The organism is Micromonospora alfalfae, from assembly GCF_022230925.1.
GTDB classification, from domain to species: Bacteria; Actinomycetota; Actinomycetes; order Mycobacteriales; family Micromonosporaceae; genus Micromonospora; species Micromonospora alfalfae.
Genome location: NZ_JAKKFH010000008.1, coordinates 458,711 through 516,381, shown reverse-complemented (window position 1 = coordinate 516,381; position 57,671 = coordinate 458,711). Strand labels below are relative to the sequence as shown.

The 57,671-nt window shown below is 70.4% G+C and carries 36 protein-coding genes and 1 pseudogene (2 of these 37 running past the window's edge); 18 read left to right on the top strand and 19 right to left on the bottom strand.

The window, feature by feature from the left end:
* From MED01_RS08960 to MED01_RS08945, 4 genes are all read left to right on the top strand, one after another.
* A protein-coding gene (locus MED01_RS08960; RefSeq protein WP_238668043.1) for a Tc toxin subunit A-related protein crosses the window boundary here: on the top strand, nt 1-6,378 show its 3' portion. It extends 3,003 nt beyond the left edge of the window; only the last 6,378 of its 9,381 coding nucleotides appear in the window; its start codon lies beyond the left edge, outside the window; its stop codon occupies nt 6,376-6,378.
* Nucleotides 6,379-6,387: 9 nt separating this feature from the next.
* A complete protein-coding gene (locus tag MED01_RS08955) occupies nt 6,388-14,025 on the top strand; it encodes a SpvB/TcaC N-terminal domain-containing protein (RefSeq protein WP_238668042.1) in 7,638 nt (2,545 codons plus the stop codon).
* Between the two features lie 38 nt (nt 14,026-14,063).
* Complete coding sequence (locus MED01_RS08950) at nt 14,064-14,903, top strand: helix-turn-helix domain-containing protein (RefSeq protein WP_238668041.1); 840 nt, start codon at nt 14,064-14,066, stop codon at nt 14,901-14,903.
* A gap of 66 nt (nt 14,904-14,969) precedes the next feature.
* The gene (locus tag MED01_RS08945; RefSeq protein WP_238668040.1) at nt 14,970-15,551 is read left to right on the top strand and encodes a dihydrofolate reductase family protein; all 582 of its coding nucleotides are present in this window, start codon (nt 14,970-14,972) and stop codon (nt 15,549-15,551) included.
* Nucleotides 15,552-15,567: 16 nt separating this feature from the next.
* Here the strand turns inward: MED01_RS08945 and MED01_RS08940 are convergent, their stop codons facing one another.
* From MED01_RS08940 to MED01_RS08925, 4 genes are all read right to left on the bottom strand, one after another.
* Nucleotides 15,568-16,800, bottom strand: a complete 1,233-nt coding sequence (locus MED01_RS08940; protein ID WP_238668039.1) for an MFS transporter — start codon at nt 16,798-16,800, stop codon at nt 15,568-15,570.
* 142 nt (nt 16,801-16,942) lie between these two features.
* A complete protein-coding gene (locus MED01_RS08935) occupies nt 16,943-17,524 on the bottom strand; it encodes an SDR family oxidoreductase (protein WP_238668038.1) in 582 nt (193 codons plus the stop codon).
* 391 nt (nt 17,525-17,915) lie between these two features.
* Nucleotides 17,916-19,358, bottom strand: coding sequence for a MocR-like pyridoxine biosynthesis transcription factor PdxR (pdxR, locus tag MED01_RS08930; protein WP_238668037.1), 1,443 nt, complete (start codon nt 19,356-19,358; stop codon nt 17,916-17,918).
* A 202-nt stretch (nt 19,359-19,560) separates the two neighbouring features.
* Entirely contained in the window at nt 19,561-21,666 is a 2,106-nt protein-coding gene (locus MED01_RS08925) for a tetratricopeptide repeat protein (RefSeq protein ID WP_238668036.1), read from the bottom strand.
* A gap of 110 nt (nt 21,667-21,776) precedes the next feature.
* Here MED01_RS08925 and MED01_RS08920 point away from each other — a divergent pair, with 110 nt between their 5' ends.
* Entirely contained in the window at nt 21,777-25,274 is a 3,498-nt protein-coding gene (locus MED01_RS08920; protein ID WP_238668035.1) for a tetratricopeptide repeat-containing protein, read from the top strand.
* Nucleotides 25,271-26,227: a TIR domain-containing protein gene (locus MED01_RS08915; RefSeq protein WP_238668034.1), complete on the top strand. Its 957-nt coding sequence runs from the start codon at nt 25,271-25,273 to the stop codon at nt 26,225-26,227. Before MED01_RS08920 ends, MED01_RS08915 begins: the two co-directional genes overlap by 4 nt.
* A gap of 99 nt (nt 26,228-26,326) precedes the next feature.
* Here the strand turns inward: MED01_RS08915 and MED01_RS08910 are convergent, their stop codons facing one another.
* Nucleotides 26,327-27,481 (bottom strand): serpin family protein, encoded by a 1,155-nt coding sequence (locus MED01_RS08910; RefSeq protein WP_238668033.1) that lies wholly within the window; start codon nt 27,479-27,481, stop codon nt 26,327-26,329.
* A gap of 215 nt (nt 27,482-27,696) precedes the next feature.
* Nucleotides 27,697-28,356 carry an MSMEG_1061 family FMN-dependent PPOX-type flavoprotein gene (locus MED01_RS08905; RefSeq protein WP_238668032.1) on the bottom strand — a complete coding sequence of 220 codons (660 nt, stop codon included), beginning with the start codon at nt 28,354-28,356 and terminating at the stop codon, nt 27,697-27,699.
* 90 nt (nt 28,357-28,446) lie between these two features.
* Between MED01_RS08905 and MED01_RS36060 the strand changes: the two genes are divergently transcribed.
* The 3 genes from MED01_RS36060 to MED01_RS08890 all read left to right on the top strand — a co-directional run bounded on the left by MED01_RS36060 (nt 28,447) and on the right by MED01_RS08890 (nt 33,665).
* Complete coding sequence (locus tag MED01_RS36060) at nt 28,447-29,694, top strand: FAD-dependent oxidoreductase (protein WP_238668031.1); 1,248 nt, start codon at nt 28,447-28,449, stop codon at nt 29,692-29,694.
* Nucleotides 29,695-29,702: 8 nt separating this feature from the next.
* The gene (locus MED01_RS08895) at nt 29,703-30,191 is read left to right on the top strand and encodes a MarR family winged helix-turn-helix transcriptional regulator (protein ID WP_238668030.1); all 489 of its coding nucleotides are present in this window, start codon (nt 29,703-29,705) and stop codon (nt 30,189-30,191) included.
* A gap of 288 nt (nt 30,192-30,479) precedes the next feature.
* The gene (locus MED01_RS08890) at nt 30,480-33,665 is read left to right on the top strand and encodes a penicillin acylase family protein (RefSeq protein ID WP_238668029.1); all 3,186 of its coding nucleotides are present in this window, start codon (nt 30,480-30,482) and stop codon (nt 33,663-33,665) included.
* An 83-nt stretch (nt 33,666-33,748) separates the two neighbouring features.
* On the opposite strand, the gene MED01_RS08885 is transcribed toward MED01_RS08890, so the two are convergent.
* From MED01_RS08885 to msrB, 6 genes and pseudogenes are all read right to left on the bottom strand, one after another.
* The gene (locus MED01_RS08885; RefSeq protein ID WP_238668028.1) at nt 33,749-34,261 is read right to left on the bottom strand and encodes a carboxymuconolactone decarboxylase family protein; all 513 of its coding nucleotides are present in this window, start codon (nt 34,259-34,261) and stop codon (nt 33,749-33,751) included.
* A gap of 50 nt (nt 34,262-34,311) precedes the next feature.
* Nucleotides 34,312-36,245: pseudogene (gene nhaA / locus MED01_RS08880) on the bottom strand (Na+/H+ antiporter NhaA); the annotation flags it as partial.
* 84 nt (nt 36,246-36,329) lie between these two features.
* On the bottom strand, nt 36,330-36,857 hold the full coding sequence (locus MED01_RS08875; protein ID WP_238668026.1) for an OsmC family protein: 528 nt from the start codon (nt 36,855-36,857) through the stop codon (nt 36,330-36,332).
* A 354-nt stretch (nt 36,858-37,211) separates the two neighbouring features.
* Entirely contained in the window at nt 37,212-37,868 is a 657-nt protein-coding gene (locus MED01_RS08870) for a TetR/AcrR family transcriptional regulator (RefSeq protein ID WP_238668025.1), read from the bottom strand.
* 314 nt (nt 37,869-38,182) lie between these two features.
* On the bottom strand, nt 38,183-38,689 hold the full coding sequence (gene msrA / locus MED01_RS08865) for a peptide-methionine (S)-S-oxide reductase MsrA (RefSeq protein WP_238668024.1): 507 nt from the start codon (nt 38,687-38,689) through the stop codon (nt 38,183-38,185).
* A complete protein-coding gene (gene msrB, locus MED01_RS08860; RefSeq protein WP_238668023.1) occupies nt 38,686-39,177 on the bottom strand; it encodes a peptide-methionine (R)-S-oxide reductase MsrB in 492 nt (163 codons plus the stop codon). Before msrB ends, msrA begins: the two co-directional genes overlap by 4 nt.
* A gap of 483 nt (nt 39,178-39,660) precedes the next feature.
* On the opposite strand from msrB, the gene MED01_RS08855 reads away from it, so the two are divergent.
* On the top strand, nt 39,661-40,578 hold the full coding sequence (locus MED01_RS08855; protein WP_238668022.1) for an NADP-dependent oxidoreductase: 918 nt from the start codon (nt 39,661-39,663) through the stop codon (nt 40,576-40,578).
* 95 nt (nt 40,579-40,673) lie between these two features.
* Here MED01_RS08855 and MED01_RS08850 read toward each other — a convergent pair whose 3' ends face one another.
* Genes MED01_RS08850 through MED01_RS08840 form a run of 3 tightly spaced genes read right to left on the bottom strand, consistent with a single transcriptional unit; the run spans nt 40,674 to nt 42,451 of the window.
* Nucleotides 40,674-41,084: a GNAT family N-acetyltransferase gene (locus MED01_RS08850; protein ID WP_238668021.1), complete on the bottom strand. Its 411-nt coding sequence runs from the start codon at nt 41,082-41,084 to the stop codon at nt 40,674-40,676.
* Between the two features lie 60 nt (nt 41,085-41,144).
* The gene (locus MED01_RS08845) at nt 41,145-41,885 is read right to left on the bottom strand and encodes an FAD-binding oxidoreductase (RefSeq protein WP_238668020.1); all 741 of its coding nucleotides are present in this window, start codon (nt 41,883-41,885) and stop codon (nt 41,145-41,147) included.
* Nucleotides 41,855-42,451: a sulfite oxidase-like oxidoreductase gene (locus tag MED01_RS08840; RefSeq protein WP_238668019.1), complete on the bottom strand. Its 597-nt coding sequence runs from the start codon at nt 42,449-42,451 to the stop codon at nt 41,855-41,857. The genes MED01_RS08845 and MED01_RS08840 overlap by 31 nt, the downstream gene beginning before the upstream one ends.
* Nucleotides 42,452-42,744: 293 nt before the next feature.
* Between MED01_RS08840 and MED01_RS08835 the strand changes: the two genes are divergently transcribed.
* Complete coding sequence (locus MED01_RS08835; RefSeq protein WP_238668018.1) at nt 42,745-43,755, top strand: mechanosensitive ion channel family protein; 1,011 nt, start codon at nt 42,745-42,747, stop codon at nt 43,753-43,755.
* Between the two features lie 81 nt (nt 43,756-43,836).
* Here the strand turns inward: MED01_RS08835 and MED01_RS08830 are convergent, their stop codons facing one another.
* On the bottom strand, nt 43,837-44,958 hold the full coding sequence (locus MED01_RS08830) for a hypothetical protein (RefSeq protein WP_238668017.1): 1,122 nt from the start codon (nt 44,956-44,958) through the stop codon (nt 43,837-43,839).
* A gap of 342 nt (nt 44,959-45,300) precedes the next feature.
* Here MED01_RS08830 and MED01_RS08825 point away from each other — a divergent pair, with 342 nt between their 5' ends.
* A complete protein-coding gene (locus tag MED01_RS08825; RefSeq protein WP_238668016.1) occupies nt 45,301-45,570 on the top strand; it encodes a hypothetical protein in 270 nt (89 codons plus the stop codon).
* A 135-nt stretch (nt 45,571-45,705) separates the two neighbouring features.
* Here MED01_RS08825 and MED01_RS08820 read toward each other — a convergent pair whose 3' ends face one another.
* The gene (locus MED01_RS08820) at nt 45,706-47,061 is read right to left on the bottom strand and encodes a carbohydrate-binding protein (RefSeq protein ID WP_238668015.1); all 1,356 of its coding nucleotides are present in this window, start codon (nt 47,059-47,061) and stop codon (nt 45,706-45,708) included.
* A 304-nt stretch (nt 47,062-47,365) separates the two neighbouring features.
* Here MED01_RS08820 and MED01_RS08815 point away from each other — a divergent pair, with 304 nt between their 5' ends.
* Nucleotides 47,366-48,451: a branched-chain amino acid aminotransferase gene (locus MED01_RS08815; RefSeq protein WP_238668014.1), complete on the top strand. Its 1,086-nt coding sequence runs from the start codon at nt 47,366-47,368 to the stop codon at nt 48,449-48,451.
* Nucleotides 48,452-48,530: 79 nt separating this feature from the next.
* Here the strand turns inward: MED01_RS08815 and MED01_RS08810 are convergent, their stop codons facing one another.
* Nucleotides 48,531-49,760, bottom strand: a complete 1,230-nt coding sequence (locus MED01_RS08810) for a PucR family transcriptional regulator (RefSeq protein ID WP_238668013.1) — start codon at nt 49,758-49,760, stop codon at nt 48,531-48,533.
* 254 nt (nt 49,761-50,014) lie between these two features.
* Here MED01_RS08810 and MED01_RS08805 point away from each other — a divergent pair, with 254 nt between their 5' ends.
* The 5 genes from MED01_RS08805 to MED01_RS08785 all read left to right on the top strand — a co-directional run bounded on the left by MED01_RS08805 (nt 50,015) and on the right by MED01_RS08785 (nt 56,353).
* Complete coding sequence (locus tag MED01_RS08805; protein ID WP_238668012.1) at nt 50,015-50,932, top strand: dihydrodipicolinate synthase family protein; 918 nt, start codon at nt 50,015-50,017, stop codon at nt 50,930-50,932.
* 178 nt (nt 50,933-51,110) lie between these two features.
* Complete coding sequence (locus MED01_RS08800) at nt 51,111-53,156, top strand: M6 family metalloprotease domain-containing protein (RefSeq protein ID WP_238668011.1); 2,046 nt, start codon at nt 51,111-51,113, stop codon at nt 53,154-53,156.
* An 85-nt stretch (nt 53,157-53,241) separates the two neighbouring features.
* Nucleotides 53,242-53,676 (top strand): hypothetical protein, encoded by a 435-nt coding sequence (locus MED01_RS08795; RefSeq protein ID WP_112604180.1) that lies wholly within the window; start codon nt 53,242-53,244, stop codon nt 53,674-53,676.
* Nucleotides 53,673-54,251: a TlpA family protein disulfide reductase gene (locus tag MED01_RS08790; protein ID WP_238668010.1), complete on the top strand. Its 579-nt coding sequence runs from the start codon at nt 53,673-53,675 to the stop codon at nt 54,249-54,251. Before MED01_RS08795 ends, MED01_RS08790 begins: the two co-directional genes overlap by 4 nt.
* A gap of 206 nt (nt 54,252-54,457) precedes the next feature.
* Nucleotides 54,458-56,353: a CocE/NonD family hydrolase gene (locus tag MED01_RS08785; protein WP_238668009.1), complete on the top strand. Its 1,896-nt coding sequence runs from the start codon at nt 54,458-54,460 to the stop codon at nt 56,351-56,353.
* Nucleotides 56,354-56,689: 336 nt separating this feature from the next.
* Here the strand turns inward: MED01_RS08785 and MED01_RS08780 are convergent, their stop codons facing one another.
* A protein-coding gene (locus tag MED01_RS08780; RefSeq protein WP_238668008.1) for a DUF418 domain-containing protein crosses the window boundary here: on the bottom strand, nt 56,690-57,671 show its 3' portion. The gene runs 212 nt beyond the window's last position; only the last 982 of its 1,194 coding nucleotides appear in the window; the start codon falls outside the window, past its right edge; the stop codon is at nt 56,690-56,692.

Genomic DNA, 57,671 nt, shown 5'->3' with positions numbered 1-57,671 from the left:
ATCCAGCAGCTCACCGACGCGCGCCTGGACCGGATCCACAGGTTCCTGCGTCTGCTGCGCGCGCCGGCCTGCACCGGTTGGACGCCGCCGTTGCTGGACCGGGCGATCCGGGCCGACGCGCTGGGCGGTGGCGCCCTGGACGACGACCTCCTGGTCACGGTGGCGGCGCTGCACCGGCTGGCCGCGCGGCTCGGGCTGCCGTTGCCCGAGGTGGTCGACCTGTTCGCGCCGCTGGACGAGTCGCGGTACGCCGAGGTGTTCCGCAACACGGCGAACGGCCCGGTCCTCGAAGCGCTCGAGCCGGCAAACGTGCTCGCCAACGAGCAGGCGGAGCTGACCACACCCGGCTCCGGTGCTCCGCTGTCGGCGCACGAGGCGTACCTGGCGACCTGCCTGGGGGCCACCACGGCGGACACCGCTCTACTGGTGGCCGACCTTCCGGCCCCGGCGATCGTCAGCAACGTCGGCCTGCACACGGTGTACGCCGGAACACTGCTGGCCCGGGCGCTCGGGCTCAGCGTCAGCGAGTACCTGACCATGAAGGATCTGATCGGGCCGGATCCGCTCACCACACCGGCCGCCGCGCTGGCCTTCGTCGCGCTGCTCGACGCCGCCCGGGCCGGCACCGGCATCAGCCCGGCCGACCTGCGCTACCTGCTCCGACACGAAGCCGACGACCTGGCCGCGCGGGACCTGCCGGACGAGACGCTGACCGCGGTGCTCACCGGCTTGCAGGCCGGTTACCAGAGTGGCTACGCGGCGACCCGACCCGCTGTCGACCCGGCGGCGCCCCCCGAGGAGAACCTGCCGGGCCTGCGTGCCCTGCTGGCCGTGGTGCCCGGGATGACCGAGGCGGACCTGGCCGGCTTCACCTCGATAGTGGACGGTGGCTGGACCGATGCGGTGACCACCCCGGCGCAGTTCGTCGACGCGAAGCTCGCCGCCCTCGTGGACACCACACCGATAACGGCAGCGATCGTGGCCAGCCCCACCGAGGCCCAGCAGACCACGCTGCTGCTGGCCATCACCACGACCCTGTCCAGCTACGCGTACACCCGTACCAAGCAGGAGCTGGCGGTGGCGGCGGTGGCCGACACCTTCGGGTTCTCGGCGGACGCCGCCGCGACAGTGCTGGCCGGCGCGGAGCTGACCCGGCCGCTGCTCGCGGTGCTCACCGACGACGCGCTGGTGGATCTTGTGAACGAGCCGCCGACGCCGCCGGCGGTCACCCCGGCCGGGTTCGACGAGCAGTACCGGGCACTGCGCCTGCTGCACGTGCTGAGCCGGCTCGTCGACCACCTGAGGGTGCCCGACGCGGACCTCGGCTGGCTGCTGGCGAACGCCCTGTCGCTCGGCTGGCTGGCCCCGGACCGGGTGCCGTACCAGACCGGCCGGCCGCCGGTCCCGTTGACCGACTGGATCCGGTTGGCCGCCGGGGTCGAGCTGGCCCGCACCTACCCGCCGGTGGCGAACCCGCTGGACGCAGCCGCGCCGTGGACGGTGTACGGGCTGTTCGACCTGGTCCTGGCGGCCGGGACCACCGCCACGCAGGTCCACACCCATCTGGCGCAGCTCGGTGGCTGGGACGCCACAGTGCTGACCGACCTCGACACCCACCTCGAACTGTCGGCGGTGGACCTCACCGCGTACCGGTCACCGGCGACGATCCAGCGACTGGCCCAGGCGCTCACAGTGCTGCGCCGGCTGGGCCTACCGGTGGCGGCGGCGGTGCCGCTGGGCCAGCCGGTCACCACGGCGGCGGGGGCGGCCACCATGCGGCAGGCCCTGAAGGCGCGCTACGCCGAGGCCGAGTGGTTCGGGGTGCTCCAAGGGGTGCAGGACCGGCTGCGGGTGGCCAAACGGGACGCGCTGGTCGCGTACCTGTTGGCCGAGAACCCGGGGCTGCGCGACACCAACGACCTGTACGACCACTTCCTCATCGATGTCGAGATGGGCGCCTGCATGGCGACGTCGCGCATCGTGCAGGCGCACGCCACAGTTCAGTTGTTCGTGCAGCGCTGCCTGCTGGGCCTGGAGCCGGACAGCGTCGCGGCGGTCACCGAGGATCCGGGTTGGGACCAGTGGAACTGGATGGCCAACTACCGGGTGTGGGAGGCCAACCGGAAGATCTTCCTGTATCCGGAGAACTGGATCCTGCCGGAGTTGCGGGACGACAAGTCGGAGCTGTTCACCGAGCTGGACGACCAGTTGCAGCAGGACGAGCTGACCGACCTGGCGGTGGAGAACGCCACCATTGCGTACCTGGAGAAGCTGGACGACCTGGCGCACCTGGACGTGATGGCCTGCTACTACCAGCACGACAGGCATCTCATGCACGTGTTCGCCCGCACCCGGGGCGGCGACCCGACTGTGTACTACCACAGGCAGTTCGAGCGGGAGCGGTACTGGACGCCGTGGCGGCGGGTGCCGCTGGACATCGCTGGCGACCACCTGCTCGCCTTCGACCGCAACAGCCGGCTCACAGTGGCCTGGCCGGTCTTCACGCAGGAGACCGACACGGCGCAGACCTCCCAGATTCCGGACCCGGACGGCATCCCGCCGGGCGGCACCGAGACGGAGCGGCCGCGTCGGCGGTGGCGGATCCAGTTGGCCATCGGCGAGCGGACGCAGGACCGCTGGCAGCCGAAGAAGATCTCCAAGGACGCGCTGTACTACCCGGCGAGCGGCTACCGGGAGGACCTCCCCGCCGCGGACGAGTTCACCTGCTTCGCGTACGCGGCCGGAGCGGCCGGTCAGGCGATCAGCGTGCTCACCGGCTCCGAGTTCGTCGGCTCGTTCGCATTGACCGGTTGCCGAGGCTATCCGGAGCCGATGCCGGGCGGCGGTTCCGGCAACCTGCAGCTGTCGCCGGTGTTCAAGGACACCGAACTGTTGGCCGAGCGGTTCACCGAACTGGTCTTCCGGACGCAGAACGACCTGGCGATCAGCACTCCGCTGATGGGCGCGTTCCAGACGCTGGTGGCGCAGACGCCCGGCCGGTTCCGGGTGACGTACCCCATGCAGATGTCGTTGCTCGACTGGATCGTCATGCTGCTGGGGCTGGTGCAGAGCGTCCGAGGCACCCACGACCGCCGGCCGGTGCTGCCGCTGGGCACCCTGATGCCGTACTTCTACGGCGACTACGACCGTGGTTACGTGATCATCCCGGGCTTCTACGACCGGCGTGCCGAGGACCCGGCGGACCGGATCGAGAAGACGTACAGCGACGTGGACGAGTTCGCCCGTGACGTGTTGGCTCTGCTCACCGAGTATCTGCGCCGATACGCCGAGGACCCGGCGCACGACCTCGCGGCCGCCGTGCAGGCGATGACCGAGGACGCGGAGTACCACAGGCTGGTGGCCGAGTTCGAGGTCTACGGCACCCTGTCGTACGGGGTGCGGTTCGCGAACTTCTACCACCCGCTGCTGTGTTTCCTGCGGGCCACCGTCCACCGGTCGGGCGTGCCGGCGTTGCTGAGCCGGACCACCCAGCTCACCAACACGGGGTTCGACTTCGCTGACACCTACCAGCCGGCGCCGGTGGTCGTGTCGCCGTACCCGGTGGAGGACCTGGACTTCGCCGCGGACGGCGCGTACGCGGGCTACAACTGGGAGCTGTTCTACCACCTTCCGTTCGACATCGCGCTGCGGCTCAACCGGGACCAGCGGTTCGCCGAGGCGCGGAACTGGTTCCACCACATCTTCAACCCGGTCGGCACCGCCGACGGCGCCGATGCCCCGCAGAAGTACTGGGTCACCAAGCCGTTCTTCCAGACCGGAGTGCCCGAGCTGCTCAACCAGCGGATCGGCGACATTCTCACGGCGATCGCGGCCGACCCGTCGGGGGCCAGCATCACCGACCTGAAGTTCGCTGTGGAGCAGTGGCGGGCGAAGCCGTTCAACCCGCACGTGGTGGCCCGCAGCCGGCCGGTCGCCTATCAGCTCGCCGTGGTGGTCAGCTACATCAAGAACCTTGTCGACTGGGGTGACCAGTTGTTCCGGCAGTTCACCAGGGAGTCCGTCACCCAGGCCACTCAGCTCTACATTCTGGCCGACAAACTGCTCGGGCCGAAGCCGAGCGTGGTGCCGCCGCTGGTCAGCCCGGCTCCGGCCACCGTGAACCAGCTCCAGGCCACCGTGGACCTGTTCGGCAACGCGCTGCTGGACCTGGAGAACCTGATCCCCGACCTGGACCTGCTGCCGCACGGCGGTGCGGAACTGCCCAGCCCGCTGAGCTACTCCGCGTTGTACTTCTGCGTCCCGCCCAACGAGGAGATGCTCCGGCTGTGGGACCTGATCGGCGATCGGCTGTTCAAGATCCGCAACTGCCAGAACATCGACGGGGTGGAGAGCATGCTCGCCCTGTTCTCGCCGCCGATCGACCCGGGGGCACTCGTCCGGGCCGCCGCCGCCGGCATGTCCGTCTCGTCGTTCCTGGCCGGGCTCGGCGCACCGCTGCCGAACTACCGGTTCCGGGTGCTGGCCCAGAAGGCCACCGAACTCGTCGGGTACGTCGGTGAGCTGGGCGGCGGGCTGCTCGCGGCAATGGAGAAGCGGGACGCCGAGCAACTCGCCCGGCTGCGCGCCGGCCAGGAGATCGCCCTGCTCGACGCGGTGCGGGCGGTCAAGCTCGCCACCATCGCGGAGGCCGAGGGCAACGTCGCGGCGCTGGAACTGAGCCGCAAGGTGGTGGAGGAGCGGCAACGCTACTACGCCGGCCGGCCGTACATGAACGCCTGGGAGATCACCGCCACCGCGTTGTCAGGGGTGTCGCTGCTCGGCGAGACCGCGATCGCCGTGGGCTACATCCTGTCCGGCGGGCTGAAGCTGATACCCAACTTCACTGCTGGTGGCGCTGGCTTCGGTGGCTCACCCACGGTGACCCTCACCCTCGGCGGGGACAAGGCCGGTGCCGCCGCCGACTCGGCGGTGATGACCCTGGAAGCGATCGCCCGGGCCCTGGACAAGGCCGCCGGGATGGCCGCCAACCAGGGCGGCTACCGCCGCCGGATGGACGACTGGGAACACCAGGCGGCGCTGGCCGGTCTCGAACTGACCCAGCTCGACCAGCAGCTCCTCACCGGGCGGCTGCACGTGGCCATGCTCACCGACGAGCTGGCGGCGCACGACCAGGAGGCCGACAACGCCCGGGCCACCGAGGAGTACCTGCGCGGCAAGTACACAAACACCGAGCTGTACCAGTGGATGGTGAGCCGGGCCAGCTCCGTCTACTTCGGGGCCTACCAGCTCGCCTTCGACGTGGCGAAGAAGGCCGAGCGGTGCTTCGCCCACGAGCTGGGCAGCGAGGCCACGTTCCTGCAACCCGGCTACTGGGACAGCCTGCGCAAGGGGCTGACAGTGGCGGACGCGCTGCGCCACGACCTGAAGCGGATGGAGGTGGCCTACCTCGACCAGCACAGCCGCGAACGCGAGCTGACCCGGCACGTCTCGCTGGCGCAGCTCGACCCGGCGGCTTTGATCGAGCTGCGGGCCACCGGCAGTTGCGTCGTCAACGTGCCGGAGGCGCTGTTCGACCTGGACCACCCCGGGCACTACTTCCGCCGGCTCCGCACTGTCAGCCTGTCCATCCCGTGCGTGGCCGGCCCGTACACCCCGGTGACCGCGAAGCTCTCCCTGATCGGCAACAGGTACCGGAGCTCCACCGCGGCCCGGCAGGGCGGCACCAGCGCCAAGGACAAGTACACAGAGGTGCCCGGTGACGAGCGCTTCGCGTACAACGTGGGCGGGATCGAGTCGATCGCGACCAGCAGCGGCCTCAGCGACAGCGGCATGTTCGAGCTGAACTTCGCCGACGACCGCTACCTGCCGTTCGAGGGCAAGGGCGCGATCGGCACCTGGCGGCTGGAACTGCCGACGGCGGTCCGCCAGTTCGACTACGACAGCATCAGCGACATCATCCTGCACCTGCGCTACACGGCCCGCGACGGCGGCTCGACGCTGCGCGGCCTGGTCGAGGACTCCCTACGGGAGGTGCTCAACGAGATGCTCGTCGACGCCGGACGGACGGGGCTGTACCAGGCATACAGCCTGCGCCACCACTTCCCGGACGAGTGGTGGCAGCTCACCCAGCAGCAGAGCACCGAGTTGACCATCGGGCCGGAGCACCTGCCGTACCTCGCCCGCGACCACCAGCCGGTGGTGGACCAGGTGACCTGGTACGCCCGGGTGGACGGTGATCCCGGGACGTACGACCTCACGGTGGCCGGTGACCCGGTGACGTTGAACCGGGACGCCGACCTGCGGCAGTGCGTGGGTCAGTCCGATCCGCTGGTTCTCGGCACCCCGGTCACGCTGGCGGCCGACCCGGACGGCCTGAGCGACCTGGTAGTCCTGCTGCACTACCGGCTCGACGGCTGAGGGGGAGCGGTGACGACCAGCTACCCGGTCGGCGGCGGATCGCCGGGGCCTGGCTCCCGGTGGCGCGGCTCCGCCGACCCGACCGGCGCCGGCGCTCCCGGCGGGGCATTCGGCCCGAGCGGGCCGCCGACCGACGCGACCGGCACCGGGCCGCCAGCCGGTCGGGCCGCGACCGGACCGGGACTCGGTGGACCGGCGATCAGCCTGCCCACCGGCGGCGGCGCGATCCGGGCCATCGGCGAGACGTTCGCCGCCCACCCCGTCACCGGGACCGGCGGCATGTCCGTTCCCATCCCGGTCAGCGGCGGCCGGTCCGGGTTCCAACCCGACCTGACACTCAGCTACGACTCGGGCGCCGGGAACGGCCCGTTCGGCCTCGGCTGGCAGTTGCCCGTGCCGGCCATCAGCCGGCGCACCGACCGCGGCCTGCCCCGCTACGACGACACCGACACCTTCCTGCTGTCCGGGGAGGACGACCTGATTCCGGTGCCCGGCGGCACTCCGGTCGCCGGGCACACGGTGCAGCGGTTCCGGCCACGGACCGAGGGGGCGTTCGCCCGCATCGAGCGGTGGACCCGGGACTCCGACGGTGACGTGCACTGGCGCACCCTGTCCGGGTCGAACCTGCTGGCGGTGTACGGCCGCGACGGCGGCTCCCGCATCGGCCTGGGCCGGCGGGTGCACACCTGGCTGCTCTGCGAGACCCGCGACGACCGGGGCAACGCTGTCGTCTACGCCTACAAGCCCGAGGACACCGCCGGCCTGGACCTGGACCGGCCGCACGAACGGCACCGCACCGACCGGAACGCGAACCGCTACCTCAAGTCGGTGCGGTACGGCAACACCGTGCCGCTGCTCGACCCCGACGGCCGGCGCCCGGTGGACCTGACGCCGGCCCGGATCGCCGACGCCGGCTGGCTGTTCGAGGTCGTGCTCGACTACGGCGAGCACCACCCGGACACCCCGCTGCCCGCTGACACCGGGGACTGGACCTGCCGGCCGGACCCGTTCTCCACCTACCGTGCTGGCTTCGAGGTCCGCACCTACCGGCTGTGCCGCAGGATCCTGATGTTCCACCACTTCCCTGACGAGCCCGAGGTGGGCGCGGACTGCCTGGTCCGCGCGGTGGAGCTGGAATACGCCAGCGGGCCGGTGCTGTCCACACTGGTCGAGGTGACCCAGCGCGGCTACGCCCCGGCCGCAGGCGGCGGGCACACCAGCGCCGCACTGCCCCCGGTGACCTTCGAATACACACCGGCCACCATCGCGGCGACCACCAGGGAACTGGAGCGCGGCAGCCTGGAGAACCTGCCGGCCGGCGTGGACGGGCGGACCGAGCTGTGGGTGGACCTGGACGGGGAAGGAATCGCCGGGGTGCTGACCGGGCACGAGGGTGCCCTCTACTACCGGCCGAACCTCGGCGCCGGCCGGATCGGCCCGGTCACCGCGCTGCCCACAGTGCCGTCGCTGACCGACCTGGCCGGCGGACGCCAGCAACTGGTCGACGTGAACGGTGACGGGCGGATCGAGCTGGTCCAGCTCGGCACCGTACCGGCCGGTTTCGTCCGCCGCACCGACGACGCCGGCTGGTCCGGCTTCCAGCCGTTCCGCGAGCTGCCCGCCGTCGACTGGGCCAGCCCCGACCTGCTGCTGCTGGACCTCACCGGGGACGGCCGGGCCGACCTGCTGATCGCCGGTGACACAGTGCTGGCCTGGCACGAGTCGCTGGCCGAGGTGGGGTACGGCCCGGCGCGACCCGCGCTCTGGCCCGCCGACGAGGACCGTGGGCCGCGGCTGCTGCGCTCCGACGACCGGCAGAGCATCTTCCTCGCCGACATGTCCGGCGACGGGCTCACCGACCTGGTCCGGGTCCGCGACGGGTCCGTCTGCTACTGGCCCAACGTCGGTTACGGACGATTCGGCGCCAAGGTCGAGATGGACGACGCGCCGTGGTTCACCGGGCTGGACGAGTTCGACCCAGCCCGGGTGCTCCTCACCGACGTGGACGGCACCGGCGTGATGGACCTGTGCTACCTGGGCCGGCGCGAGATCCGGCTCTGGTACAACCAGTCCGGCAACGGCTGGTCGGCCCCCGCCGACCTGCCCGACCTGCCGCACGTCACGCCCGATTCGACTGTGACAGTGACCGACCTGCTGGGTACCGGCACCGGCTGCCTGGTGTGGTCGTCGCCGCTGCCCGGCGACGCGGCCGGCCCGGTGCGCTACCTGAATCTGGCCGCCGACGGCAAGCCACACCTGCTCACCCGGGTGGTGAACAACCTGGGCGGCGAGACCACCATCCAGTACGCCGCATCGACCGCCTTCCAGTTGGCCGACCGGCGAGCCGGCCAGCCGTGGGTGACCGGACTGCCGTTCCCGGTGCAGGTCGTCGAGCGGGTGGAGCAGGTGGACCGGATCACCGGGACCCGGCTGGTCACCGGCTACCGCTACCACCACGGGCACTACGACGGCGTCGAGCGGGAGTTCGCCGGCTTCGGGATGGTCGAGCAGATCGACGGCGAGTCGTTCGTGGACCACGTGTTGGGCGTCGAGGCGGTCGACGGCAACCAGGACACCTCGCCCGAGCTGTTCCAGCCACCGGTCACCACGAAGACCTGGTACCACACCGGCGCCCCGGTCGACCTGTCCGCCGAGTGGTACGCCGGCCGGCACCTACCCACCGCGGAGCTGCCGGCCGGGGTCTCCGCCGCGGAGCTGCGGGAGAGCCGGCGGGCGTTGCGCGGCCTGCCGCTTCGGCAGGAGGTGTACTCGTACGACGGCAGTTCCGCGCAGGAGCACCCGTACGGGGTGGTCGAGCAGACGTACCAGGTGCAGCGGCTGGACGCGCGGGTGTTCGTCGCCGTCGAACGGGAGGCGGTCAGCCTCTCCTACGACCGGCAGCCGGACGAGCCCCGGATCAGCCACCGGCTCAACCTGGTCCTCGGCCCCTACGGCACCGTCGTCCAGGCCGCCGCCGTGGTCTACGGTCGCACCACGCCCGACCCGGAGCTGCCCGCCGAGGTGACCGCCGAACAGCGACGCCGTCACGTCACGTACGGCGAGCAGCGGTACACCCCGGACATCGACGAGACACTGCCGGTGCCGGCGTACCGGATCCGCGCCGCGTACGAGGCGGTCGGGCACGAGCTGACCGGGCTGGCCCCGGCCGGCCCGCTGTTCACCCGCGCCGAACTGCTCGCCGGGTTCGCCGCGGCCACCCCGATCGGGTACGAGGTGGTGGCGGACGAGGTCAGCGCGCAGCGGCGGTTGCTGTCCCGGTCACAGGTGCGCTTCCGGGACAACGCGCTGACGCCGCTGCCGGCCGGTCAGTGGGACAGCCTGGGGTTGGGGCACCAGACGTACCAACTCGCCTTCACCCCGGCCGCGCTGGCCGCGGGTTACGGCACTGCGGTGACCGGCGCGGACCTGACCGCCGCCGGCTACGTGCACCTCGACGGCGGCCCGGACTGGTGGATCCCCTCCGGCGAGCTGCGCTATCCCGCCGATCCGGCCGCGCACTTCTACCTGTCCAACGGGGCCCTGGACGCGCTGGGCCTGGCGACGGCTGTCACCTTCGACGACTACCACCTGCTCACCGAGCGGGTGACCATCGACCAGGCGTCCTGGTCGGTCACCACCGCTGTGAACAACTACCTTGTGCTCGGCCCGAGCCTCGTCACCGACCCGAACGGGCAGCGCCGCGCGGTGCGCTACGACGAGTTGGGCCGGGTGGTGGCCTCGGCGCTGCTCGGCCGGCCCGGCGCCGGGGACGGCGACACCCTCGACGATCCGACGTTGACATTCACCTACGACCCGTTCAACTGGGTGGTCAACGGCCAGCCCGCGTACAGCCGGGGCCGGCACCGGGAACGCCACGGCCCGACCAACACGCGCTGGCTGGAGAGTTACGAGTACAGCACCGGCACCGGTGGGGTGGCGATCACCAAGTCGCGGGTGCATCCCGGCAGGGCCCTGGAGGTGGGGGAGGACGGGGTGGCCGTCGAGGTGGACGCCGACCCGCGCTGGGTCGGCACCGGCCGCACGGTTGTCAACAACAAGGGCAACCCGGTGAAGCGGTACCAGCCCTACTTCAGCACCACCCACGAGTACGAGGACGCCGCGGCGCTGCGCGAGATCGGCGCCACGGCGATCCGCTACTACGACCCGCTGGGCCGGGCCGTGCTGACCCGGTATCCGGACGGCACCCTCAGCCGGGTCGAGTCCAATGCCTGGTCGCACCGGCTGTTCGACGCCAACGACACGGTGCTCGACAGCCAGTGGTACGCCGAGCGGGGCAGCCCCGCCGTGTCCGACCCGGAACCGGCCGACCCGGCCACCCGCGCCGCGTGGCTCGCCGCCACGCACGCCGACACACCCTCCGTGATCCACTTCGACAGCCTCGGCCGGGCCGTCTACACGGTGGCCGACCGGGGCGCCGACCAGCGGTTCGGCGTACGCACCACCGGAGACCTCACCGGCCGGTCCTCCGACGGGTACGACGCGCTGGGCCGGCACATCGCCACCGCGGCCACCGCCATGCACGGCGCGGGAGTGCGGTCGTGGAGCGCGGAGAAGGGCGAGCGGTGGGTGTTCCAGGACGTTCTCGGTGGGGTGTGCCGGATCTGGGACGAACACGGCCGGACCTTCCGCACGACGTACGACGCCCTGCACCGGCCCGTCGGCCTGTACGTCAGCGAGTCCGCCGGCGCGGAGCGTTGTGTGCAGTACGTGGTCTTCGGCGACCGGCATCCGGACGCGGCGACGCTGGGCCTGCACGGCGTGCCGTACCTGGTGTTCGACCCGGCGGGCCAGGTGCGGGTGCCCGAGGTGGACTTCAAGGGCAACCCGCACCGCGCCGAACGGAGACTCGCCACCGACCACGTCGACGGCCCGGACTGGTCACCGGTGGCCGCCGCGCCCGACCACGCCGCGCTGCTGGCCGCAGCGGCGCCACTGCTGGAGAGCGAGGTCTTCGGCACCGCCGCCGAGTACGACGCGGTGAACCGTCCAACACTGGTCACCCTGCCCGACGCCACCGAGCTGCGACCGACCTACCTTGAGGGCGGCATGCTGGGCCGGCTCACCGCGCGGCTGCGCGGCCAGGGCGCTGAGGTGGAGTTCCTGTCCGAGCAGGACTACGACGCGCTGGGTCGGCGGCGGTTCGCACGGCACGGCAACGGCCTGGTCACCGAGTACTTCTACGACCCGATGACGTTCCGGTTGGAACGTCTGCTCACCGCCGGGGTGCGCGACCTGCGCTACACCTACGACCCGGTGGGCAACCTGACCCGGGTGGCCGAGCCGGGCGCGCCCACCTTCTTTGGCAACGCGGCGGTGCCGGCGGCCAGCGACTACGCGTACGACCCGCTCTACCAGTTGATCCGGGCGAGCGGGCGGGAGTTGGCCGGGGCGCCGAACGACGCGATCCGCGACCAGACCGACGTGCCGCCCGCCGGTAGCCTCACCGATGCCGGCGCGGTACGTGCCTACACCGAGGAGTACGAGTACGACCCGCTGGGCAACCTCACGGTGCTCCGGCACCGGTTCCGGACGCAGGCCGGGGTGGGTGCCGGCTGGACCCGGCACTACCGGTACGCGTACCAGGACGACCCGGCCGACGCCACGAACCGGCTGGCCGCCACGAGCCTGCCCGGCGACGCCGACGGCGGCCCCTACTCGGCCCTGTACGCGCACGACGCCGTCGGCAACCTGACCGTCATGCCGCACCTGCCGGCCCTGGAGTGGAACGTCCACGACCAGCTCCGTCGGGTCGACCTCGGTGGCGGTGGCGAAGCCCGGTTCGTCTACGCCGCGAGCGGGCAGCGGCTTCGCAAGGTCGTGGACCGGCCGGGCAGCGTCCAACTTGAATGGATCTTCCTGGGTGCGGTCACAGTGTTCCGGCGGCGCAACCGGGTCACCGGCACCCTCCAGCACGAACGATGGACCACCACCATCGCCGACGACACCGGCCCGGTCGCCCAGGTGGACGTCAAGACCGTCGACGTCGGCGGCTTCGACCCGGCCAACCCGCTCGGCGTTCCGCTGATCCGTTACCAACTCAGCAACCACCTCGGTTCGGCCGTGCTGGAGACCGACGCGGCAGGGGCGCTCATCTCCTACGAGGAGTACCACCCGTACGGCACCACCGCGTACCGGTACGGCCGGCCGGGCAACGACCTCAGCCTGAAGCGGTACCGCTTCGGCGGGCACGAGGTCGACGACGAGACGGGTTTCTGCTACGCCGGCGCTCGGTACTACGTGCCGTGGCTGGGCAGGTGGGCGAGCAGCGATCCGGGCGGCTTCGCCGACGGGGGCAACCTGTTCCGGTACTGCCGCAACAATCCGGTGGGAATGGCCGATCCGGCCGGGTTCAAGCCCACCACTGTCAAGGGGCCGGAAACCCACGACATCTCCATCACGGAGTCCCACTTCACCGGGTCCGAGAACCCCACTGTGGAGGACTTCCGCCGCTATCTCAACAGTCACGGCGCAACCCTCGACCCACGGATCAACAACAAGAACTCGGTCATCTACTACCAGGCCAACGTCACCCTCAACCTGGAGGGAGGCAACTGGTCCGAGCATCCGGGCGGCACCTGGGTGCTGCACGCCGTGCTGCCGCCTCCCGCACCGCCGAAACCGAAGCCGGCGCCACCCCCGCCGCCACCGGAGCCGCCACCTGCCGAGCCGCCACCACCCACGCCGGCCCCACCACCCGAACCGCCACCGGCCGCGCCGCCGGCCGACTCCGCCGGCAAGACGCCGGCCGCACCCGGCGTCACCGGTGGCGCTGCCGCGCACACCGCGCCCGCCGCCGAGAAGTTCATCTGGAACTTCAAGTTCAAGGGCGGCCGGGGGACGTTCCGCGGCAACATCCTCGAATGGCTGTACGGCGTGCCGTGGCGCGACAACACGGCGGACTTCGATCTGGAGACCAGCACCGCGGTCAAGCAGGTCAGGTCGACCGACCGGTACGGCAAGGCCGGTGACATCGCCCGGGAGGCGACCCGGGACGCGGACGCCGCGATCCAGGCCAACCCGAGCACTATGGCCGGCAAGCGGTCCCAGGCCGTCATCATCACCGAGACCGACGCGCCGGCCAGCGCCGGAAACGCGATCCGCACGGCGACCAACCCGGGACGCGGGCGGGACATCCCGGCCAGTGCCACGGCCCCGGAGCACGTGCGCGGACTGCCGGGCCGGACCGGGATGCTCGGCAAGGGGCTCAGCGTCGTCGGGTTCGGTCTGTCGGCGTTCGCCCTGTGGGGCGACTACCAGCACGGCGACTGGGAGATGGGCGTCGGTGACGCGCTCGGCGCGGTCGGCGGTGGCCTGGAGCTGTACGCCATCGCCGTGCCCGGTGCCACTGTCGCCACGGTCAGCGCGATGACCGCCGGACTGGTGATCGGTGGCATGGGTCTGGCCGCCGTCTCGTACGTCAGCATGAACCGGGCCGCCGAGGCCGGCGACACGCCAGGGGTGGTGGCCGGCGGCGTCGGCATCGGGGCGGGTCTGGCCATCGCCGCTGGCGCTATCGGCATCGCGGCCGGCAGCGTGGTGATCGCTCCGGTCGTGCTCGTGGTCGGCGTCGTCGCCGCCATCGGCGTGGGGATCTTTCACGCGGGCCGCTACTTCGACTGGTGGTGACCCACGTTCCCCGCTGTCACGTCGGCGATACTGTGGGCGTGGAGTACGTGTCCAGAGTGCCTCGACCGCCGCTGGACGGGCTGATCGACGACCTCTACTACCTGGAGGGTGCGCCGCCGTACGCCCGGCTGACGCTGCCGGCAAGCCCGGCGGCGTTCCTCATCGTCAACCTCGGGGCACCGTTTCGCATTCGGGCCGGCACCGAGATCGAGACGGCCGAGTACGCCGACGGCTGCGTGGTCACCACGCCCAGCCGCGCGTTCGAGTTCGGCTATCCACCCCGGACCCGGTCCATCGGCGTGCACTTCAAGCCGTGGGGGCTGGCGCCGTTCCTGCCGATGCCCGCAGTGCAGCTGTGCGACCGGCCGGTGACGGTGGAGCAGGTGTGGGGCCGACCCGCCACTGCTGAGCTGCGCGACCGGCTGGCCACGGCCGACGGACCCCACGAGATGTTGACGCTGCTTGAGGAGGAGCTGATGCGACGGCTGGGCGACGCGGCCGGCCTGGGGCTGGTCCGCCGTACGAGCCGCATCATCGCCGCGACCAGCGGGGCGGTGGCGATCGATGACCTGAGGGTTTCCGCCGGTGTCAGCAGCACGCACCTGGCGCAGCGGTTCAAGGAGCTCATCGGCGTCACGCCGAAGCGGTTGGCCCGCAGCTACCGCTTCGCCGCCACAGTGCTGTCGATCAACCCCGCCGAACCGGTCGACTGGGCCGACCTCGCCGGTGGTGCAGGCTACTTCGACCAGGCCCACTTCGGCCACGAGTTCCGGGCCTTCACCGGGCTCACACCGACCCGGTACGTCGAAGTCAGGCGGCGGTTCCTGCGCGAACATCCCGGCCACGTGCTGGACGGCTGGCCGCTACCGACCGATTGATTCCTTACAAGAGCGACAGCCCACGAAACTCTAACCTCAGGGCATTCCAAGCAGAGGAGCTTGCCCATGGGCGAAGTAGTCATGTACAGCTCGGTGTCGGTGGATGGCTTCATCGCCGACGAGAACGACCAGCCCGGACCGCTGTTCGACTGGTTGACCAGCGGTGACGTCCCGTTGGACGAGAGCGGCGCGTTGAAGGTGTCACAGGCGTCCTTCGACTACATCCGACCGTACTGGGACCAGATCGGGGTGACGATCGCCGGCCGCCATGTCTTCGACATGACGGACGGCTGGGACGGGAAGCCTCCGAGCGGGATCGACCACGTGGTCGTCGTGACGCACCGGCCGAAGCCCGAGGGGTGGGACCCCGAGGCGCCGTTTCACTTCGTCGACGGCGTCAAGGCAGCCGTGGCCAGGGCGCAGGAGCTCGCGGGGGACCGCATCGTCGAGGTCGCCGCTGGCGACGTCGGCGGCCAGGTGCTTGCCGCGGGCCTGGTCGACGAGGTGCGCATGGACGTCGTACCTGTCGTGTTCGGGTCCGGCAAGCGCTACTTCGGGTCGGTCCACGCGCAGCACCTGTTGGACGATCCTGACGTGGTGATTCAGGGCAACCGGGTGCTTCACCTGCGCTGTCGGGTGCGCCGTTGACCGACCCGAGCGTCCGTCAGCCGCGGGTGCGCCCTCTGATCCGGGTCTGGCCGGCGAGGCTGATGAGCGTCAGGAGGACGGTCAACGCGGTGTAGCAGACGACTGCCGGCACCTCGCCGAGAGGGCCGACGAGCTGCCCCTCGATGACGATGGGTAGCCCGAAGGCGAGGTAGGAGACGACGTAGATTCCGCCGACGACTCCCGCGCGCTGGTGCGCTGCCGCGAGCGGGAAGATGAGGCGTAGCGCGGCGGTGAAGGACGCACCGAAGCCGACACCGGCGACAGCCTGCCCGATGATCATGACGGCCAGGCTTCCGGCGAACACTCCACCGATGATGCCGATGGCCCCGGCGAGGGACGCGTAGATTCCGATGATCATCGCTCGCCGCGGGTCGATGCGGGCGAAGGCAAGTCCGACGATTGCCGAAACCGCCGGCGCGATGAACCCGGCCACGCCGTTGAGCAGGCCACTGTCCAGATGGAAGACGCTGCGGACCATGCTCGGGGCCAGCCCGCCGGAGAGACCTGCGAGCATCCAGACGGCGGCGACCACCGGCGCCGCGGCGGCGAACTCCGCTCGGGCGGCGGGCGGGATGGCGACGCGCGGAACCATCGAGCGGAGCGCACCCGCGGTACGGGGCATGGTCTCCGGAGACAGGGCGATGACGACGGCACCGAGAATCGTGAGGACGATGAGGACGGCGAAGACGATCGAGTTCGCCCTGGGCGTGAGCTGGATGGCGAGACCGGCCAGCAGGGAGCCGGCACTCAGCCCACCGGTCAGGCCGACACTGCCCAGGACCGTACCCAGTCTCTTTCTGTTCGGTGGAGCGAGTTCGACGAGCGCTGCGGTGAAGGCTGCCGTCGCCGCGCCGCTGGCGACACCTTGCACGATGCGCCCGGCGATCACCCAGCTCACGTCGGGGGCGACGAGGAACAGGGCGTTCGACGCGAGTTGGATCACCAGCGCGCCGATCAGCACCGGGCGCCGGCCGACATGGTCGGACAGCGACCCCAGGGTGAGGACGGCGGCGAGGAAGCCGATCGCGTAGACAGCGAACGCCAGCGTGAGTAGCGACGGCGCGAAGTTCCACTGCTGGCGGTAGAGCACCAGCAGGGGCGTCAGCACACCCGCCGCGAGATAAAGGCTGGTGAACGCGAGCGCCGCACCTGTCAACGCCAGGCCGGCGGGGAGGGTGCGCCGCCGACGGGTCGAGGGCGCGTCGATGGTTCCCGGAATCGAGGACATGACAGCTCCATGGGGTGGCCGCAGCGATGGGCCGAAGAATTGGTGACGGTGGGAAGGGGATTCGGCCGCCGGGCCACTGCCGTCGGGCCCGGGTCTGGCCCACGGCCGGGTGCGGTGCGGCGCGGCGGCCGGATCGTGATCGTTAGTCGGTGATGACGACGACGCCCGACGCCGAATCCAGCAGTTGCACAGTGCGCTCGGCGGCCCGATCGATCTGGACCCGAGGCTCGTCCGGGATTCGCTGCTCGTTGTAGGTGCCGGGCCCGTAGAACTGTCCGTAGCTCAGCACCACGCCACCCTCGGCGAGGACGGCGCGCTCCAACTCGGCGACAGCCCGGGCGTCGGGCCCGTCCGGAAGCTGCCAGGCGACGGTCTGGGCCAGGATCTTCGGCGATCCGCTCTGCCGCGCCGCATCGATGAGGTTCTGGTTGCCCTCGGTCCTGATGCGAGCGTTCAGCTCCGCATGATCACCGATCCTCTCCACCTCATCCGGTAGATCAGTCAGTTCGTTCAGGATGATGTCCGGTGCGAAGTCTCGAACCGCCTGGATCACCGCGTCCCGGTCGAAGACGTCGCACAGGATCGGCTCGGCGCCAAGTTGCGCCAGCAGCTCCGTCTTGTTGGCCGATCGCGTCATGCCACCGACCACGTGCCCCAGCTGCACCAGTCGGGGGATCAGCCGCTGTCCGATGACGCCGGACGCACCGGCAAGAAATACCCGCATCATGTCTCCCAATCGTTTGTGGTTCGGTAGGTCGAGCTGTGTGCGCTGCCGCCGCAGGACCCCACCGGTCCGCGCGACGACTGGCCCGCCACGGCAGTGCCGGTGACGCCCTGTCGTTCAGCGGGAGAGAGGGATGTCCAGCCATCCGCCGCCGCGATCGCCCACGGGGCGGAGCGAGACGCGCCGGCCTGTCACGGCAGCCATGCTTGGTAGGCATCAGCCCAGTTCAGGCGCGCTGCGCGCTCCGGGGCTCTTGTCCGTTTACTGGTGCTTGGTTCGTGGTCACGGCCGCAAAGTTACGCGCCGAGTGGCACCGTTCGCTGGTCCAATTCGGTGGCGAATCCATGGGCCAATCCGGCCTTGATCCAGACGCTGTCGACCTGACGACGCACTACTGGGGCATGACCCTGCACAAGGCGTCCAGCGCTCCCGCCCACGCGCTGTCCGAGGGAGCCGCGAAGTTGACCACCAGGGCGTCCCGCTCGGCCAACTGCCAACCCGAGTCGGCCAGCTCGTGGCGGAAGTCGGCCATCCGGGCCACCGCCAGACCCTGGCGGTCGGCCGCCTGAACGATCGAACCCTCGGTGCCGGGCGGAAGTTCGAGGACCGCTTGCAGCCCGGCGGCCAACCCGGTCACGCGGACACCGGGCGCCCGCTGAGCCAGCGCCGCGACCAGCTCGTCGCGGCGGCGCCGGTAGCGCAGACGCATCGAGCGCACCTGACGGTCGTACGCGCCCGAGGCGATGAATTCCGCGAGGGTCAGCTGCTCCAGCGCACTCGACATGTAGTCGATGTCCCCCTTGGCCGCCACGACCTCCGGGACCAGTTCCTTCGGCAGCACCATCCAACCGAGCCGCAGCCCGGGCGCCAGCGACTTGCTCGCCGTGCCGAAGTACACCACCCGCTCCGGGTCGAGGCCCTGCAGCGCGCCCACCGGCTGGCGGTCGTATCTGAACTCCCCGTCGTAGTCGTCCTCCAAGATCAGCCCGCTGGTGGCGCGGGCCCAGTCCACCGCCGCCGTACGCCGCTGCGGGGTCAACGCGACCCCCGTCGGGTACTGATGCGCCGGTGTCAACAGTGCCGCCCCCGCCCCGTCCAACCCCGCCAGGTCGTCGGTGCGCGCGCCGTGCTCGTCGACGTAGAGGGGCGGAATGCGCAGGCCAGCGCTGGTCAGCAGATCGCGATACACGTCAAGGCCGTACGACTCGACAGCCAGCGCCGTGACCCGCCGCGCCCGCAGGACCTGCGCCATCAGCGTCAGGCCATGGTGGAAGCCGGCGCAGATCACGATCCGGTCCGGCTCGGCGTACACCCCGCGAGCCCGCGCCAGATAGTCCGCGAGGGCGGTACGCAGCTCCACCCGGCCGAGAGCGTCGCCGTAGCCGAAGGCATCGTTCGGGGCCGTCGACAGAGCCCGCCGAGCTGCGGCGAGCCACTGCGTACGGGGAAACTCCGCGAGGGTCGGTGCACCCGGCAGCAGCCTGTACGTGGGACGGCGCTGAGCGGGCCTTGGGCGAGCTACGGTCTGTGCCGCGCCGCGCGGTTCGGCCCGCTTCGCCACCCGCGTTCCGGAGCCCTGTCGGGCGGTGATCCAGCCCTCGGCGACCAGTTCGGCGTAGGTGTCGGCAACGGTGTTGCGGGCCACGCCAAGATCGGCCGCGAGCGAGCGGGACGACGGTAGCCGCGTGCCGGGCACCAGACGTCCGGTCCGGATGGCCTCCCGCAGGGCGTCCGTGAGCCCGGCGCGCAGGCCGGGGCCGGTCAGGTCCAGATGTAGGTCGACGCCGAACACCGACGCTGTTCTGGCCCCCGGATTGGCCCGCGAATCTGCCACGAAAACAGACCATATAGCAGTCCAACCGACCACGTAGCGATGCCGGACAACGACCACCACCGGCACGGAGCGGCCCTGGGGTGTCCGGCCGATCTCCGGACTGGACATGGTTCGGGTGGTTGAGGTGGACGCCGGATTTCGTGGTGAGCGTGGTGGTCGACCAAGTGGCCACGACGGTCAGATCGTCGAAGGGCGGTACGCCCTACGGGCCGCCCAGGCCCAGGATTCGGGTGGAGACGCGCTGGGCCTCCGCGGTGCGGAACTGCGCCTCGTAGAGCGTCAGGGCACGCTGCCAGGCGAGGCCCGCACGCTGGTCGTCGCCCGCATCGGCGTGGGCGTCACCGAGATGTTCGACCATGGCGGCTTCGAGGTACGGGTTGGCCGCGCCGTCCAGAAGCGCGCGCGAGTAGTGCCCGATCGCCTCGTCCGGCTGCCCCAGCAGGCGGGCGATGTGGCCCAGGTTGTCGAGGGTGACCGCGCAACCGGCCGGGTCTCTGTTCCGCTGGTGCAGGGCGAGAGCCTGCTGAGCGGCCGTCCGAGCCGCCTGGTGGTCGCCCAGTTCGGCGAGCTGGCGGGCCGCCCGGTTCAGCGCGTGGGCCTCGCCGATTGGGTCGCCGCAGTCGCGGTAGCGGCGCAACGCCTCGCGGGCGTGGCGCAGGGCGGCACCGTGCTCGCCGACGAGTGACGACAGGCGCGCCAGGTCGTGCCGGGTGTGCGCCATGGCGAGCGTGTCGTCACGGTCGTCGGCGGTCCGCAGGGCCAGGTTCAGGTGACGGCGCGCGTCGTCGTAACGCTGTGCGTGGGTGAGCGCCCGGCCGAGCTGCCGCTCCGCCAGGCAGATCGCATATCGGTCGGCCAGGGCGTGGGCGGCGTCGGCGCCCCGGCGTGAGGTGTCCACATTGTCGCGCAGCAGCGCCGAGCGGTGCTGATAGGTGTCCAGCAGGCGGGCCAGCAGCCAGACGTGGCGCCACCAGCCGAGCTGTTCGGCGTGCCGGTGGATGGTGAGCAGCTGGGCGTACTCGGTGTTGAACCAGGCCAGAGCCGCGGACTCGTTGGTGAGCGGTGCCGTGCTGACCCCGGCCGCCGGCTGGTCCAGCGTCACCGGTGTGCGGTAGGGAAACAGCAGCCGGTCCGCCTGGTACGCGGTTCCCAAGTAGGAGTCGGCCAACCGTCGCACGGCGGCGACGCGGTCCGCCGTCGGTTCGTCCTCCTCGGCGAGTTGCCCCGCGTGCCGCCGCAGCAGTGCGTGCATCAGATAGCGACGCGGGGTGGGTTCCTCCACCAAATTCGCTCTCTCCAGTTCGTCGAGCAGCACCGTCGCCTGCCGCGGCGCAAGACCTAGCAGGCTCGCGGCGGCGTGCTGCCCGAGCGGGGCGACCGGCGCCGTGCCGACGAGCCGGAATGCCCGGGCCTGCGGCGGAGTGAGGCGGGAGGTCGACCAGGAGAAGACGGACTGTAGGCGCATGGATTCGGTGCCCGCGTCGAAGCCGCTCAGGTGCGCCTCCGCCGCACCGAGTTCGTCAATCATCTTGGACAGCGGGTGCCCGGGATGCCGGGACGCCCGGGCTGCGACGATCGACAGGGCCAGCGGCAACCCGCCGCAGTGCTCGATCAGGACGTCGAGGGCGGCCGGTTCCACGCGGGCCGCCGACTCGTCGAGGTTCTCGGTGAGCAGCGCCGCCGATCCGGCCCGGTCCAGGACACCGAGCCGGATCCGGCGGACCCGCCCGGCGCCCAGGCCAGCTAGGTGGTGGCGGCTGGTCACGACCACCACAGCGGGCGCTGCCGCCGGCAGCAACGGAGCGACCTGCGCCGCGGCGGCGGCGTTGTCGAGGACGATGAGGATACGTCTGTCGGCGAGCCGGCTGCGGAACAGCGCCGAGGCCGCACCGGTGTCGGTGGGGACCGCGCTGGCCGGAACGCCGAGGGCAGCAAGGAAGCCGCGGAGCACCGTGAGCGGCGGCAGGCCCGGCTCGCCGGCGCCGAACCCACCGAGGTCGGCGAAGAGCTGCCCGTCCGGGAAACGGTCCAGGCGCCGATATGCCCACTCCAGCACGAGTGTGGTCTTCCCGATGCCCCCGGGACCGTCGATCGCCGCCACGAAGAGATCAGCTGTGCGGATGACCTCGTCCAGTGCGGCGGCCTCGTCGTCCCGGCCGACCAGCAGCCATGGCCGCGCCGGCAGCTGACGGGGGAGCGGCAGCGGCTGCTCGGGGGACGCCCTGATGTGGACTCCGCCGCAGACGCTGCCTGCCTGAACGACGATGTGGGCGGTGCCCTCCATGAAGTTATCGGTGGACCCGGTCATTGGCAGCCCCCGATACGATGTGATGTCGATACATTCTCCTCCGGCAGGCCCCGTGGTGGAACCGGCCATCGCGGTGAGTGGTCATGTTCTGCGCGTGCAAAGGGGCTGACGTGGATGCGGAGAACGCGGAGAAGCTGATTCGAACGGCGATCGCCGGGGTGACGGCCGGTATACCGGTGCTGGGCATGGCCGCACCGCCCGCGCTGGTCCGGATCGAACCGTCCGGCGCTGACGTACAGGTGCGGATCGACGCGACGGCCGGCGGCGGGCGGCTGCTGGCCCGCTGTCTGCGCGACGGGGTAGCAGCGGAGATCGCCGCGCTGCTCGATCCCGGGCAGCCGGAGGACTGCACGGTGCTCGTGGTCCCTCGGGACTCGTCCGCCGGGCAGCACGAGTTGCTCGCTGCTCTGCGGACGCTGGCCCGCAGGGCCGCTGTCGCTCTCGACAGTGACCGGTTCGCCGCCGAGGTGATCCGCGGCGACCGACACACCCGTGCCCGTACGGTGCTCGCCGCGATGCACGGCACCGGCGCGACGGCGGAACGTCGGCGGCAGGTGCACGCCCGCCTGCGCCGGTTACGGGTGCCGCGGCCTGCCGATGTGGCCGGCCTGTTGACGGTCCGCATCGAGGACCCCGCCGTTCTGGCGTCCGCCGTGCAGCGCTCCGACCGGGTGCTGGCGAGCTGGCCGCGGACCGTGGACCTCGCCAGGGAAGCACCGGCTGCGACGCCGGCCGTGCGGGGCAGGGTCGTCGCCGTCCCCGGGCGCGGTAACCCCGCCGAGGACCGCACCCGCCACGACGTGGTCGATCGGCTCGCGCAGCTGCTCGCCGACCGGACCGCAGCAGTCCGGGTCGCGCTGGTGGCCGGCTCCGGGATGGGCAAGAGTTCCCTGGCGGTACGGATGTGTCGACACCTGGCGGACGGCTACACCGTCGTCGGCTGGCTGTCCGCGACGAACTCCACCACCTGGCGCTCCTCGATCGCCCTGCTCACCGAACGCCTGGGCATCGACGGTGCCGATCCGGACGACCTCTGGGAGGCGCTCGGCGAACGACGGCCGGCCCTGATCGTGGTGGACGATGCCCCGGAACCGACGGCGTTCGCCGCCGCGCTGCCCTCGATGCCCGGTGTCCACGTGCTCGTCACCTCGCCATCGGTCCGCTGGCGCGCCGAAGCCGCCACCGTCGAACTGGAGCCGCTGTCCGACGCGGACGGCATCGAGTTCCTGCTGGCCCGTACCGGCGCCGAGGACGAGCGGCTGGCCAACGAGATCACCCGCCGGCTCGGCGGCTTCCCGCTGGCGCTCGAGCAGGCGGCGGCCGCTGCCGTCGACGGCTTGTCACTGCGCGGCTGGCTGGACCGTTACGTCAACGCGCCGGTCGCCGGGGCGGCCGCTCTCGAACAGGCCTGGCGGATCCGCCTGGCGGCTCTGCGGGCCAGTCATCCGGATGCGCTGGCGCTGCTGCGCATTCTGTCCTGCGCCCAGCCCGCCCCGGTCTCCGGCGAGCTGTTGTCCGGACTGGGTCGGGACTACGGCGACAACCCCGCCGTCGCAGTGTGCGCCGACACCGAACGCCGTGACGCCGCCGTCACCGAACTGCGGGCCCAGTCATTGATCCGGACCGGCGCCGACGAGGAGACGTTTCTGGTCCATCCGCTCCTGGCCGGTGCGGTCCGAGACGAGGCCGGTCCGGACACTGCCCAGGTCGCGCTGATGGTCGCCGCCGTTGCCGGACGGCTGCTGGACGACGAGGACGTCAACGACGCCGATCTCTGGTCGCGCACCATGGCGTTGTCCGCGGTCGCCGTGGCGGCCTGTCACCTGGTCCTCGACGGATCCCGGCAACGCCCGGGCAGTGTCGCCCCCGATCGGCTGCGTGGGCTGGCAAATCACGCGCTCTGGCTGCCCCGGGCGTACCTGCACGAGCGTGGCGCGGCCCGCGGTGCCTACCGGGTCGCCCTACTGGCGCTGGCGATGCACGGCGACGACGTCGCCGCGGCGGCCGTGCCCGGGGTGTCCGACGAGGTGGTCGACGCGTTCGACGATCTCGACCCGGCCATGGTGGTGCCCGCGGACCAGCTTGGCGACGTCGCGGGCGCGGACGCGCGGACATCGGCCGCGCGGTGGCTCAACGAGACCGACTCGCTGCTCACGGACGTGGATCTGGCCGAGGCGGAGGCGTACGCCCGTCGGGCCTTGACGCTCCTTCCCCGTCGGACCCGCGCAGCCGTCGACGCGGACGCCGTCCCCAGGTCGGCGATGGTGCGGTTGGAGATCGGGGACAACCTCGGCTTCATCCTCCAACTGCGGGAGAGGTTCCCGGAGTCCGCGAAGGTGTACGACGCGGCGATCCGTCACCTGCTGTCCTTCCCCGGGGGCGATGCCGAGAGCAAGTACGCCGAACTGCTCAACGACCGCGCGTTGCTGCTGCTCGACACCGGTCGATACGAGCAGGGCACGGCGGAGTTCAGCGCCGCTTTGGACCTGGCACGGAAGAAGTCGCAGGGTGCCGGGGTGCTCAACAACATCGACAACAATCTGGCACGCACCGAACATCTGACCTGGCGGCTGCGGTCGGCACGCGACCGGCTCAACGGTGGGCTGCACTGGCTGCTGGACCGCTCGGCGGCGCAGAGCACTGACGTTGCGATCGCTCAGTGCAACCTTGGGCTGGTGACCTACGACCTCGGTGATACCGACGAGGGGTTCGCCCTGGTCCACGGGTCCTGGCAGACCCTGCGGGACCGGTTCGGACACGAGGACCGGGAGACCCTGATCCGGCGGCTGGCCCTGGCCGAGTTGCAGTTGGCCCGGGGTGACCGGCGGGCGGCCCATGACGCCGTCCTCCTCGATCTGGCAGCTTGCCAGGCAGAGAACGGGTCCGACTCCGTCTGGGCCATCGTCCACCGGCTGCGGGCGGCGTGGCTCACCGGCCTCGCGGCACAGCCGCCGGAGACGATCCGAGAGTTGGCCGCGGCGGTGGAACGGATCTTCGGCGCGGATACCGCCTATGCCGCAATGGCCCGGGACGCCCTCGCCGCCTGGCGCCTGGCCGACCCGGACACGATCGAGCCGGACGACATCGCATCCGCGGCGAAGGCCGTCCGTTACTCCGTCCGGTCTCTCGGCTCCGGTCACCCACTGACGTTGTTGTCCAGCGCCCGCCTCGCATTGCTGCGCCGGGACGCCGCGCCTCGCCCACGTCCGCTGCGGACCGCCGCCGGGCGGGTCCTCCTGACCACACTGGACTCGCTGTCCCGGCCGGGGGCCGGTGGGTTTGCCGAGGATCTCCGGCAGCACGGCCAGCCACCGGTGGATTTGGCCCGGCCGGGTTGGGAGGCGGACCGTCTGCGGCACCTGCTCGCGGACGACGTCGTCGAACCCTCCGCCGGCGAGGAGATCTGCTGGCGGACAAACATCGGCCGGCTCGCGGCCCTGGCCGGGGCCGTCGACGCCGGTGTCCTGCTCCGGGAGGCGGCGGACCGCAGTGCGGCGCTCTACGGGCCAGATCACCCGTGGACGCTGTCGCGGGCCGCGGCGGCGGCTGTCGCCGACGACGACCCGGATGCCCTGCGCGCCGCCGTGACCACGCCGATTTGGCGATGAGCACGATGCCGCACCGGGTCTTCATCGTGTGGGCGCACCGCGACCCGCGCTGGAGCGCCCAGGAACAGGCCCGCTACCAGGCGGCGGTTCTCGCCTTCGCTCGCACGCTCGATGGAGTCGAAGGTATCGAGGTGGAGATCGACCTCTTCCACAGCGAGGACCGGACGGTCGACTTCACCCGCTGGGGACCGGACCGGGTGTTCTGGGCGGACACCGTCCTCATGATCAGCAGCGCGCCTCTCTGGGACCGCTGGGCGGGCCGCAACCCGGCGAACGAGGGCGCGGGGGCGGTTCGCGAGTGCGACGCGTTGCACGGCCTGTTCGATACGGATCAGGCAGCTTTCCAGCGCAAGGTCCTCATCGTGGTGCTGCCCGGTGGCATGGACGCGCCGGTCCCGGCTGATCTGTCCCGCATCCAGCGCCGCACCGTGAACGATCCCCAGGCGACGCTCGTGCTGCGGTGGCTGCTGAACAAACCCCGATACCCACGCGGGACCGGGAAGACGCGGGTGGACCTTCCCCCGTTCCCCGAGGCGCCCTTCCCCGGCATGCCGTCCCGCCGGGCGGATCACCTCGCCGCCGAGCGCGCCCGCCGCCAGCAGCCACCACCCGTCTCTGACCGTCAACGGCCTCCGTCGGCATCAGCAGAGTCACCGAAGGCGTCGACGGAACCGATCACGGCCGGCCTGGTCGCGGCCACAGTGGTTCCGCTGGCGAGCGGCGCTGCCGACGAGGCCGGCAGACAGGCCTGGGCGTCCCTGTCCGCCTTCGTGCGAGATCGCTTCGGTCGTGAATCGGAGCCGGGCGTCGCCGTCCAGGCCCTCACCGACCAGCCGCACCGCCCGGCCGGCGAGGTGCTCGGCCGGCTCCTCGAGGACGCCGCAGCCTCCGACGACCACACGGCGGCCTGGTTGCGCAGTTGGCTCGAACAAGCCGGCCCTCTGGCCGGGTAGCTGGCCGAGACCGGCTCGTCGGGCGTGGCGCCGTGCGCTGAGTAGCGCGTGGCGCCCGTCCCCGCCCGTGCCATGGGTCTGCTGTACGACCACTTCCGGTCAGGCTGGGCCGTCGACCAGCGGGTCGTGGACCCGGCCGAGGAACAGCGGTACGCCGGTGAGCCGGTCGTGGATGACGTACAGGAATGGCCGGTTGACGAAGAACTGCGGCCCTTGCGGGATCGACGGCGGCCGGACGATGACTGCCGACGCGGCTGCGGCCTCGGTACCCTTCTCGTCCACCGCGATGAACGTCTCGTGCACCACGTTGTCGATGCACAGGGCCGGGTCGGTGCTCATGCCTGTGAAATCGGCCTGTGACGTGAATGCCGTGGGCATGCCGAGGCTGGCCAGCGCGGCGCCCAGTTCGGCCGGTAGGCGGAACGTCCACCGGGGTAGGCGCAGTTCGACGTCGGTGATCTGGAACCCGGTCAGCAACGCGCCCAGCCACGTGGCATCGAGGCTCGCCTCGATCGCGGCGAGATCGTCCTGGGTCGGCATGACGATGGCCATGGCAAGCCCGTCGCCCGCGTACGGCACGTCGACTGCGCGCCACCCGTCTCCCTCGAGGTAGCCCATTCTGTCGAATGGCCCGCGCATGACCGGGACGTCGACGACGGTCCCGTCATCCCTTGTGAACGGTCCCAGCGACGTGGCCGCGGCGGTGAACGGGTACTTCCAGGCAGCCTTGAGGTAGATCGCGTTGGTAAGGATCAGGCTGGTGGCGGGGTTCACGGCGTCGGACTGCAGCAGCTCCGGGATCTTCGCGTTGGTCCGATCGGACACCCAGGTGTTGATCTCCTGGCGGGCAGCCTCCGGCGCGCCACGGAAGTCGACAGGTCGCGGCGCGGCACCGTAGTAGCCGGTCAGGATGTCGCGGAACCCGGGGCGCAGGCCCAGATCGAGTCGTGTCCACAGCGCGTTGGCGGTGGTCAGCCGAGGCTGCTTGACTCCGTCGCCGTCCTGGTACCGACCGGCGAGCGTCTGCTCGACGGTGTTGAGCCCGCTGTCGAGCGCGCCGGGGCGCGGATGCGGCGCGTGGAGCACCGTGTCCATCTCGTCGGCCGTGGTCGAGCCGGCGCCCGCCCTGGTCATCGCGAGCGCGAGCCCGACCGAGTACGGCGCGCACACCACATTGCCGCCAGCCTGGGTTGCGGCCACAGTGCGGTAGAGGTCGGCCGTGAAGCCGCGAACGGCGGAGGCGGCAGCCTGCATCGTGGCCGGGTCGGGTGGTACGCGGTCCCCATCCGTCGCGGTGGACGACGGGCCGCCGGACCAACGGGGATCACCTGGGGCGGTGGTGAGGGCAGCGGCCGCAAGCGGGACCGCCCGCAGAAGGGATCGACGCGAGACCATGTATCGAGGTTAGAGCAGTCCCACGGACGCCCACCAGGCATAGACCCACATTCATCGAAACTCGACGATGTCTGTCACTCGTACCGGTACTTCAGGGAGTCTGCCTCGGCCCTCTCGATATCGACGATCGTCAGCTCGGGCATTCGAAGCTGGGCCAGCGTCACCTCGGCCGAGGTCGGCTGGGCGTCCGCCGGCAGCCACTGCTCGGGCTTCCAGGCCCCGCTGCGCAGCAGCGCCTTGGGGCAGTGCGGGTAGACCTCATCGATCCCCAGCACCAGGGCGCTGGCCGGTGGCTTGCCCACGGCGGTCAGCTGCGACAGCAGCTCGGGGCGAGTGGAGACGCAGGCCCGGCCGTTCACCCTGAGCGTCGTGGTGCGCCCCGGGATGATGAACAGCAGCCCGGCCCGCCCGGTGGCCACGACGTTCTGCAGGCTGTCCAGACGCTTGTTGCCGGTGGCGTCCGGTATTGCCACCGTTCGTGCGTCAAGGACGGCGACGAAGCCGGCCGGGCCGCCGCGCGGGGAGACGTCGCAGTTGCCAGTGGCGTCCACGGTGGCGACCAGGACCAGCGACGAACAGCCGATCAACCGTCGGGTCTGCTCGGTGAGCTCGGTCATCTGCTTCCGCACGGCCGCGTCACTGGGGAGTTCGTAGGCCCGGCGCAGCGTCTCCTGGTCGCGTACGGCGTCGAGGCGCAGCGAGTCGAAGGCACCGGAGGCAAGGGCTGGCGTCATGCCATCGACACTAATCGACCAAGCCGACCGGTCCAGCTCTCGTCGTGGCGGCGGCCTTGCCCAAATCACCTTAGTCATTAAGATAATCCCGTGAGCATATCGACGGACTTCTCGGTGGCGATCGCTGGCGCTGGCCTCTCCGGCCTCTGTCTCGCCCAGTACCTGATGCGCGCCGGCATCGACGTGCACGTCTACGAGCGGGACCCGGGCCCCTTCGTCCGGCGGCAGGGCTACCGGATCATTCTCGACCGGTACGGCCTGGAGGCGCTGCGCGAGAGCCTGCCGCGCTCGCTCCACAACCTGGCGCTCGCCACCGGGGACGAGCCCGGGGGGCACCTGCGCTTCACCGACAGCCGGCTGCGGGACGCATTCACCATCACCTTCAAGGACGAGCCGCACGCGACCCGCCAGGTCGACCGGCTGACCCTGCGGTCGATCCTGCAGTCCGGGCTTCACGGGCGCATCCACTACGGCAAGGACGCCGTCGCGGTGGACGGCGGCGACCCGACACGGCCGCGGCTGCTGTTCTCCGACGGCGGGGCCGCCGCGGCAAGCGTCGTCGTGGGCGCGGACGGCGTCGGATCGGCGCTGCGCGCGCAGATCATGCCGGACGCGGACCCGACGAAGACCACGATGGCGGGCATCTACGGCCGGTCGCCGCTGCGACGCAACGGCGAGAGCATCATCCCGGACGCGCTGCGTACCAGCGGGGTCCTGGCCATCGCCGACCGGCCGGGCCGCGCCTTCTTCTTCACCTCCATGCGGTTCGGCGAGAGCCCACCGGAGGCGTTCGCGCGCCTGGCCCCGGGCAGCTATGCGCCCACCGGCGACGACTACGTCATGTGGGGGCTGCTGCTCCGACAGGAGGAGGTGCCCATCGGCATCCGGGGCGACCTGCTGGCGCTGTGGAGACTGGCCTCCGGGATGAGCATGGACTTCCACCCGGTCGTCCGGCGGCTGGTCGGCACGGCCGAACTGGACGCCACTGTGCTCAACCTCTTCGCCACCGGCCAACGCCCGCGCCGGTGGGCGGTGCCCCGGGCGACGATGATGGGCGACGCCGTGCACGTCATGCCGCCGTTCGGCGCGCACGGCGGCAACACCGCGCTGCGTGACGCCGCCCTGCTCGGCCACAAGCTGGTCGAGGCCCGGGCCACCGGCGCGCCGGTGGAGGAGGCGATCGCCAACTACCAGGACGAGATGGTGTCCTACGCCTTCCGGGCCGTCGACACAGCCGACAGGCTGATGCGCCGCCTCACCGGGGGAGCGGCCGCACCCCACTGGGTGCTGACCCGCGTGCTGCCTCGGCTGCACCGGGTCACAGTGCCGGAGGCATGATTGCGGGCATGTCCCACGCTCCGGCCCGTGCGTCCGCGATCGCCGACCTCATGCGCGCCGGGCGGGAGATGTCGCGGCTGTCCATGGTGTTCCGGTACGCCATCGCGGAGCGGCTGGGCCTCGCCGTGAGCGATCTGGAATGCCTGGACTACCTGGCGGACGTCGGATCCGCCACCGCAGGGCAGGTCGCCGAGCGGACCAACCTCACCACCGGGGCGGTGACCAGCATGCTCCGCCGGCTCCAGCAGGCGGGCTACGTGACGGCCGAGCGCGATCCGGCGGACCGGCGGCGGGTGATCGTCGCCCTGCGGCCGGAGCGGGTCGCCGATTTGGAGCGACCGTACGAGCGGTTCGCCGAGCGGGCGGAACGGCTCATCGAGGGCTACAGCGTCGAGGAGGTCATGCTGCTGGCCCGGCACTACGACCGCATGCAGGCGATGTACCTCGCCGAGTTGGACCGCCTCCGCAGCGGCGACACCGCGCAGCGGTCAGCCTGAGGCGGCGTCGCGGCTGATCCGCCGTCGGCGACGCTGGCTGCATCGGACCGCTGTCGCGTCGGGAACCACGGGGTGACCCTGTCGCTGGCGAAAGGCGGCGAAACGTCGGCATTGGCGCGTGGTGAACGACGGGTATCCCGGGCGGGGGTCCTGCGTCGATCATTGCCCGAAGATAGATGCGAGTCACTCTCACCTCCTGGCGGAGCGCCCGGGCGCGGAGGGCGAGACGTCGGCACCGGAAGCCGGGCGTGACCGAACGGCCCGACTCCGCGTCCCCGGAGGATCGCCATGCCCCGTCCCGCTTCCCGTACCCGGCTCGCGGCGTTCACCGCCGCCGTCCTGACCGCGAGCGTCCTGACGGTGACCCCGCCGTCACCGGCGTTGGCCGCGACGACATTCGCCGCCAACGACTACTGCCTCGGCCAGTGCGCCGACATCCTGCCCCCCGGGCAGAACGGCAACGCCACGCTCGTCGCCATCCTGGCGCACCAGGCGCTCGGCACCCGCCCGGCGCACTCCAGCGACCAGCTCGACGAGTACGCGAACCTGGTCTACAACTACGCCGGGCTGACCGACGAGCAAATCGCCCACTTCTACAACGATGCCTCGTTCGGGGTGCCGGCCGCGCAGGTCGAGAGCACCGTCTCGCCGCGATCGGACGTCACCATCGTGCGGGACAAGGCCACCGGCGTCCCGCACATCACCGGCACCACCCGCGCCGGCACCATGTTCGGCGCCGGCTTCGCCGGGGCCCAGGACCGGCTCTGGGTGATGGACCTGCTGCGACACGTCGGTCGTGGCAGCGTCACCTCGTTCGCTGGCGGCGCGCCGGGCAACCGGGAACTGGAGCAGAGCGTCTGGGCCAACTCGCCCTACACCGAGGCGGACCTCCAGGCCCAGGTGGACGCGCTGCGCACCAAGGGCGCCCGGGGCCAGCAGCTCTACACCGACGTGGTCGACTACATCGCCGGCATCAACGCCTACATCGACAAGTCGATCGCCGAGGACAACTACCCCGGCGAGTACGTGCTCGCGGGCGCCGGCAAGCCGAAGCACTTCACCATGACCGACCTCATCGCCACCGCCGGAGTCGTCGGCGGGCTCTTCGGCGGGGGCGGCGGAAGCGAGATCCAGTCCGCGCTGGTCCGGGTGGCCGCCCGCGCCAAATACGGGGCCACCGAGGGCGACCGGGTGTGGGCGGCGTTCCGCTCGCAGAACGACCCGGAGACCGTGCTCACACTGCACGACGGGCAGAGCTTCCCGTACGGGGCGACGCCGCCCGGCGCGACGAGCGCGGTGCTCCCCGACGCCGGCTCGGTGGTCGCCGAACCCCTCGCCTACGACGCCACCGGCGGGGCCGCCGCCCGCACCGGCGCCAGCACCGCCACGAAGGAGCTGCTCGGCGGCCTGTCCAATCTGCGCGCGCACGGCATGTCCAACGCGGTAGTGGTCTCCGGGCGGCACACCACCACCGGCAACCCGGTTGCCGTGTTCGGGCCGCAGACCGGCTACTTCGCCCCGCAGTTGCTGATGCTCCAGGAGTTGCAGGGGCCGGGAATCAGCGCGCGCGGCGCCGCGTTCGCCGGGCTCAACCTCTACGTGCTGCTCGGCCGGGGCCAGGACTACGCGTGGAGCGCGACCTCCGCCTCCCAGGACCTCACCGACACGTACGCGGTGCCGCTGTGCACCACCGACGGCAGCGCCCCCACGCTGCGCACCAACAGCTACCTCTACCACGGGCAGTGCCTCGCCATGGAAGCGCTGGAGCAGCGCAACTCCTGGTCCCCGACGCTCGCCGATTCCACCCCGGCCGGCTCGTACACGCTGCGCGCGCTGCGCACGAAGTACGGGCTGGTGTCCTACCGAGGGCTGGTGAACGGGCAGCCGACCGCGTTCACCAAACTGCGTTCGACCTACCGGCACGAGGCTGACTCGGCGATCGGCTTCCAGGCCTACAACGACCCGGCGGCGATGGGCAGCGCAGCGGCCTTCCAGGCGTCCGCGGCCACCGTCGGGTACGCGTTCAACTGGTTCTACGTCAACTCGACCGAGGCGGCGTACTTCAACTCCGGCTCGAACCCGGTCCGTCCGGCCACCGCCGACCCGAACCTGCCCACGAAGGCCGAACCGGCGTACGAGTGGGCCGGCTGGAACCCGGACACCAACGACGCCACCTACACCCCGGCGTCGGCGCATCCACAGTCGGTCAACCAGGACTACTACGTCAGCTGGAACAACAAGCAGGCGCGGGACTTCGGGGCCGCGGACGGCAACTTCAGCTTCGGGTCCGTACACCGGGCTCAGCTGCTCGACGGCCCGGTGCGCGCGGCGATCGCCCAGCGCAAGCTCGGCCGCGCCGACGTCGTCAAGATCATGGCGGATGCGGCGGTGACCGACCTGCGCGGCCAGCAGGTTCTCGGCGACCTGTTGCGGGTGCTGGACAGCACGCCGGTCACCGATCCGGCGCTGGCCGACGCGGTGGGCAAGCTGCGCGCCTGGCAGCAGGCCGGGACCCGTCGGGTGGAGACGTCCGCCGGCTCGAAGGTCTACCAGCACGCCGACGCCATCCGGATCTTCGACGCCTGGTGGCCGCTGCTGGCCTCGGCGCAGTTCCGCCCCGGCCTCGGGCCGGACCTCTACGCGGCGCTGGTCGACGCCATCGAGGTGAACGAGGCGCCGTCCGGCGGCCAGAACGGCGGACGCGACGGGGCCGCGAGCTGGGCGTTGCAGGGCCAGGCGCACAAGGGCTCGTCGTTCCAGTACGGCTGGTGGGGCTACGTCGACAAGGACCTGCGCACAGTCCTCGGCGATCCGGTGGCCGGTGGGCTGGGCCGCGCGTACTGCGGCAACGGCAACCTCGGCGCATGCCGGCAGGCCCTGCTCGCCGCGCTCGGCCAGGCCGCCGTGGTGCCGGCCACCACTGTCTACCCCGGAGACAAGTCGTGCGGGGCCGGCGACCAGTGGTGTGCCGACTCGATCGCCCAGTCCGGGCTCGGCGGCATCACCCACCCGGTGATCGCCTGGCAGAACCGCCCCACCTACCAGCAGGTCGTCTCGTTCCCGGCGCGGCGGGGCGACGACGTCACCAACCTGGCGCAGGGCCGTCCGGCCACCGCGTCGAGCACCCAGTTCCTGACCGGCCACACGCCGGACAAGGCGATCGACGGCAGCCTCGGCAGCCGGTGGGCCAGCAGCTACAACGACAACCAGTGGCTCCGGGTCGACCTCGGCGCGGCCCGCACGGTGAGCCGGGCGGTACTGCGCTGGGAAGCCGCGTACGGCACCTCGTACCGGATCGAGGTCTCCGGCGACGGCAACTCCTGGACGCCGGTGTTCGCCACCACGACCGGCAACGGCGGCGTCGACAACGCCACCTTCGCCCCGGTCACCGCCCGCTACGTGCGGGTGTACGGGGTCAGGCGAGCCACCTCGTACGGGTTCTCGCTCTACGAATTCGAGGTGTACGGGAAGTGATCTCGCCCCGGAGGGGCGGCGGGAATCGTCCACCGCCCCTCCGGAGGTGCGCGGCCTCTCCCATCACGGCGTCGGGTATCACCTCACCCGGGAGGCGCCGCCGCGGGCATGGCACCCTCGGCGAGCTTGAGTCGCGTCCAGATGTTCATGTTGATGACAATCGCGGCGATTTCCAGGATCTCGTCGTCAGTGAAGTGCGCAGCCATCCTGTCGTGTGCCTCCTGGAACCGGGTGTTGATGGTGGCGTCGGCGGCCCGGGTCAACGCCTCGGCATAGGCCAGCGCGGCTTGCTCCTCTTCGGTGAACAGGTGCGTCTCCCACCACGCGGTGAGGGTCTCGACCTTGGCCGGCGGGATGTCGGCGGCGCGGGCGCCGGCGTGGTGCACCAGAAGGCAGTAGCTGCAATTGTTGATCTGCGCGACGCGTAACCGGAGAAGCTGGGCCAGGGCGCGGTCCACCTGGAGTGTGGCGGTATGGCCGAAGGCTGCGGCCCCGGCATTTGCCAGCGCCGTGAGGTGTTCGTTTGTGACGTTCAGTCGGACGTTCTGAATTTTGGCATCTAAGAGGTGACCTCCTACAGGTGACAACGACAGCACCAGTGGTGGGGACGTCCACATCGGTAGAAGACCCGTCGCACGGTCTGGGTCGTACCTCTGCTTCCGTGGTGCGCGCGCCTCGCGGTGCCACGCCTCACGTGCGGGTCGGCTCCGCGTCGCGGCCGAGGCGGGCGCGGGCCCGAGCCATGCGAATGGCCGCGGTCAAGGCCGTGATGTCGTAGGCGCCGTAGTGGCGGCGGCCGTTGATGAAGAACGTCGGGGTGCCGGACACTCCGCTGTGGTCGGCGGAGTCGATGTCGCTGTCGATGCGGTCGGCGTGCGCCTGGCTGGCCAGATCGTCGCTGAACCGTCTCTGATCCAGGCCGAGGTCGCCGGCGTACCTGATCAGAGCAGTGCTGTCCAACTCGTCCTGGTGGCCGAGCAACAGGTCATGCATCTGCCAGAACTTGCCCTGGGCGGCGGCTGCCTCGGCGGCCTCTGCTGCCAGTCGGGCTTGCGGATGCACGTCTGACAGGGGCAGGTGACGCCACACGAAACGCAGGTCGGCGTCGCCCAGCAGTTGTCGGACGACCGGTTCGGCCGTCCCGCAGTACGGGCACTGGAAGTCGCCGTACTGCACCAGCGTTACCGACGCGCCGGCTGGGCCACGAACGTGGTCCTGCTTCTCGTCCACCGCCGGGGTGAGATCGATCAGTTCCGTCATGTCGCCGAAGAGCGCCGGGATGCGTTTGTCCTGGGGCAACGCGTTGGTGACGCGGAACGTGATCCAGGTCAGTGCCGAGGACACGATCGCGGCACCGAGCACCCCGACTTTGGCCTCGGCCAGTTGGTCGCCGGTGAAGGCAAGGCTGGCGACCAGCAGTGACACGGTGAAGCTGACACCGGCGATCGTGCCGCTGCCGAGCACGCCCGCCCAGCCCACTGCCGGACGGATGCGCCCGCGGGAGAGCCAGGTGAGCCCGGCCGAGGTGCCGATCACGGCGAGCGGCTTGCCGACCACATACCCGAGCAGCACGCCCCAGGTGACAGGTGACGCGAGCGCCTGGGTCAGGAACGGACCGTCGATGCTGATGCCGGCGTTGGCCAGGCCGAACAGCGGCACGATGACGTAGCTGGACCATGGGTGGTAGATGCGCTGGAGGCGGTCGTTGGGCGACAACGTGTTCGCCAGGCCGATCGAAGCCGTACGCGCGAGCGTGGGCGTCGGCTGCTCACGGAACGACCGGAACAGCCCGCTGACCTTTTCGAGCTCAGTTCGGCCGGGAGGGTAGGCAATGGCGGTCAAGCCGATGGCCAGTCCGGCCACCACAGGGTCGACTCCGCTGACCAGCAGCGCGCCCCACATCACGACGGCGACCGGCACGTACGCCCAGCCCCGTCGGACGCCGCCCGCGCGGATGGCCAACATGACCGCGAACGCCGCCACGGCCACCACGATGGGCATCACGGTGATGTCGTCGCTGTAGACCAGGGCGATCACGATGAGTGCGATCAAGTCGTCGACCACGAACACGGTGAGCAGGAAGATTCGGACCTGGTCGGGCACACCCCGGCCGAGCAGTGCCAGCAGACCCAACGCGAGGGCGGTGTCGGTCGACATGGCCACGCCCCAACCGTGCGCGCCCGGCCCGCCGCGGTTGATCGCCAGGAAGATCAGTACCGGTATCAGCATGCCCATCAGGCCGGCCACGCAGGGCAGCACGAAACGTCGCCGGTCGCGGAGGTCGCCGAGGTCGAACTCGCGCCGCGCCTCAAGGCCGACGACGAGGAAGAACAGCGTCATCAGGCCGCTGTTGATCCAGGTCTGCAGGTCGCGGGAGACTTCGAGGTGCCCGATGCGCACTGACAACGGGGTGCGCCACACGGCTTCGTAGGAACCGAGGTCGATGTTGGCCCAGAACAGTGCGGCGACGATGGCGGCCACGAGCACGCCGGCGCTGCCGGACTCGATTCGCAAGAATGCTCGCAGCGGTGACGCTTGGTTCGGCTTCCAGGTCGTCCGGCCGGTCTTGGTTTCGGTCACACGTCACCTTCCGAGGCGCGCTTGGGGCGCAACGGCAACCGCCCGCTGCGCGGCTGTGATCGCCGAGCAGCGAGCGGCATGTCCTCAGCGCGGCCCGACGAAGTCGGTCCGCACGCTCCACGCGAACTGGATCAGCAGGGTCACCGGTGACCTCTCGGCAATGTCGTGCATCACCTTCAGGTCGTCGGGGTCGGGTTCCTCGCTCAGCGTGATCGTGCGCTGCAGGTAACGCTCCGCGCCTTCCTGCTCGGGCTCGTGGTAGTCGATCTCGACGGTGATGTCGCCGGCGGTGTCGTACTTGTAGTCGACGTACTGCCGCAGCGTCTGAGCAGTGCACGACGCGAGCGCCATCAACAGGTACTCCGTCGACGTCGGGCCTTCACCGAGTGCGCCGTTGTGTGGTTCATCGGCGACGAACGTGAAGCCGCGGGTCGTCATGTCCGTGCGCCGGCGCTCAGTGGCCGGAAGGACAACTCGGGCCGATGCGACGACATGATCATGATCGGTTTCCATCAGCCGCGCCTTCCTGTAGATCCAGTGGTGAGGTCCAGCGATACGGAACCAGCAGTGGCCGAGCCGCAGTCTGAGCGAGGCTGCGGCCGGGCGTGTCACCCCATGGTCGGGTGCCTCGGAAGATTAGCTTCACCGGACCGAATAGTCCAACCAGCCGTTCGCTGACAGGAGGCGTCCGCCCAGGCGAACCTGGGGGAGCGGTGGCTCAAACTGCCGCGGTGGGATGACCAGGGCCACGCCTGCCCGAACTGGAGCCGATCGGACCCCGATCCGGAAATGGACCAACTAGTCCTTTGCCGTGCAGTGGCTGGGGAAGTCGGTGCATGCTCTCAAGCCAGCATTGCTCGACCAGTTGGGCCACCGTGCCGGCACTGGTACGCGCGCCCGGTAGGGGTGGACGGGCGACGACGGTTGACCAGGATTTCTAGGTCTTGAGGGTGGGCATGGGCCCAATTAGCGGGCAGGCTCAGCGGCCGGCTGCACGAGGAACGATTTGATGTGTTCCAGCGCCATGTCCAGAGCGACTTCCATGGGTGCGACGTCGTGCGCGGCGTTCGCCAGTAGGTAGCCGCCCTGCAAGGCGGCCATCAACCCCGTCGCCAACTTCTCCGGGTCGGCGTCCTGGCGGAGAAGGCCGCTGTCCCGCATCCGGTGCAGGCCATCGCTGATCAGTCTTTCCCATGCCGCGAACGTCTCCGACAGAGATGAACGAGCCTGCTCATCTTGATCGGACAGCTCGAGAGCCATTGACCCGAGGCCGCAGCCGTATTTGCCGTTGTTCAGCGAGTTGGCCTGGACCAGCGCGTTACGCCATCGGACCAGCCCTGAGAACGATCTCAGTCGTTCGAGCCCTGCGCGCTCACGCTGAAGCACGAGCGCGCCTCGATAGTTGACCAAGGCGCGCACGAGTTCCTGCTTGTCGGCGAAGTGGTGGTAGAGCTGAGACTTGCTCGTCTGGCTCGCCTCGCGGATGTCGTCAAGGGTCGTCGCGTTCACTCCGCGCACGAGCATCAGCCGGTTCGCCGCCTCGAGAATCCGCTCTCGGGTCGCGATGCCCCGCTGACTGATCCTCCGCCTATTCGTCGGCGCAGTCACCTGCTCGTCGCTCATCTGTCAAGTGTATCCAGCGCACCAGATAATCTAGTGGGATTGGGACCCTGGAGTCCATTAGGTGCCGTGTTGAAGCCACGTGATGAAGAAGGGCGAACATGGCGTCAGCACGCTGAATGAACGGTGCGCTAGGCGGCTAGAGCATTTCTCACGAGAGATTTCCTGGACTATTTGGTCCCATTTATTGGGCGTGTCCACCGCTGCCGCGCCGGGCGGCCCCGGCGGAGCCCGCACCCATCCGGCGGCCTCCTTGTCCGGGCCGATCACCTCGGCCGGGGCCGGCGCGCGGGCCCGGGGCCCGCGCGCCGGAGGTGTCAGGCAGTCGCCCGCTTCGGAAGCTTCCACCCGGGGCGGGGGAAGTGGCAGGTGTATCCGTCGGGGTAGGTCTGCAGGTAGTTCTGGTGCTCAGGCTCGGCCTCCCAGAAGTCGCCTGCCGCGGTGACCTCGGTGACGACCTTGCCGGGCCACAGTCCCGAGGCGTCGACATCGGCGATCGTGTCCTCGGCAACCCGCTTCTGCTCGTCGTTCGTGTAGAAGATCGCCGAGCGGTAGCTGACGCCGATGTCGTTACCCTGGCGGTTCTTCGTCGACGGGTCGTGGATCTGGAAGAAGAACTCGAGCAGCGCGCGGAAGTCGGTCTTGTCGGTGTCGTAGACGACCTCGATGGACTCCGCGTGTGTGCCGTGGTTGCGGTAGGTGGCGTTCGGGACATCGCCGCCGCTGTAGCCGACGCGCGTGGAAACAACGCCGGGCTCGCGGCGGAACAACTCCTCCATGCCCCAGAAGCAGCCGCCGGCGAGGATTGCCTTTTCGGTGGTCATGTCGTCTCCATGCCTGTGGTCGCGCCAGTGTTGGTGTCACTCGTGAACAGGGTGCGGTATTCGCCGTACCCTGCGTTCTCCAGGTCGTCGAGGTGGATGAACCGCAGCGACGCGGAGTTGATGCAGTAGCGCAGTCCACCCTTCTCGGCGGGGCCGTCGTTGAAGATGTGGCCGAGGTGGCTGTCCCCGTGCAGCGAGCGGGCCTCAGTCCGGATCATCCCGTGACTGGAGTCTGCGCGCTCGACGACGTTCGTCTTCGCGAGTGGCTTGGTGAAGCTCGGCCAGCCGGAGTTGCTGTCGTACTTGTCGACCGATGCGAACAGCGGCTCGCCGGACACGACATCGACGTAGATGCCGGGCTCATGGTTGTCCCAGTAGGCGTTGGCGAACGGTCGCTCGGTGCCGTCCTGCTGGGTCACGTGGTACTGCTCCGGGTTGAGCCCCGAAACGGCCTCCGGGTTCTTGTGGTACTGGGTCTGCTGAGGCACAGCTCTCCCTTCCCGGCCTTGCGGCGCATAGCTGCGGAGCCAGGTGCAGGCTCCTGGGCACGCAGGTACAGACGCTCTCCGGGGCGATGGTATTCCCGCAGCCTGCATCTATTCTGGACTGCAAAGTCCGAAAACGGATTCCCGTCGATGGCAGGCCGTTGGCTCGCCCACGCGTTTGAACTGGCAACTCCTGCAACTGCAACAGCATTCCGGCGAACGAAAAGTGGACTTGACAGACCAGTTCCGGCGCGACTAGCTTCGGGACGTCCGACGGGCGCAGCCGGTAGCTAGGGCTGCCCGACCTGCCCGTCGGCGTCGAGTCCGACAAACGTCCCCGCCAGTCCCGGCAGCATCCCCGCGGCCCGACCGCCACCGATCAGCGTGGTGAGCTCCGGCCCCGAGGCTTGGCGCCGCCGATGCGGGGAAACGGAGACGTGCTCCTCGTGCCAGTGCGGACGAGGGCTGGATGCGAGGAGGTGTCTGATGAAGGCGATTGTGGTGACGGACGAGGCTGCGGGAACGGCCGGGATGAGGCTGGCGGAGCGGCCTGACCCGGAACCGGCCCTCAACGACGTCGTCGTCCAGGTTCACGCCTCGGGGTTCGTCCCGACCGAGTTGGCGTGGCCCTCGACCTGGACCGATCGCCTCGGCCGTGACCGGACGCCGTCGATACCCGGGCACGAGTTGGCCGGAGTGGTCACCGCCCTCGGGTACGGCACGACGGGACTGTCGGTGGGACAGCGGGTGTTCGGCCTCACGGACTGGACCCGCGACGGCACCCTGGCGGAGTATGTGGCAGTCGAGGCACGCAACCTCGCGCCGCTGCCCGGCGACGTCGACTTCATCGTGGGCGCGAGCCTGCCGATCTCTGGCCTGACCGCCTGGCAGGGGCTGTTCGAGCACGGCCGCCTTCAAACCGGGCAGAGCGTCCTCGTGCACGGCGCGGCCGGCGCGGTCGGTTCGATGGTGACGCAGCTCGCCCGTGAGTTCGGCGCCTACGTCATCGGCACCGGACGCGCTGCCGACCGTCAGAAGGCGCTCGACTTCGGCGCGCAGGAGTTCGTCGACCTCGAGAACGACGCGCTCGAAGCCGTCGGCGGAGTTGATCTCGTCTTCGACGTCATCGGCGGCGTCATCGGGAAGCGCTCGGCCGGCTTGATTCGCGCCGGAGGAGTCCTGGTCTCCGTCGTCGGGCCGCCCGAGGTGCGGCCTGCGGACGGCCTGGCGATCGATTTCGTGGTGATGCCTGATCGTGCCCAACTGGGGGAAATCGTCCGGCGGGTACGGGACGGGCGACTGCGGACGCACATCGGCACCGTCGCGGACCTCGACGACGCCGTCTCCGCTCTCAACCCGACTGAGCGGATCACCGGGAAGACGATCATCCGCGCTCACTCGTAAGGGTTCGGGGAGAACGACCGGTCCCGCGCTCCGCTCAGCGAACACACCACGCCGGCCAATTCAGCAAGGCCGACCTCAGCCGCGACCGCGCGTGTTCAATGCCCCCGCTCGGCGGAGTGCGACCGAGGAAATGCCGGGTCCAGAACGTCGGCATACTCCGGATGAGCATTGACGAATGCTGTCGCGAACGGGCAGGTCACGGCAACGGTCTTTCCTTGCCTGCGCAGGTCGTCGAGGACGCTGCCGATGAGTCTGCTCGCTACGCCCTTACCCCGGAACTCGGGGAGCACGGACGTCGCCGACAGTATGACGCGGCTTCCCACCTCGCTGTAGACGAGCCCTGCGGCTGTCTGGCCCCCTACGGCGGCCTCGTAGATGCCGTGCGCGCTGTCGTTGGTGATGACGATGTCTTCCGCGTCGGGCGGGGTGGTTGCCGGCAGTTTCGAGCCACCCGAGTCCTGCTCGGTGCTGGTCAACGTGACCATGTCCTCAGCGTTGTTCGCCATCGTCGCTCCTGACTCTCGCTCCGCCGTGCTTGTTCGGATTCTCGGTGGTGCTCGACGTGGTCATCCTCCGCTGGGTCCGAAGCGTTCGGTGCGGATGTTCCCGGGGTTGTGGCCGGTGGCCACGAGAAGGTCGGCCACGGTCTCGACGAATCCGGTGGGCCCGCAGACGAAGGCGACAACATCGGCGGCACCGGGCCAGGTGACGCGGGCGAGCGTGTCCGCGTCGAGTCGTCGAGGTGGGGTCGGCCAGCCGGGGGGCGCGATCCTGGTGTAGACGTGGGTGACGGCGACAGGAGAATCGCCTGCGGCCTCTGCTGTCGCAAGCTCCGCCGTGAACAGGGCATCCGACGGGGATCGGGTCGAGTAGATCAGCCTGGTGGGAGCCGTCGCCGCACGGACCATCGACATCAGGGGCGCCACGCCGGATCCGCCGCCGATCAGCAACGCCGGGCGCGGATCACCCGGTCGGCGTACGAACCAACCGCCGAGCGGCCCACGGATCTCGAGCTGGTCACCCGGCTCCGCAACGTCGACGAGATACGGCGAGACCTCACCGTCGGGCACCGTCTGGACGGTCACCTCGAGGCGGTCGGGCCCCGGGGCGGACGAGATCGAGTAGCTGCGGTACGCCGTGTAGCCGTCGGGAGCGGTCAACCGGACGTCGACGTGCTGGCCCGGCACGTGACGTGTCCAGCCGTCGACGTCGAGGACCAGGGTCCGCGCCGTCGCAGTCTCCGCGCGGGTGGCCGCGACAGTCGCCGGCAGCCAGGTCAGTCTGCCAGGTATCGCTGCTCGCGCCATGGGTCCCCGTAGTTGTGGTAGCCGGCCGTCTCCCAGAACCCGGGCTCGTCGTCGAGACGCAGTTCCAGAGCGCGCAGCCATTTCGCGCTCTTCCAGAAGTACAGGTGAGGAACGAGCAGACGAGCTGGCCCGCCGTGCACCGGAACCAGCGGCTCACCGTCGAACTCGTACGCCACCCAGGCCTGGCCGTCGACAAGGTCCTCAAGCGGGATGTTCGTGGTGTAGCCGCCGTAGGAGTGGGCGACGACGTACTCGGCGGCCGTCTCGACGTCGGCCAGCAAGGTGTCTATGGAGACGCCTCGCCAGCGCGTGCCGAATTTCGACCAGTGCGTGACGCAATGGATGTCCACTGTCGGTTCGTCGGCGGGAAGGGCGGTGAACTCCGCCCATGACCACGTGCTCCGCTCGCCGGTCTCGGTGACGACGGCGAGCTCCCAGGCGTCGAGCCCGATGCGCGGTGTGGGTCCCGCCGACAGCACCGGGAAGTCGTCAGTGCGGTACTGGCCGGGTGGGAGGTCGGTGTCGTCGCGTCTGCGGCCACCGAAGCCACGTGTGATCACCGCCATGCGCCTCTCCCCGAGTGGCGGCCGCGTGGCCGCGACCCCGCTGCCGCCCGTGCTATGAACTGGACCATACCGTCCAGACTAAGCCGATGTGGTGCCTGCCGGCAAACTACGCCAGCTATGGGTTGGACTGGATCGTCCGTGGAGTCTCGGCGGCGACGGAAAGCCATCGATGCCAGCCGGCGGTTGTTCGTCGATGTTGGCCGCCCGCCCCTGGCCGGGGTGGCACCCTGAGCACGTGGACTGGGCAGTGAGCTGGGGGAAGCTGGCGTCGGGATTACGGTGACCGGCCTCTGATGCGTACCGCGTTGATCGTAGTGACCGCGCTGGCGACGGCGGTGGTCGTGGACCTGATCTCCGGCCTGGTCGTCCGCCGGGTAGCCCGTGGTCGTTACCGGTGGCTGCTGGAGCCGCTGCGGCATGCCTGCCGCCGCCCGGCAGCGACGCTGTTGCTGGTTGGGGCGTTGTACTACGCGCTGCCGTCGAGCCCGGTCGGGTGGCAGCGTCATCTGCGGCACGTCGTCCTGGTGGCTCTGGTGCTGTCCGGAGCATGGTTGGTTATCAAGGCGTTGCATGTCGCCGAGGCGGTCGCATTCAGTCGGCTCCCGGGCGGCGCGGTCGCCAGCCGGCGGGTCCGGCGGGCCCGGACGCAGATCCGCCCAGTGCGGCGGCTCACCGTCGCCGTGGTGACGATCATCGCGATCGGCCTGATCCTGATCACCTTTCGGCCGGTGCGTCTCTTCGGCGTCTCCGTGTTGACGTCGGCGGGGGTGGTCGGCGCATTGATCGGCCTGTCGGCCCGTACCGCGCTCGGCAACGCGTTCGCCGGTGTCCAGGTCGCCTTCGCCGACGGTCTGCACGTCGGCGACGTACTGGTCGTCGACGGCGAATGGGGCCGGGTTGAGGAGGTGAAGCTGACCAACGTGGTGATCCGGCTCTGGGACGAGCGGATGCTCATCCTGCCGACCACGTACTTCACCGAGCGGCCGTTTCAGAACTGGACCCGGAACGAGTCTCGGGTCATCGGCAAAGTCCAGATCCATGTCGACCACACCGCGGACCTGGACGACCTACGCCAGGAAGCGCGCCGGCTGGTCGAGTCCTCACCGCTGTGGGATCGCGACCAGTGGGTGCTCCAGATGGTCGACTCCACCGCGCAGACAGCGGTCATCCAGGTGCAGGCCTCGGCCGCCGACGGCGCCAGCGCCTGGGACCTGCGCTGCGACCTGCGCGAGGGAATGGTTCGCTACCTTCGCGACCGCCGTCCCCAGTGGCTGCCCCGCACCCGTGGTCAGTATCAGCCTTGAACGGAGGGCCCGACGGGGCCACCAGCGGTTCTCGGAAGGACTGCGCCTGGCCGAAACCGATCGCCGGTTCCGGTTGCCGAACTACTCTGCCGGCAGCCCGCTCTTTTCGTCCCGCCAGCCATCGGGTTGTGGATGGTAGCCGTAGGCGGCAGCCCGAACCGTGTCCTCGTTCTCCAGCCCGGAGCCGATCGCGCCGCCGACGGTGGCCAGCGAGCTGGTGATCCAGGCGAGCGCCAGATAGTCGGTGACGTCGACTGGGCGCTGCAACGTCTGTTCGAGCACTGACGTGTCGATCAGCAGTGCCCCGACCAGCACCGTTCCCACGAGCAACACCACGTAGGACAGCACCGTGGCCAGAGCGAGGGTGAGGATCGTACCCAGGTTGAACAGCCGTGCCAGCTCGGCCGGCGTCTCGCGGCTCGGCTTCTCCCACAAGTCGTGGGCGACGATCAGCCAGGCCACCAACGCTGCTAGCCCGAGCAGCATGATCACGGCGAGCCGGAGTCCGCCGAGCGCATCGCCCATCTGCCAGATGGTGTCCGTGGTGAGCGCGAACGCGGCCGTACCGAACGCGCCGACCAGCAGCTTCGACAGGCCCAGCAGGGCACGACCAGGACGGTTGGCTCGAACCATGCCGATCACCAGCCGTAACCGGCCGATGAGCCGCGAGGCAACGTAGCGTTGCTCACCGGTGTCGGCCTCGCCGACCACCCGGTGGACGGCGGTAACCCGGCCTGCCGTCTCAGCCGGCGCCCAGCCGGCCGGCGGCACCCGCTGGTCGGAAGCCTCGGTCAGCAGCCGGCTCACCAGCTCCGGAACGGCCGCGCGGGCCGCCCGCAGCTGGTGCAGTCCCAGCGCGGGCAGGGACAGCACCGCGACTCGACGCCGAGCGGAGGCCTGCGCGACCAGCGGCACCCGCTCGGCATGCAGCGGCAGGTCGGTCAGGCAGATGGCGACGTCCCACTGGGCGTCGGCACGCCGCTGAGCGAGATCATCGAGTAGCGCCTCAACGCCGCCGTCGCGGCGCGGCGCCACTTCGCCCCAGCCTTCCCGGACGATCCACCGCACGTCCGCGTCCACCCGCTCGGCGAGCCCGCTGGCCAGCTCCGTCGTCAGCCGCGCTGCCACCCGAGCCGGGTGATCCGGCGGGGTTGCCACCAGTCCGACGACGATTTCCGGGCGGTCCTGTTGCCGCTGCGTCATCGGTGCTCCTCACCGGTAGCCGGGGTCGGCCGCTGACGGCGAACAGACCGGCGCCTCAGGCACCATCGCGCCAGCTCCCCGTGCCGAGTGAGGCAGTGGTACCGCCAAGCCGCCGAGAGGAGCACCCCGACCAGCACGTACGGCGCCACCGCGACGCACTCGTCGAACCGGGCGTCCCGCCCACGCAGCCTAAGAGACCACCCCGACCGGTGCAGCGGTTTCAGCGCAAGGGGCTCTTGAGCACGTCGTCGCCCGGGCGGCCCGTCGTGCACCAGGCAGGACCGCCGACAGGGTCAGCGCTGACATTCGGCACCCAGCCGGCGGTACGCGGACAATGGGGCGATGAAGCGAAACGTGAGCCTGATGCGGTTGACCGGGACGCGCGCCGACGGCGCGGTGGCGACGGGCGCGGCGGCTACCGGCGCGAGGGCTGCTGGGGCGGCGTCGCTCGGTGCCCTCGCCGTGGGGGCGCTGGCCGTCGGGGCCGTGGCCGTCGGGGCGCTGGTCATCGGGCGGCTGGCGATCCGTCGGGCGGTAGTGCGGGAGTTGCGCGTCGGCCGGCTGGAGATCGACGAGTTGGTGGTGCACAGTCGAGCCACTGCTGAGAAATGACCCACGACGGGCGCCCGGAAGCGGGGCCCGCAGAGTGCGAACAGCGCGTGCCGGCGGTGGAACGGTTCGGTGCCGACCTTTCGACAGCGAAGCGCCGGGCCCACCGGCTGGCGGTGGGCCCGGCGTCAGGACCCGTCAGCGGCCCTGCAGGCGCTTCACGTTGTCGCCGAAGGTCCAGCCCTTCGACCCGTCCCAGTTCGCCGACCAGGTCATCAGGCCCTTCAGGCCGGGCACGGAGTTCCAGGCCTGCGTGACCAACGACGTGGACATGTAGCCGCCGCCCGCCCCGTTCTGCGCCGGCAGGCCCGGGACCTGCTTGTCGTACGGCACCCGGATGGTGGTGCCCTGGATGGTGAGCCCGTTGTTGAGGCACTGCGTCTGCACTGTGAAGCCCTGCACGGTGCCCGCCGGGTACGAGTCGCCGGCGCAGCCGTACATGCTGCCGTTGTAGTACTGCATGTTCAGCCACCAGAGCCGGCCGTTGTCCACGTACTTCTTGATGATCGGCAGGTACGAGCCCCAGATCGAGCCGTAGACCACGCTGCCGCCGGTGACGTACGCCGTCTCCGGTGCCATGGTCAGGCCGAAGTTCGACGGCATCCGGGCCAGCACGCCGTCGATGATCCGGATCAGGTTGGCCTGCGACGTGGACAGGGTGTTGATGTTGCCGCTGCCGGTCAGGCCGGTCTCGATGTCGATGTCGATGCCGTCGAAGTGGTAGGCAGTCAGGATCGGCACGATCGTCGCGACGAACCGGTCGGCGACAGCGGCGGAGCTCAGGTCGATGCCGGCGGCGGCCCCGCCGATCGACATCAGGATGGTGGCGCCGGCCGCCTTGGCCTGGCACATCTCGGCCGGGGTGGCCACCTTCACGCCGGCGTCCATGCCGTTCTCCCAGAGGACCGTGCCGTCCGAGCGGATGACCGGGAACGCCGCGTTGATCACGTTGTAGCCGTGCTGGGTGAGCCGGCTGTCGGTGATCGGGATCCAGCCGAGGCCGGGGTGGACGCCGTTGGAGGCCCCGTCCCAGTTCTCCCAGTAACCCTGCAACACCTTGCCGGTGGGCCGCGACTTCACGGCGCAGGTCCCACCGGTTGGCGGCGGTGTGGTGGGGGGAGGCGTGGTCGGTGGTGGCGTGGTGGGGGGCGGGGTCGTGGGTGGTGGCGTGGTGGGTGGTGGCGTGGTGGGCGGCGGCGTGGTTCCCGAGCACGCGCCGAGGTCACGCCAGAGCGATGGGGTCGCTGCGGGGTTCCAGCCGGCGCCGGGGTGCGCGGTGTGGGTGACCAGCGCCTGGTAGAGCCGGCCGCCGTAGGTGACCTGGGCGCCCGCCTGGTAGGTGGGTCCTTCGGCCCAGGTGGGGGCGGTGCACGCGACCAACGGGACGGCGTTGGCCGAGGGCACGGCCGCCATGCTGCTGGGGACGAAGGCGACGGCGGCCGTGACGGTCATCGCCGCCCCGGCTACCACTGCGAAAATTCGACGGCTTCTCATGGCTCGCTCCCCAGGCTTCGACGACCCGCGACCTCCACATATTGACGTTCGTGACCTTTAATATCAAGGGTTGTTTACAGATCCCGGAAAGTTGGGGGATCGACCGGCTGCGGGAGGGTTGCCAGGTCGATGGCGTAACGACCCGGTGGGGTGGCCGCACCGTCCCTCCGAGTCGCCGCAGTCTGTCTACTGTCGGCGACGACACGGTCGGTATTCTGCACCCTGTCACCCGACAATCGTCCCCTGCGTGATCGTTCTCGGTGACCTGAGCGCCCAGGGATGCGGCCATGGAGAGGACCCGGCGATGAGCCTGTCGTTCCCGTTGCACCAGAATCCGAGCCCGGCGAGCGCGCAGCGGCGAGCCGAGATCATGGCGAATCCGGGGTTCGGCAGGTACTTCACCGACCACATGGCACGGGCGGTGTGGAGGCCGGACGGCGGCTGGCAGGACTCCGAGATCATCCCCTTCGGTCCGATCCTCATGCACCCGGCGGCGGCCGTACTGCACTACGCCCAGGAGATCTTCGAGGGGATGAAGGCGTACCGGCACCGCGACGGCTCGATCTGGTCGTTCCGACCGCAAGCCAACGGCGAGCGCTTCGCCCGGTCCGCCCGGCGGCTGGCACTGCCCGAACTGCCGGTTCCGGACTTCATGGCCTCGGTCGAAGGGCTGGTCCGTGCCGATCAGGTGTGGGTGCCGGACGAGGACGAATACAGCGTCTACCTGCGGCCGTTCATGTTCGCGTCCGAGCCGTTCCTGGGGGTCCGTCCGGCGCAGGAGATCACCTACATGGTGATCGCCTGCCCGGTCGGCGCGTACTTCTCCGGTGGCGTCAAGCCGGTCTCCATCTGGCTCTCCACCGAGTACACCCGGGCGGCCCGGGGCGGCACTGGCGAGGCGAAGTGCGGCGGCAACTACGCCTCCAGCCTGGCGCCGATGGTCGAGGCCGCCGAGCACGGCTGTGAGCAGGTCTGTTTCCTGGACGCCGCCGAGGGCCGCTACGTGGAGGAGCTCGGTGGCATGAACCTCTACTTCATCACGGCCGACGGCCGGATCATCACCCCGGAACTCGGCACGATCCTCGAGGGCGTCACCCGGGGGTCGATCCTCGTCCTCGCCAAGGGTCTGGGCCTGGAGGTCGAGGAGCGCCCGGTGGAGATCCGGGAATGGCAGGAGGGCGTGGCCTCCGGCGCGATCACCGAGGTGTTCGCCTGTGGCACCGGCGCCGTTGTCACGCCGGTCGGGCGCCTGGTCTGGGAGGGCGGCGAGGTGACGGCCCCGAAGGCCGGCGCGGAGGACTCGGTGACCATGCGGCTGCGCCGCCACCTGCTCGACATCCAGTACGGCCGGGCCGCCGACGCGTACGGCTGGATGACCCGCCTCGTGTGACGAGGAACGTCGAAGACCTCCCCACGGGCGCCCGGATGCCGCTGCCGTCCACAGTGGCAGCCGGGGCCGAGCGGCGACGTCACGACGTGCGGTAATGGCCGGTGAGCCGACCGAGCTTCATGGCCAGGTGCAGGCACAGCCGTTCGTTGCCGTCCTTGAGGTCGGTCCCGGCGAGCTGCTCCACCCGTTGCAACCGGTAGTAGAGGGTCGTCCGGTGCAGTCGGAGCTTCTCGGCGGTGGCGTGCGCGTTGCCCGCCAGGTCGAGGTAGGCCTCCAGGGTCTCCAGCAACACCTGGTGGGCGTCGTCGCGCAGCAGCCGCTCCAGCCCGGGATGGACGCCAGCGACGTCGAGGTGCTGGCTGTCCAGTTGGGACAGAACCCGGTAGATGCCCAGGCCGGCCCAGGAGACCACCCCGCCCAGCGCGGGCAGTTGCGTACCGACCCGGGCGGCGTGCGCGGCCTCCTGATAGGACTCCACGGCGCTGGCCAGCCCGGCGCGCGGCTGACCGATCCCGGTGACCGTCCGCTCCACCGAGGCCAAGCCCCGGGTCGCGGTGCGCAACGCGTCGCTGAGGTGCCCTGCGGAGGCCTCCGGTGAGGGGCGGCCGGCGACCCGGTCGCCGCAGACCAGCAGCACCCCGTGGTCGTGCCAGACCAGGTGCAGCGTCTCCCGCACCCCGATCCACCGGCGGGTGGTGACCAGGGCCTGTTCCAGGGCGATCCGGGCCACCTCGTCGGGCTGCCGTCCGGCGGCCGGCACGAGCTGGGCGACGAGCGCGACTGTCAGCCCGTCGGCGACCACCACGCCCTCCTCCAGCAGCGCCCGCGCCGCGTGCTCGCGCGCCTGCCGGCTCTCCACCAGCAGGGTGCGGGTGGCCTCGGTCTCCCGCTGCGCGGCGAGCTCACCGAGCAGGTTCTCCCGGTACAGGGCCAGCGACAGGTCGGTGAAGGGGCCGGTCGCGGTGGCGATGTCGGCGTCGGTCATCGAACCGTCCGCATCGATGAACCAGACGAACCCGAGCAGCAGGTCGTCGTGTCGGATCGGCACGCAGACCCTCGCCAGCAGGTCCAGCTCGGCGCACGCGGGGGTGCGGACCGGCGCGTGCGCCGTGAGCACTCCCATGCCCCGGAACCAGGCGATCACCTCCGGCGTCGTCTGCCGGCGCAGGATCGACGTCCGGCGGACGTCGTCCATCGGGCCGTCGTGCTCGCTGTAGGCGACCACCCGCTGTCGCCGGTCCTCGATGAGGGCGGGTCGTCCCACCCGGGCGGCGACGGCGTCGACGATTCGCTGGAGCTCACCGTGCATGTAACTCCCCAGGTTGCGCTGCGTGACAGGGATCGCGCGACCGCCAGTCCTTACCCTCCGGTGCGGGTGGGTCATCGCGCAAGGTCCACTGTCGAAGTCACGACAAAAAGACGGCCGGTATCGCGACGGTTCCGGCATCTGTCCGAAGACCGGGGACGACAGACGTTCCTAGGGTTCCGGTACGGATCGCACCAGCGCCGCCGCGCACGGTGCGGGTGGGATGACGGGCGGCGCCGGTGGGGAGGGATTGCCGAGTGGGATCTGGTAGGCCCTGGCAGGGCGTGCTGGTCGCCATCACCACGCCGTTTCGCGCCGACCTGTCGGTCGACTTCGACAAGCTCCAGGAACACGTCCGTTGGCTCGCCGCCGAGGGGTGCCACGGGGTCGCGCCGTGCGCGTCGATGGGGGAGTACCGGGCCCTCTCCGACGACGAGAGGGCCGCCGTGGTGAGGGCCACGGTACAGGCCGCACCACCCGGCTGCGTGGTGGTGCCCGGCGTCGGTGGCTACGGCAGCAGGCAGGCCCGTCGCTGGGCGGAGCAGGCCGCCACGGTCGGCGCCCACGGCGTGCTCGCGCTGCCGCCCGACGCACCCGCCGCTCGCGCCGCCGACGTGGTCGCCCACTACCGGGAGGTGGCGGCGGTCGGCCTGCCGGTGGTCGCCCACAACGACCCGTACGACACCGGGTTGGACCTCACACCGGACCTGCTGGCGACCGTCGCCGAGATCGACGGGATCGTCGCGGTGAAGGAGGTCACCGGCGACGTACGCAGGTTGCATCGCCTGCGGGACCTCTGCCCGCACATCGACGTGCTGGTCGGCGCCGACGACGTGGTGCTCGAACTGGTGCTGTGTGGTGCCACCGGATGGGTCGCCACCCTGCCCAACGCGCTGCCCCGCCAGGCCGTGCGCCTGTACGAGCTGTGCGTCGCCCGCGACCTGGGCCGGGCGCTGCCGCTCTACGCCGAGCTGCACCCGATCCTCGGTTGGGCCTCTCGGCCGGAAGCCGTGCAGGCCGTCAAGCTCGCCATGGAGTGCGCCGGACGGTTCGGTGGGCGGTGCCGCCCACCGCGCGGACCGCTGTCCGGGTCTGCCGTCGACCGGGTGCGCCGTGACGTGCTGCGGGCCCTCGCGACAGCGGCCGATCCGACTTCCGGGGCCGGTAGTGACTGATCTGCGGGTGGGCGCCGGTCATTCAGGTGTCGGAAGTCGTAGGCCCACCTGCCGACATCTGCACAGTGACCGGCACCGGCCCGTACTCCTAGATTCGCTGCGCGGCCTGCTGACAGATGTTCCACGGCACCCCCACCGGGACGCCAGCGCCGCGTTCCCTCCGACGAGAGGTGGTTCCGTGCACCGTGCTACCCCCCACCGCACCCGGCTGAGGCGGGCCGTGCTGGCCGCAGCCGTGGTGACCACGCTCGTGGCGACCGGCGCGGCGCAGGCCGCCGCGGCCCCGGCCAACCCGGCCGGCGGCACCGCGCCGTTCCAGGTCCTCGACCCGCAGGCCTGGCAGAACCCGGACACGATGACCTGGAATGACTACAAGGCCGTGCCCGGTAAGAACTGGGCCGACCCGAGCGTGTCCGGCTCGGTCCGCAACTTCAAGATCGCCCTGGTGGCGCTCGACTATCCTGACGAGACGTTCGCGGTCTCCCAGCGGGCCCGCTCGACGGTCTTCGGCAACCCGCAGTCCGTCGCGACGAACATTCCCCGGGCGGACGTGCCGAAGTTCTACCAGGACTTCCTGAACACCCCGAACACCCTCAACAAGGGCCACACGCTGCACGAGTACTGGATGCAGGACTCCAACGGCCGCTACGGCGTCGACCTCACCGGGTTCGGGCCGTACCAGATGCCGGCCAAGTCCTACCAGTACGGGCTGGACAACGGTTTCAACCCGGGTGCCTGCCCGAGCGGGGACGTGTGCGGCAAGAACATCCGCACCGACGGGCTGGGCGCCTGGCGGGCGGCCGTTGGCGAGGAGGTCGCCAACCAGTACGAGCTGGTGTTCATCCTCAGCGCCGGCCAGGACGAGTCGTCGACCTGGCAGGAGTTCGGGCAGATGATCTTCCAGAACAAGGAGGACGTGCCGGACGCCTGGGGCCCGCCGGACCCCAACCTGCCGAACTGGGCGAAGACCCGCTACGTGGACTGGACCTCGTGGAAGGCGGCGGCGACCCTGTGGCCGAACGCCGGCGGCGGTTCCTCGACGCAGGGGGAGAGCTCCGGCATGGGCGTCTACGCCCACGAGTTGACCCACCTGCTGGGCATCGGCGACAACTACAACAACCCGTACGGCGAGCCGCTGCGCAGGGCGTACACCGGGATCTGGAGCATGATGTCGCGCGGGTCGTTCAACGGCCCGGGCGGTCCGCACACCCGCTGGCAGATCCCGCCGACCAACGGCGGCTCGATGGGCTCGCTGCACACAGTGCGGGACAAGCTCAAGATCGGCCTGCTCGGTGAGGAGCACGTGCTGCGGCTGTCGCGGGAGTCGCTGGCTTCCTCGGGCCTGGTGGTCGCGCAGGTCACGGCCCGGGCGGTCGACGCCGGCCCGAAGGGTCTGAGCGGCGTGAACATCGCGCTGAACAAGGACCTGTCGCCGACCTGTGGGGTCAGCACCGACCCGTTGTGCGACGGTGGCAACTTCAACAACTACACGGTCGAGGTCGTCGACCGGATGGGCGCGGACTCCTTCACCCCGGACAGCGGCGTGCTGCTGAGCAAGACGAAGAACGCCGACAGCGCGCCGTTCCAGTGGGTGGTGGACGCCAACCCGCAGGACATCGACATGATCGACTTCTATCGGCCCGACGGCACCCCGCAGAAGATCACCATGGGCGACTACCGGCAGCTCTCCGACGCGCTGTTCCACGCCGGCGCGGACACCGGTAGCCAGTACGAGTACGTCGACGAGGCCAACCGACTGCACTTCTACATCATCGACCTCAAGCGGGACTCGTCCGGCTCGCTCTCCTACACCGTCGCGGTGCGTTCGCTGGACGGCACCGGTGGGCCGAGCAGTCACGGCGTGCTGCTGGGCAAGGGCGAGGTGAGCAGCGGCGGCAAGCCGACCAACCGCGGGGTGACCTGCTCGTTCGAGCTGACCAACACCGGTACCTACTCGGCCGGCGGGCAGCAGCACCCGGAGAACGTCAGCGCGTACCTGAAGTCGGATGTCTACCGCCTGTCGGCGGAGGTGGCCGGCAAGGGCTGGCGGACCTGGCTGCCCAACCAGCTCGCCACCGCGCAGTTCGGCAAGGCCACCACTGTCACCGTGTCGGTGGGTGCCACCGCCGCCGCCGCGAACACCGGTTTCGTGAAGCTCACCGCGACCTCGGAGAGCGACCCGACGAAGACGGTGACCAAGCAGTGCCGGGTCGAGAAGTCCTGACCGGCGGCCGAGGTTGACCCCGTTCCTGCCGGGTCCGCGGCGGTAGGCCGCCACGGACCCGGCAGGCGGACGGAAGGAGGATGACGTGCGGCGAAGCATCACGACTCTGCTGCCCCTGCTGCTGGCCGGCGCGACCGGCTGCGGCACCGTCGGCGCCGCCCAGGAGGCTGTCGATCCGACGACCGTCCGGGTCCTGGTTCGCGACATCAACATCCGGGCCGCTGGCGTGGACTGCGCCGGCACCGGTCCGTACCAGCACTTTCACAACCGGGCGCCGTTCCGTGTGCTCGACCCGGACGGAGCGGCGCTGGCCAGCGGGCAGCTGCCGGCGGGGACCGCGGTGGCCGCCTTCGCCGAGGACCTGGGGGTCGAACGCCTGCCCACCTACTGCGAGTTCGCCGTCGGTGTGCGCGTGCCGCAGCGAACCTCCTACCGGCTGGAGGTGGACGGCCGGCCGGCGCTCGACCTGACGCCGGACAGCAGTGAGGGCCCGGCGCTGGTCGCGGTGGTCCCGTCATGAGGCGGGCACTTCTGCCACTGTTGCTGGCGGCGGCGCTGCTGGGCGGATGCAGCACGCCAGAGCCAGCTCCCGCGCCGACGCCCGCCGGAGGGGCGGCGGCGCTGCCCGGGCCGGTCCCCGCCGACCTGGCGTTGCGCCCGGCGCCCGGCACCGCCCCGGCTGCCCCGGCGTTCACCGGCGCGCTGACCGACGGCACACCGTTCGTCGCCGCCGAGCTGTGGGCGCAGCGTCCCGTCGTGCTCACCTTCTTCAGCTCCTGGTGCACCACCTGCGCCAGCAACCAGGCCGCCCTCAGTGAGCTGGCCCGCAGCTACCGGGACCGGGTGGTCTTCGTCGGCGTGACCGGCGCGGACCAGGCCGACGAGGTCCAGGACTACCTCCGCGACCACCGGGTGGAGTACCCGGTCGTCCTGGACGACCAGCAGACGATCTGGCGTTCGTACGCCGTGCGGGAGCCGCCGGCCGTCGTGCTGGTGGCCAAGGGTGGCGCCCTGCTCCGCGGCTGGCCGGGCGGCCTGGACGCCCCGACACTCGACCGGCGGCTGCGGGAGCTGGTGCTGGCCGGCCAGCCGTAGTCCCGTCATCCAGACACCTCGGTGCGACGCCGACCCGGCACCGGTCGGCGTCGCACCGAGGTCTTCCCGTGCCCGGCGCGCGCCTGCCCGCCGGGCGAGAGACGCAGCCCGTCGAACCACACCCGGCGAAGTTCCTACACGTGCAGGTGGTGGCACAGACAACCGGCTCGTAGCGTACGCAGCCTCGGACACATCAAGGAGACTGCATGCCTACAGTGGGAACGCGCTGGCGCACAGGCGTGGCCGTACTGTCCGCGACTGTGCTCGCCGCCCTCGGCGCGGCGCCGCAGGCGCTGGCGGCGGACGGCCCGCCGTCGATAGTCGTCCAGGACGGCGTCACCCAGCCGGTGTTCGGCTACGCCGACGCCATCCGGGAACGCCTGTTCATCGACTCCACCTTCGACAGCGACAACGACGGTCTGCGCGACATCATCGCGTTCGACCTGATGCGGCCGGCGGCCACCGCGCAGGGGCTCAAGGCCCCGGTGGTGATGGACGCGAGCCCCTACTACTCGACCGTCTGCCGAGGCAACGAGTCCGAATGCAAGGCGGACCTCGACGGCGACGGGCTGCTCGACAAGTGGCCGCTGTTCTACGACAACTACTTCGTGCCGCGCGGCTACGCGGTCATCCTGCTGGACATGGTCGGCACCAACAACTCCACCGGCTGCCCCACCACCAACGCCAACCAGGACAACCTGAGCGCCAAGCAGGCCATCAACTGGCTCAACGGTCGGGCCACCGCCCGTAACGCCGCCGGCGAGGTCGTCAAGGCGGACTGGCACAACGGCAAGACGGGGATGATCGGCAAGTCGTACGACGGCTCGCTGGCCATGGCCACGGCGGTGACCGGCGTGAAGGGCCTGACCACTGTCGTGCCCATCAGCGGGCCGACCGAGTACTACGACTACGTGCGCAGCAACGGCGTGGTCACCCGTGGCAACAGCTACGTGTCGTCGCTGGCCAACACGGTCACCAACCCGGAGCGCCGGGACTACTGCAAGCCGGTACGCGACGCCATAGGTGCCGCCGACGGCGACGAGCACGGCGACTACACGTCCTTCTGGAACGAGCGCAGCTACGTCAAGAAGGTCCCCAACGTCACCGCCAGCGTCCTGCTCTACCACGGCCTCAACGACGACAACGTCCGGCCGGACCACTTCAGCAAGTTCTGGTACGCCCTGGCGGAGAACAACGTGCCGCGCAAGCTGTGGCTGTCGCAGGAGGGCCACGTCGACCCGTTCGACTCGCGCCGCGCGGTGTGGGTGTCGACGCTGCACCGGTGGTTCGACTTCTGGCTGCAGGGCGTCGCCAACGGCATCATGGACGAGCCCCGGGTGGACCTGGAGCGTGCCGCCGACGTGTGGGAGACCCACGCCGACTGGCCGATCCCCGGCAAGGCCGACACCGAGGTGTTCCTGCAGCCCGGCACCACCGGCGCGGGCGGTCTCGGGCTGGTGCCCACCGCGAAGCCGGCGACCGGGGCGTTCCAGGACAGCCGCACGCAGAGCCAGAACACCATGATCCTTAACCCGGACGTGGTGCAGCCCAACCGGCTGGCCTTCCTCTCCGCGCCGCTCACCGCGCCGCTGCACATCTCCGGCACGCCCACAGTGCAACTGCGGGCCTCCGCCGACCAGACCGACACCAACCTCGGGGCGATCCTGGTCGACTACGGCACCGACGAGCGGGTCGCGCACCGGGCCTCCGGCGAGGGGATCATCACCCTGGACACGTCGGACTGCTGGGGCGAGAGCAGCCCGACCGACGACGGCTGCTACAAGCAGACGGCGAAGCGGGTGGCCACCGCCGACTACGAGCTGGTCACCAAGGGCATCATGGACGCCCAGAACCGGCAGTCGATCCGCGTCGCCGTGCCGCTGGTGCCGGGGGAGTCGTACAACTTCAGCTTCCCGCTGCTGCCGGAGGACTACGTCTTCAAGCCCGGCCACCGGATCGGCGTGATCATCGTGGCCAGCTACCCGCAGTACTCCAGCCAGGCGGACACCACCGCCGCGAACCTTCAGGTCGCGCTGAAGAGCAGCAACATCGTCCTACCTGTGGTCGGCGGCACCGCCGCCGCGCACGCCGCAGGCCTCTGACCGGCTGACCAGCGGGCCGCCGCGAGCGGCTCGTCACCGGGGCGGCCCGGTGATCAACCCTCCCGCGGAGGGTTGACCGCCGGGCCGTTCGGCCGTCATCGGCTCTCGGCCGCCAGTGCTGCACACCGGCCCTCCGGCGGCTGACGGCCGCCGTCTCGTACTCGCCGAGTGTCGAGCTGGGGTCCGTGTGGCGGGATCTGACCGCGAGCGACCACACTGCACAGACGTATCAGCGGAATCCCCGGAAGGTCGTGCGGTGGCCGCGTCGGCGGCGTCTTCGTGGTGCTGGTGCGGATCGCCGTCCGGCTGCGCGCAGCCGGTTGAGAGCTGTCGGGCCTACCGTCGCATGGCGGGTCGCCTGCCGCGGGTCCAGGCGCGCAGCGCCCATTCGAACGGGCCGTACCGGAACCGTCGCATCCACCACCAACTGGCAGCCACCTGTACCACAAAGATCGTCAGGGCGATGAGCAGCGTCTGCGCTGGCGAGGTGCGGCCGGCCAGCCCCAGCCCCACGCCGGTGAAGACGAGCACGCAGATGAGCGACTGGCCCAGGTAGTTCGTCAACGCCATGCGTCCCGCAGGTGCCAACGCGTCCGCGACGCGCGGACGCCGCGTGAACAGACGCAGCAGAGTCGCGGCGTAGGCCGCCGCGAGGAACGGCGCGGTGACGATGCTGACCAGCAGTCCCGTCATGTTCGCCGTGCCGCCGCCGATCGCGAACACGGTGGCGCCGGCCAGGCCAACCGGATAGCCGACCCGCTCGCATCGGCGCAGCAGGTTCTCCCGGGTGTGCGCGGCGGCGAACAGCCGGTGCCTGCCAGCGGCCAGTCCGACGAGGAACGCGGCGAAGGCCAAGGGCCCTTGCACGGCAAGTGCGCCGAGCATCGCCGGCAACGAGCGCAGGTGCTCCAGGACGACATCATCGAACCCGCCGCGTAGGGCCTCCGTCGAACGCGCACCGGCGACGATCGCTGCGGCCTGGTCCGGGACCACCGCGGCACCAAGAGCCGCGGCCAGACCTACCACGAACGCGAGAACACCCACGATGATCGCCGCCGCACGCAAGGCGGAGCGCGGCTCGATCCGCCGAACGGCGAGCAGCACGAGACCGAGCAACGCGTACGTGGTGAGGATGTCGCCGTGGAACAGCAGCACCGCGTGTAGTGCCCCGAGCACGAACAACCCGGACAGCCGACGCAGGAACGACCGGCCGAAGGCGGCCCCACGCCGGGCCGCCGAGTCGAGTTGCAGGGTGAAGCTGTAGCCGAACAGGAATGAGAACAGCAGGTACGCCTTCATCGCGAGCAGCAGTTCGACC

Excerpts from the sequence above, each read along its gene's own strand:
- MED01_RS08945 (WP_238668040.1), top strand. The coding sequence starts at position 14,970 with ATGGGCGAAGTAGTCATGTACAGCTCGGTGTCGGTGGATGGCTTCATC.
- MED01_RS08940 (WP_238668039.1), bottom strand. The coding sequence starts at position 16,800 with ATGTCCTCGATTCCGGGAACCATCGACGCGCCCTCGACCCGTCGGCGG.
- MED01_RS08935 (WP_238668038.1), bottom strand. The coding sequence starts at position 17,524 with ATGCGGGTATTTCTTGCCGGTGCGTCCGGCGTCATCGGACAGCGGCTG.
- MED01_RS08925 (WP_238668036.1), bottom strand. The coding sequence starts at position 21,666 with ATGACCGGGTCCACCGATAACTTCATGGAGGGCACCGCCCACATCGTC.
- MED01_RS08915 (WP_238668034.1), top strand. The coding sequence starts at position 25,271 with ATGAGCACGATGCCGCACCGGGTCTTCATCGTGTGGGCGCACCGCGAC.
- MED01_RS08910 (WP_238668033.1), bottom strand. The coding sequence starts at position 27,481 with ATGCAGGCTGCCGCCTCCGCCGTTCGCGGCTTCACGGCCGACCTCTAC.
- MED01_RS08905 (WP_238668032.1), bottom strand. The coding sequence starts at position 28,356 with ATGACGCCAGCCCTTGCCTCCGGTGCCTTCGACTCGCTGCGCCTCGAC.
- MED01_RS08895 (WP_238668030.1), top strand. The coding sequence starts at position 29,703 with ATGTCCCACGCTCCGGCCCGTGCGTCCGCGATCGCCGACCTCATGCGC.
- MED01_RS08890 (WP_238668029.1), top strand. The coding sequence starts at position 30,480 with ATGCCCCGTCCCGCTTCCCGTACCCGGCTCGCGGCGTTCACCGCCGCC.
- MED01_RS08870 (WP_238668025.1), bottom strand. The coding sequence starts at position 37,868 with ATGAGCGACGAGCAGGTGACTGCGCCGACGAATAGGCGGAGGATCAGT.
- msrA (WP_238668024.1), bottom strand. The coding sequence starts at position 38,689 with ATGACCACCGAAAAGGCAATCCTCGCCGGCGGCTGCTTCTGGGGCATG.
- MED01_RS08855 (WP_238668022.1), top strand. The coding sequence starts at position 39,661 with ATGAAGGCGATTGTGGTGACGGACGAGGCTGCGGGAACGGCCGGGATG.
- MED01_RS08850 (WP_238668021.1), bottom strand. The coding sequence starts at position 41,084 with ATGGCGAACAACGCTGAGGACATGGTCACGTTGACCAGCACCGAGCAG.
- MED01_RS08845 (WP_238668020.1), bottom strand. The coding sequence starts at position 41,885 with ATGGCGCGAGCAGCGATACCTGGCAGACTGACCTGGCTGCCGGCGACT.
- MED01_RS08840 (WP_238668019.1), bottom strand. The coding sequence starts at position 42,451 with ATGGCGGTGATCACACGTGGCTTCGGTGGCCGCAGACGCGACGACACC.
- MED01_RS08835 (WP_238668018.1), top strand. The coding sequence starts at position 42,745 with ATGCGTACCGCGTTGATCGTAGTGACCGCGCTGGCGACGGCGGTGGTC.
- MED01_RS08830 (WP_238668017.1), bottom strand. The coding sequence starts at position 44,958 with ATGACGCAGCGGCAACAGGACCGCCCGGAAATCGTCGTCGGACTGGTG.
- MED01_RS08825 (WP_238668016.1), top strand. The coding sequence starts at position 45,301 with ATGAAGCGAAACGTGAGCCTGATGCGGTTGACCGGGACGCGCGCCGAC.
- MED01_RS08820 (WP_238668015.1), bottom strand. The coding sequence starts at position 47,061 with ATGAGAAGCCGTCGAATTTTCGCAGTGGTAGCCGGGGCGGCGATGACC.
- MED01_RS08815 (WP_238668014.1), top strand. The coding sequence starts at position 47,366 with ATGAGCCTGTCGTTCCCGTTGCACCAGAATCCGAGCCCGGCGAGCGCG.
- MED01_RS08810 (WP_238668013.1), bottom strand. The coding sequence starts at position 49,760 with ATGCACGGTGAGCTCCAGCGAATCGTCGACGCCGTCGCCGCCCGGGTG.
- MED01_RS08790 (WP_238668010.1), top strand. The coding sequence starts at position 53,673 with ATGAGGCGGGCACTTCTGCCACTGTTGCTGGCGGCGGCGCTGCTGGGC.
- MED01_RS08785 (WP_238668009.1), top strand. The coding sequence starts at position 54,458 with ATGCCTACAGTGGGAACGCGCTGGCGCACAGGCGTGGCCGTACTGTCC.